The 54,620-nt window shown below is 63.6% G+C and carries 61 protein-coding genes (1 of these 61 running past the window's edge); 17 read left to right on the top strand and 44 right to left on the bottom strand.

Annotation, left to right across the window (positions count from 1 at the left end):
• Positions 1-424: 424 nt before the first annotated feature.
• From ACDA63_RS13530 to ACDA63_RS13655, 26 genes are all read right to left on the bottom strand, one after another.
• Positions 425-1,423, bottom strand: coding sequence for a porin (locus ACDA63_RS13530; RefSeq protein ID WP_373663789.1), 999 nt, complete (start codon positions 1,421-1,423; stop codon positions 425-427).
• A 183-nt stretch (positions 1,424-1,606) separates the two neighbouring features.
• Positions 1,607-2,032 (bottom strand): DUF1841 family protein, encoded by a 426-nt coding sequence (locus tag ACDA63_RS13535; protein WP_373663790.1) that lies wholly within the window; start codon positions 2,030-2,032, stop codon positions 1,607-1,609.
• A 30-nt stretch (positions 2,033-2,062) separates the two neighbouring features.
• Positions 2,063-2,713, bottom strand: coding sequence for an endonuclease III (gene nth / locus ACDA63_RS13540; RefSeq protein ID WP_373663791.1), 651 nt, complete (start codon positions 2,711-2,713; stop codon positions 2,063-2,065).
• A gap of 1 nt (position 2,714) precedes the next feature.
• Entirely contained in the window at positions 2,715-3,395 is a 681-nt protein-coding gene (gene rsxE / locus ACDA63_RS13545) for an electron transport complex subunit RsxE (protein ID WP_373663792.1), read from the bottom strand.
• On the bottom strand, positions 3,392-4,045 hold the full coding sequence (gene rsxG, locus ACDA63_RS13550) for an electron transport complex subunit RsxG (protein WP_373663793.1): 654 nt from the start codon (positions 4,043-4,045) through the stop codon (positions 3,392-3,394). The genes rsxE and rsxG overlap by 4 nt, the downstream gene beginning before the upstream one ends.
• Positions 4,042-5,070 carry an RnfABCDGE type electron transport complex subunit D gene (locus tag ACDA63_RS13555; RefSeq protein WP_373663794.1) on the bottom strand — a complete coding sequence of 343 codons (1,029 nt, stop codon included), beginning with the start codon at positions 5,068-5,070 and terminating at the stop codon, positions 4,042-4,044. Before ACDA63_RS13555 ends, rsxG begins: the two co-directional genes overlap by 4 nt.
• A gap of 14 nt (positions 5,071-5,084) precedes the next feature.
• Positions 5,085-6,050 (bottom strand): Gfo/Idh/MocA family protein, encoded by a 966-nt coding sequence (locus ACDA63_RS13560; protein ID WP_373663795.1) that lies wholly within the window; start codon positions 6,048-6,050, stop codon positions 5,085-5,087.
• The gene (gene rsxC / locus ACDA63_RS13565; RefSeq protein WP_373663796.1) at positions 6,047-7,834 is read right to left on the bottom strand and encodes an electron transport complex subunit RsxC; all 1,788 of its coding nucleotides are present in this window, start codon (positions 7,832-7,834) and stop codon (positions 6,047-6,049) included. Before rsxC ends, ACDA63_RS13560 begins: the two co-directional genes overlap by 4 nt.
• Positions 7,831-8,391, bottom strand: a complete 561-nt coding sequence (rsxB, locus tag ACDA63_RS13570) for an electron transport complex subunit RsxB (RefSeq protein WP_373663797.1) — start codon at positions 8,389-8,391, stop codon at positions 7,831-7,833. The genes rsxC and rsxB overlap by 4 nt, the downstream gene beginning before the upstream one ends.
• Positions 8,392-8,407: 16 nt before the next feature.
• A complete protein-coding gene (gene rsxA / locus ACDA63_RS13575; protein WP_373663798.1) occupies positions 8,408-8,992 on the bottom strand; it encodes an electron transport complex subunit RsxA in 585 nt (194 codons plus the stop codon).
• Between the two features lie 78 nt (positions 8,993-9,070).
• Positions 9,071-10,090 carry a quinone-dependent dihydroorotate dehydrogenase gene (locus ACDA63_RS13580; protein WP_373663799.1) on the bottom strand — a complete coding sequence of 340 codons (1,020 nt, stop codon included), beginning with the start codon at positions 10,088-10,090 and terminating at the stop codon, positions 9,071-9,073.
• A 49-nt stretch (positions 10,091-10,139) separates the two neighbouring features.
• Positions 10,140-11,033 carry a cation diffusion facilitator family transporter gene (locus ACDA63_RS13585; protein WP_373663800.1) on the bottom strand — a complete coding sequence of 298 codons (894 nt, stop codon included), beginning with the start codon at positions 11,031-11,033 and terminating at the stop codon, positions 10,140-10,142.
• A 121-nt stretch (positions 11,034-11,154) separates the two neighbouring features.
• The gene (locus tag ACDA63_RS13590) at positions 11,155-11,556 is read right to left on the bottom strand and encodes a protease inhibitor I42 family protein (RefSeq protein ID WP_373663801.1); all 402 of its coding nucleotides are present in this window, start codon (positions 11,554-11,556) and stop codon (positions 11,155-11,157) included.
• A gap of 2 nt (positions 11,557-11,558) precedes the next feature.
• Positions 11,559-12,056: a heme-degrading domain-containing protein gene (locus ACDA63_RS13595; RefSeq protein WP_373663802.1), complete on the bottom strand. Its 498-nt coding sequence runs from the start codon at positions 12,054-12,056 to the stop codon at positions 11,559-11,561.
• Between the two features lie 104 nt (positions 12,057-12,160).
• Complete coding sequence (locus tag ACDA63_RS13600) at positions 12,161-12,928, bottom strand: flagellar brake protein (protein WP_373663804.1); 768 nt, start codon at positions 12,926-12,928, stop codon at positions 12,161-12,163.
• Positions 12,928-13,260, bottom strand: coding sequence for an EscU/YscU/HrcU family type III secretion system export apparatus switch protein (locus ACDA63_RS13605; RefSeq protein ID WP_373663805.1), 333 nt, complete (start codon positions 13,258-13,260; stop codon positions 12,928-12,930). Before ACDA63_RS13605 ends, ACDA63_RS13600 begins: the two co-directional genes overlap by 1 nt.
• Complete coding sequence (locus ACDA63_RS13610) at positions 13,247-14,395, bottom strand: flagellar hook-length control protein FliK (RefSeq protein WP_373663806.1); 1,149 nt, start codon at positions 14,393-14,395, stop codon at positions 13,247-13,249. Before ACDA63_RS13610 ends, ACDA63_RS13605 begins: the two co-directional genes overlap by 14 nt.
• A gap of 33 nt (positions 14,396-14,428) precedes the next feature.
• Positions 14,429-14,758 carry a flagellar protein FliT gene (locus ACDA63_RS13615; RefSeq protein ID WP_373663807.1) on the bottom strand — a complete coding sequence of 110 codons (330 nt, stop codon included), beginning with the start codon at positions 14,756-14,758 and terminating at the stop codon, positions 14,429-14,431.
• Positions 14,755-15,162 carry a flagellar export chaperone FliS gene (gene fliS, locus ACDA63_RS13620; protein WP_373663808.1) on the bottom strand — a complete coding sequence of 136 codons (408 nt, stop codon included), beginning with the start codon at positions 15,160-15,162 and terminating at the stop codon, positions 14,755-14,757. Before fliS ends, ACDA63_RS13615 begins: the two co-directional genes overlap by 4 nt.
• Before the next feature lie 15 nt (positions 15,163-15,177).
• Positions 15,178-16,599 (bottom strand): flagellar filament capping protein FliD, encoded by a 1,422-nt coding sequence (fliD, locus tag ACDA63_RS13625; RefSeq protein ID WP_373663809.1) that lies wholly within the window; start codon positions 16,597-16,599, stop codon positions 15,178-15,180.
• A gap of 37 nt (positions 16,600-16,636) precedes the next feature.
• Positions 16,637-16,984, bottom strand: coding sequence for a flagellar protein FlaG (locus ACDA63_RS13630; RefSeq protein ID WP_373663810.1), 348 nt, complete (start codon positions 16,982-16,984; stop codon positions 16,637-16,639).
• A gap of 366 nt (positions 16,985-17,350) precedes the next feature.
• Positions 17,351-18,388 (bottom strand): NAD(P)H-dependent glycerol-3-phosphate dehydrogenase, encoded by a 1,038-nt coding sequence (locus tag ACDA63_RS13635; protein ID WP_373663811.1) that lies wholly within the window; start codon positions 18,386-18,388, stop codon positions 17,351-17,353.
• The gene (locus tag ACDA63_RS13640) at positions 18,336-18,782 is read right to left on the bottom strand and encodes an SH3 domain-containing protein (protein WP_373663812.1); all 447 of its coding nucleotides are present in this window, start codon (positions 18,780-18,782) and stop codon (positions 18,336-18,338) included. The genes ACDA63_RS13635 and ACDA63_RS13640 overlap by 53 nt, the downstream gene beginning before the upstream one ends.
• Before the next feature lie 10 nt (positions 18,783-18,792).
• Positions 18,793-19,251: a protein-export chaperone SecB gene (gene secB, locus ACDA63_RS13645; RefSeq protein ID WP_373663813.1), complete on the bottom strand. Its 459-nt coding sequence runs from the start codon at positions 19,249-19,251 to the stop codon at positions 18,793-18,795.
• 35 nt (positions 19,252-19,286) lie between these two features.
• The gene (gene grxC, locus ACDA63_RS13650) at positions 19,287-19,556 is read right to left on the bottom strand and encodes a glutaredoxin 3 (protein WP_373663814.1); all 270 of its coding nucleotides are present in this window, start codon (positions 19,554-19,556) and stop codon (positions 19,287-19,289) included.
• A 47-nt stretch (positions 19,557-19,603) separates the two neighbouring features.
• On the bottom strand, positions 19,604-20,014 hold the full coding sequence (locus tag ACDA63_RS13655) for a rhodanese-like domain-containing protein (RefSeq protein WP_373663815.1): 411 nt from the start codon (positions 20,012-20,014) through the stop codon (positions 19,604-19,606).
• A 238-nt stretch (positions 20,015-20,252) separates the two neighbouring features.
• On the opposite strand from ACDA63_RS13655, the gene gpmA reads away from it, so the two are divergent.
• The 4 genes from gpmA (at position 20,253) to ACDA63_RS13675 (ending at position 24,415) form a co-directional block, all read left to right on the top strand.
• A complete protein-coding gene (gene gpmA / locus ACDA63_RS13660; RefSeq protein ID WP_373663816.1) occupies positions 20,253-21,002 on the top strand; it encodes a 2,3-diphosphoglycerate-dependent phosphoglycerate mutase in 750 nt (249 codons plus the stop codon).
• Positions 21,003-21,067: 65 nt separating this feature from the next.
• Positions 21,068-22,321 carry a murein hydrolase activator EnvC gene (locus ACDA63_RS13665; protein WP_373663817.1) on the top strand — a complete coding sequence of 418 codons (1,254 nt, stop codon included), beginning with the start codon at positions 21,068-21,070 and terminating at the stop codon, positions 22,319-22,321.
• 62 nt (positions 22,322-22,383) lie between these two features.
• Positions 22,384-23,874: a S41 family peptidase gene (locus ACDA63_RS13670; protein ID WP_373663818.1), complete on the top strand. Its 1,491-nt coding sequence runs from the start codon at positions 22,384-22,386 to the stop codon at positions 23,872-23,874.
• 94 nt (positions 23,875-23,968) lie between these two features.
• The gene (locus ACDA63_RS13675; protein ID WP_373663819.1) at positions 23,969-24,415 is read left to right on the top strand and encodes a hypothetical protein; all 447 of its coding nucleotides are present in this window, start codon (positions 23,969-23,971) and stop codon (positions 24,413-24,415) included.
• A gap of 49 nt (positions 24,416-24,464) precedes the next feature.
• Here ACDA63_RS13675 and ACDA63_RS13680 read toward each other — a convergent pair whose 3' ends face one another.
• On the bottom strand, positions 24,465-25,322 hold the full coding sequence (locus ACDA63_RS13680; RefSeq protein ID WP_373663820.1) for an Hsp33 family molecular chaperone HslO: 858 nt from the start codon (positions 25,320-25,322) through the stop codon (positions 24,465-24,467).
• 1 nt (position 25,323) lies between these two features.
• Complete coding sequence (locus tag ACDA63_RS13685; protein ID WP_373663821.1) at positions 25,324-25,671, bottom strand: ArsC family reductase; 348 nt, start codon at positions 25,669-25,671, stop codon at positions 25,324-25,326.
• Between the two features lie 134 nt (positions 25,672-25,805).
• Here ACDA63_RS13685 and ACDA63_RS13690 point away from each other — a divergent pair, with 134 nt between their 5' ends.
• The gene (locus ACDA63_RS13690; protein ID WP_373663822.1) at positions 25,806-26,708 is read left to right on the top strand and encodes a hypothetical protein; all 903 of its coding nucleotides are present in this window, start codon (positions 25,806-25,808) and stop codon (positions 26,706-26,708) included.
• Positions 26,709-26,775: 67 nt separating this feature from the next.
• Here the strand turns inward: ACDA63_RS13690 and prmB are convergent, their stop codons facing one another.
• Both prmB and dapE read right to left on the bottom strand, forming a co-directional pair.
• Positions 26,776-27,738: a 50S ribosomal protein L3 N(5)-glutamine methyltransferase gene (gene prmB / locus ACDA63_RS13695; RefSeq protein ID WP_373663823.1), complete on the bottom strand. Its 963-nt coding sequence runs from the start codon at positions 27,736-27,738 to the stop codon at positions 26,776-26,778.
• Between the two features lie 5 nt (positions 27,739-27,743).
• Complete coding sequence (gene dapE, locus ACDA63_RS13700) at positions 27,744-28,889, bottom strand: succinyl-diaminopimelate desuccinylase (RefSeq protein ID WP_373663824.1); 1,146 nt, start codon at positions 28,887-28,889, stop codon at positions 27,744-27,746.
• A gap of 179 nt (positions 28,890-29,068) precedes the next feature.
• Here dapE and pelA point away from each other — a divergent pair, with 179 nt between their 5' ends.
• Positions 29,069-30,238 (top strand): pectate lyase, encoded by a 1,170-nt coding sequence (gene pelA / locus ACDA63_RS13705; protein WP_373663825.1) that lies wholly within the window; start codon positions 29,069-29,071, stop codon positions 30,236-30,238.
• 47 nt (positions 30,239-30,285) lie between these two features.
• Here the strand turns inward: pelA and ACDA63_RS13710 are convergent, their stop codons facing one another.
• From ACDA63_RS13710 to bla, 5 genes are all read right to left on the bottom strand, one after another.
• On the bottom strand, positions 30,286-31,344 hold the full coding sequence (locus ACDA63_RS13710) for an RNA methyltransferase (protein WP_373663826.1): 1,059 nt from the start codon (positions 31,342-31,344) through the stop codon (positions 30,286-30,288).
• Between the two features lie 126 nt (positions 31,345-31,470).
• Complete coding sequence (locus ACDA63_RS13715; protein ID WP_373663827.1) at positions 31,471-32,649, bottom strand: PilT/PilU family type 4a pilus ATPase; 1,179 nt, start codon at positions 32,647-32,649, stop codon at positions 31,471-31,473.
• Positions 32,650-32,793: 144 nt separating this feature from the next.
• Positions 32,794-33,618 (bottom strand): 2,3,4,5-tetrahydropyridine-2,6-dicarboxylate N-succinyltransferase, encoded by an 825-nt coding sequence (gene dapD, locus ACDA63_RS13720; RefSeq protein WP_373663828.1) that lies wholly within the window; start codon positions 33,616-33,618, stop codon positions 32,794-32,796.
• Between the two features lie 23 nt (positions 33,619-33,641).
• Positions 33,642-34,826 carry a succinyldiaminopimelate transaminase gene (gene dapC / locus ACDA63_RS13725; RefSeq protein ID WP_373663829.1) on the bottom strand — a complete coding sequence of 395 codons (1,185 nt, stop codon included), beginning with the start codon at positions 34,824-34,826 and terminating at the stop codon, positions 33,642-33,644.
• A gap of 117 nt (positions 34,827-34,943) precedes the next feature.
• Positions 34,944-35,822: a class A beta-lactamase gene (gene bla / locus ACDA63_RS13730; protein WP_373663830.1), complete on the bottom strand. Its 879-nt coding sequence runs from the start codon at positions 35,820-35,822 to the stop codon at positions 34,944-34,946.
• Positions 35,823-35,948: 126 nt separating this feature from the next.
• On the opposite strand from bla, the gene ACDA63_RS13735 reads away from it, so the two are divergent.
• Positions 35,949-36,917 (top strand): MBL fold metallo-hydrolase, encoded by a 969-nt coding sequence (locus ACDA63_RS13735; RefSeq protein WP_373663831.1) that lies wholly within the window; start codon positions 35,949-35,951, stop codon positions 36,915-36,917.
• Between the two features lie 16 nt (positions 36,918-36,933).
• On the opposite strand, the gene ACDA63_RS13740 is transcribed toward ACDA63_RS13735, so the two are convergent.
• Genes ACDA63_RS13740 through ACDA63_RS13755 form a run of 4 tightly spaced genes read right to left on the bottom strand, consistent with a single transcriptional unit; the run spans position 36,934 to position 41,631 of the window.
• Entirely contained in the window at positions 36,934-38,151 is a 1,218-nt protein-coding gene (locus tag ACDA63_RS13740) for an ABC transporter permease (protein WP_373663832.1), read from the bottom strand.
• Positions 38,151-38,870 (bottom strand): ABC transporter ATP-binding protein, encoded by a 720-nt coding sequence (locus tag ACDA63_RS13745; protein ID WP_373663833.1) that lies wholly within the window; start codon positions 38,868-38,870, stop codon positions 38,151-38,153. Before ACDA63_RS13745 ends, ACDA63_RS13740 begins: the two co-directional genes overlap by 1 nt.
• The gene (locus ACDA63_RS13750) at positions 38,867-40,174 is read right to left on the bottom strand and encodes an efflux RND transporter periplasmic adaptor subunit (RefSeq protein WP_373663834.1); all 1,308 of its coding nucleotides are present in this window, start codon (positions 40,172-40,174) and stop codon (positions 38,867-38,869) included. Before ACDA63_RS13750 ends, ACDA63_RS13745 begins: the two co-directional genes overlap by 4 nt.
• A complete protein-coding gene (locus ACDA63_RS13755; protein WP_373663835.1) occupies positions 40,171-41,631 on the bottom strand; it encodes an efflux transporter outer membrane subunit in 1,461 nt (486 codons plus the stop codon). The genes ACDA63_RS13750 and ACDA63_RS13755 overlap by 4 nt, the downstream gene beginning before the upstream one ends.
• A 342-nt stretch (positions 41,632-41,973) precedes the next feature.
• On the opposite strand from ACDA63_RS13755, the gene ACDA63_RS13760 reads away from it, so the two are divergent.
• From ACDA63_RS13760 to ftsB, 7 genes are all read left to right on the top strand, one after another.
• Positions 41,974-42,663, top strand: a complete 690-nt coding sequence (locus tag ACDA63_RS13760; protein ID WP_373663836.1) for a response regulator — start codon at positions 41,974-41,976, stop codon at positions 42,661-42,663.
• A gap of 23 nt (positions 42,664-42,686) precedes the next feature.
• On the top strand, positions 42,687-44,009 hold the full coding sequence (locus ACDA63_RS13765; RefSeq protein ID WP_373663837.1) for an ATP-binding protein: 1,323 nt from the start codon (positions 42,687-42,689) through the stop codon (positions 44,007-44,009).
• 78 nt (positions 44,010-44,087) lie between these two features.
• Entirely contained in the window at positions 44,088-45,740 is a 1,653-nt protein-coding gene (locus ACDA63_RS13770; RefSeq protein ID WP_373663838.1) for a CTP synthase, read from the top strand.
• Between the two features lie 69 nt (positions 45,741-45,809).
• Complete coding sequence (gene kdsA, locus ACDA63_RS13775) at positions 45,810-46,649, top strand: 3-deoxy-8-phosphooctulonate synthase (protein WP_373663839.1); 840 nt, start codon at positions 45,810-45,812, stop codon at positions 46,647-46,649.
• A gap of 3 nt (positions 46,650-46,652) precedes the next feature.
• The gene (locus tag ACDA63_RS13780) at positions 46,653-46,946 is read left to right on the top strand and encodes a Dabb family protein (protein ID WP_373663840.1); all 294 of its coding nucleotides are present in this window, start codon (positions 46,653-46,655) and stop codon (positions 46,944-46,946) included.
• Positions 46,947-47,054: 108 nt separating this feature from the next.
• A complete protein-coding gene (eno, locus tag ACDA63_RS13785; RefSeq protein WP_373663841.1) occupies positions 47,055-48,344 on the top strand; it encodes a phosphopyruvate hydratase in 1,290 nt (429 codons plus the stop codon).
• A gap of 89 nt (positions 48,345-48,433) precedes the next feature.
• Positions 48,434-48,760, top strand: a complete 327-nt coding sequence (gene ftsB / locus ACDA63_RS13790; RefSeq protein ID WP_373663842.1) for a cell division protein FtsB — start codon at positions 48,434-48,436, stop codon at positions 48,758-48,760.
• A 60-nt stretch (positions 48,761-48,820) separates the two neighbouring features.
• On the opposite strand, the gene ACDA63_RS13795 is transcribed toward ftsB, so the two are convergent.
• From ACDA63_RS13795 to ACDA63_RS13815, 5 genes are all read right to left on the bottom strand, one after another.
• A complete protein-coding gene (locus ACDA63_RS13795; RefSeq protein WP_373663843.1) occupies positions 48,821-49,324 on the bottom strand; it encodes a C40 family peptidase in 504 nt (167 codons plus the stop codon).
• A complete protein-coding gene (dtd, locus tag ACDA63_RS13800; protein ID WP_373663845.1) occupies positions 49,321-49,758 on the bottom strand; it encodes a D-aminoacyl-tRNA deacylase in 438 nt (145 codons plus the stop codon). Before dtd ends, ACDA63_RS13795 begins: the two co-directional genes overlap by 4 nt.
• Positions 49,759-49,762: 4 nt before the next feature.
• Positions 49,763-50,464, bottom strand: coding sequence for an SIMPL domain-containing protein (locus tag ACDA63_RS13805; protein ID WP_373663846.1), 702 nt, complete (start codon positions 50,462-50,464; stop codon positions 49,763-49,765).
• 98 nt (positions 50,465-50,562) lie between these two features.
• Positions 50,563-51,087 (bottom strand): gamma carbonic anhydrase family protein, encoded by a 525-nt coding sequence (locus tag ACDA63_RS13810; protein WP_373663847.1) that lies wholly within the window; start codon positions 51,085-51,087, stop codon positions 50,563-50,565.
• Positions 51,088-51,167: 80 nt separating this feature from the next.
• A complete protein-coding gene (locus ACDA63_RS13815; RefSeq protein WP_373663848.1) occupies positions 51,168-51,698 on the bottom strand; it encodes a glycine cleavage system protein R in 531 nt (176 codons plus the stop codon).
• A 277-nt stretch (positions 51,699-51,975) separates the two neighbouring features.
• Here ACDA63_RS13815 and ACDA63_RS13820 point away from each other — a divergent pair, with 277 nt between their 5' ends.
• The 3 genes in view from ACDA63_RS13820 to ACDA63_RS13830 are tightly spaced (at most 45 nt apart) and all read left to right on the top strand, a layout consistent with a single transcriptional unit that may run on beyond the window.
• On the top strand, positions 51,976-52,446 hold the full coding sequence (locus ACDA63_RS13820; RefSeq protein ID WP_373663849.1) for a pilin: 471 nt from the start codon (positions 51,976-51,978) through the stop codon (positions 52,444-52,446).
• Between the two features lie 45 nt (positions 52,447-52,491).
• Positions 52,492-54,324: a hypothetical protein gene (locus tag ACDA63_RS13825; RefSeq protein ID WP_373663850.1), complete on the top strand. Its 1,833-nt coding sequence runs from the start codon at positions 52,492-52,494 to the stop codon at positions 54,322-54,324.
• Positions 54,324-54,620: the 5' portion of a GtrA family protein gene (locus ACDA63_RS13830; RefSeq protein WP_373663851.1), read on the top strand. It continues 147 nt past the right edge of the window; the window shows 297 of its 444 coding nt (coding positions 1-297); the start codon lies at positions 54,324-54,326; its stop codon lies off the right edge, out of view. The genes ACDA63_RS13825 and ACDA63_RS13830 overlap by 1 nt, the downstream gene beginning before the upstream one ends.

Raw genomic sequence — 54,620 nt, forward strand, 5'->3', positions numbered from 1 at the left:
GCGAAGCCGTTGGCGAGGACTGTCTGAGGAGCGCAGCGACGAACGCCGCACTGCCTTCTCGACCGCGCAGCGCAGGGGGATCGGCCAAAGGCCGACGACGCTGTGGGGTCGTTTCTTTGGTTACTTTCTTGTCGAGAACAAGAAAGTGACTCGGCCGCCGGGACGAACTCCCGGCCGTCGAGCATTAGCACTCAAGACCACGCCCCAAGCAAGAAAGGGCCTTCCAACCAGCCAAAATCGGAACAGGCCAACAGTGGATGACGCTCCGCCCCTGCCAGGAACAACAATACTGCACCCTTATTCCTGCAGGAAAAGAACGCCTCTCTCCAACGCCGCACTCAAACCAGCGATGCAAATGAAAACGGCCACATGACCCCGCGTGAAGCAGGGCGATGCGGCCGTCTTGTCGGCGCCAAGCGCCCGATCAGAAGTTGTGGCGCAGGCCCACCGCGAAGGAAGCGAAGTTCACGCCTGCTTCGTCAACGCCGTAGGAAGCGTTCTTCTCGTTGTCGATGCGCGTGTAGAAGGCATACACCTTGGTGCGCGGCGACAGGTTGTAGTTGTAGCCCAGCGTCCATTGCAGCGCGCCGTTGTCTTCAGTCTTGCTGAAGCCGTTGGTATAGCCGACGTTCACGTGGAACTCGTTGGCGCCCACGGTGTACTTGACCGCACCGCGCAGGTTGTTGCGATGGCCTTGCTGGTCGTACTTGTCGTATTCCCAGTAACCGCCGGCGGCCAGGGCGTCGGTGATGTCGTACAGCGCGCGCACGACGTACATCGTATCGGTGCTGTTGGAAACGCCGCGGTCCTTGCTCTGCGCATAGCCAGCGCCGACATGCAGCGCCTTGATGTCCTGGTTGTAGGCGACGTTGACCACGCTGCGGCCGCCGCTCTTTTCGGCCAGTGCGTAGGCGACTTCGACGGTGGCGTCGTTGAAGGCTGGCGTCTTGTATGCCGTCATGTTGGTCAGGTGACCGCCGGTGGCGTCGAAGCCGAACAGCGCGTCGGACGAGGTGCCGGTGTCGTGGTTGTGCATGCTCACGTAGTCAGCGGCAGCGTAGTAGACCGGGCTGGTCGTCGCGCCCATGCGCAGCGTACCGAACTTCTTGCTGGCGAGGCCGACCCAGCTTTCGCGATCGAAGCTGGCCGCCGGATCCTTGTTCATGCCGTTGTCGGCGTTGAAGCCCGACTCCAGGTTGAAGATCGCGCTCACGTCGGAGGAGATATTCTCCTCGCCGACGATGCCCCAGCGCGATGCGTTGTCCTGCATCACGTTGGTGTGTCGCGTCGTCTTCTGGTTTTCGTACGACAGGTTGATCCGGCCGTAGATGTCGATATTGCCGTAACGTGATTGCGCGTGCGCGCCGCTGACGGCCGCGGCAGCGGCGAGCGCCACCAGCAGGCAAGAAGTGCGATTGGCCACAAGACCCCCGAGTGTTTTTTTGTTGATGACGTTGATGTCGCCCGCGCGTATCGCTACCCGCGGAAGGGCGTGATGATATAGAGCAAACGAAGCGCGGTGCTTTGCGCTTGATCTATTGACGCGCAGACAAATGATTGATTGCTGGAGTGATCCGACGAGCGGAATCCGGTTTTGTTGTCCGGCTCAAGCCCGGCGACGGACGCATTCTACGTAAGCCTGTGCGTCGAGGGGGGCTTTGTTCTTCTGTGCGTTGTAAATCGTCTCGCCCAGGCATTCGAGCACGTCATGCAGGGCCGCATGGCGATCGCCGTGATGGCGTGCCAGGCACAGATCGTAGGCCTCGCGCAGCCCCGGCGGCTGGTCGATGGAGAGCTGTTCGTGGATCGCCAGGTGCAGCGACAGATGCAGGAAGGGGTTGATCTGTCCGTCTTCGGGCGTGAAATCCCGGTCCATCGCGTCGGCGTCTTCGAGGATCGGATGGTATTCCGGGTGCTCGACGGCGAGTTCGGCGAAGATCGTTTCCAGCGGCGTCAATGGCAGGTTTTCGCGGTACTTGCGCCAGGCGTCGATCATGAAGCGGCGTGCTTCATCGCGGGTGGGGTTGAACATGATGTTTTCTCTCTGTGTGCGACCGAAGGATCAGGTCGCGTCTGTCTTGTCCGGGTATTGGCACAGGTCACGCACAATGCATGCCCCGCAGCGCGGCTTGCGGGCCACGCACACGTAGCGCCCATGCAGGATCAGCCAGTGGTGGGCATCGACGAGGTACGCCTTGGGGACCCGGCGCAGCAGTGCGCGTTCCACGGCCAGCACGTCTTTGCCCGGCGCGAGGCCCATCCGGTTCGATACCCGGAAGATGTGCGTATCCACCGCCATTTCGGGATGGCGGAAGATCGTATTGAGCACCACGTTGGCCGTCTTGCGGCCCACGCCGGGAAGGGCTTCGAGGGCTTCGCGATTGTTCGGGACTTCGCCTGCATGCCGTTCCAGCAACTGGTGAGACAGCATCGCCACATTCTTGGCCTTGTTGCGGTACAGGCCGATGGTCTTGATGTGTTCCGCAATGCCGGCTTCGCCGAGCGTGGCCATGGCCTCGGGCGTGGGGGCTTGCGCAAACAGTTTGCGCGTGGCGATGTTCACGCCCTTGTCGGTGGCCTGCGCCGACAGCACGACGGCCACCAGCAACTGGAAGGGCGAACCATATTCCAGTTCGGTCGTCGGGTTGGGATTGGCCGCATGCCAGCGCCGGAAGGCTTCTTCGATCTCCGCCTTGGTCATCTGACGAGGCATATCAGGCAGTCTCCGCGATGGGGACAGGGGCTGCCGGAGTCTTGCGGGCGGCGCGTACGTCGAGCCAGTTCTTGCCCGCGATCAGGCAACCCAGCGCGATGAACGCGCCCGGCGGCAGCACGGCCAGCAGGAAACCGGGGTAATCGGCCGGCAGCACTTGCAGCGGTGTCGCACCCGGAATGACCATTTCGATGCCGTTGAAAATCGCACCCGTGCCGATCAGCTCGCGCATGCCGCCGAGCACCGCCAGCACCAGTACGAGCCCTACGCCCATGGCTGCGCCGTCGACGACGGAGGCCAGCGGCACGTTCTTGGCCGCGAACGCTTCGACGCGCGCTAGCACGATGCAGTTGGTGACGATCAGCGGCACGAAAATGCCCAGTACCAGATACAGCGAATGCAGGTAGGCATTGAAGGCCAGGTCCAGCACCGTGACCAGCGAGGCGATGATGAGGATGAAGACCGGAATGCGGATCTCATACGGGATGAATCCGCGCAAGGCCGCAACGACCCCATTGGAGAGCGCCATCACGATGATGGTGGCAAGCCCCAGGCTCACCGCGTTCACGAAGCTCGTCGAGACAGCCAGGATCGGGCACAGGCCGAGCAATTGCTTGAGGCCGGTGTTGTTGGTCCAGATGCCGTTCCACGCGATGTGGCGCAGGCTTGGCGTATCGCTCATGGCTGCGTTCCTTGCGCGAACAAGCGTTCGCGATTGTCGTTTGCGTATTTGACGGCGCGGCCGACGGCCTGCGTGACAGCGCGTGCCGAGATGGTCGCGCCCGTCCTGTAGGTGAAGTCGCCGCCGTCTTTCTTGACCGTCCAGCGTTCCAGCGGCAGTTGCGTCGACGATATGCCGGCGAACTGCTCGATCCATGGGCTGGACTTGTTCTTGTCCTTTTTCGGGTCAATGTAATCGCCCAGACCCGGCGTTTCGTGATGGGCCGTGACGCGCACGCCACTGACCGTGCCATCGGCCAGCACTGCCACGATGAGGGCGATGCGCCCGCCGTAGCCATCGGGTGCTGCCGCTTCGAGTACGAGCGCGACCGGCCGGCCCTGCTTGCGCGCGCGCCACACGTGGCCTCCCTTGTCGAGCCCGAGCGCAGACGTGGGCGGGAGGGCGAGCACGTCGGCGAGCAGATCGTTGTCGTAGCTGGACGGCGGCAGTACTTCGTTGATGAGGCGCAGTTTTTCCTGTTCGGTGCTGCGCGAGATCACCGGCCGCGTGACGAGATAGGCGCCCGCCATGAGCGCCGTGAACACCATGGCGAACACGGCCATGATGAGCGCCGTGCGTGTCGACAGGGTGAGCGCGCCGGGGGACTTCATGCGGCGTCATCCTTGTGTGCGCTGGCCTTGTGGCCGAATACCGGCGGCTGCGTCTTCAGATCGATCAGCGGTGCGCAGATGTTCATCAGCAGCGTGGCGAAGGCAATGCCGTCCGGGTAGGCGCCGAATACGCGGATGAGGTAGGTGATGAGCGCCGCCCCGGCAGCGAAGATCAGCTTGCCGCGTGGTGTGGTTGCACCCGACACCGGGTCGGTGAGGATGAAGAATGCGCCCAGCATCGCGCCGCCCGAGGCCACGTGCATCAGTGGAGAGGCGAAGCGCGCATCGTTGGCGATCCAGAACGCCCCGGCGATGACCGCCAATGCAGCGAGGAAGGCCACCGGTACGTGCCAGGTGATCAGCCGCTGTTGCAGCAAGTACAGGCCACCGACCAGGTAGCCGAGAACGATCCACTCCCATCCCTGTCCGCCGGCCCAGCCGAAAGCGCTGCCGCGCGTGATGGTACTGGCGTGCGCGCCGGCTTCGCGCAGGCCGGTGCGCAGGGCGTCCAGCGGCGTCGCACTGGTGATGGCGTCCACTTCACGCGCCGCACCGCCGAAGATGGCGCCGAGTTGCTCGCTGGCGCCGAGATGCACGCCCGGCCACTGCGACATGAGCGCAGGGAAGGCGACGATCATCACGCAGTACGCCACCATCGCCGGATTGAAGGGGTTCTGCCCGAGCCCTCCGTACAGATGCTTGGCGATGACGATGGCGAAAGCCGTGCCGGCCACCACGATCCACCAGGGCGCGATCGGCGGAAATGCCAGCGCGATCAGCCAGGCCGTGACGACCGCCGACAGATCGCCCAGGTACAGCCCGATCGGGCGGCCGCGTGCGCGCAGCATGAGTGCTTCGCACGCCAGCGCGGTGGCGGTGGCCAGTGCCATCTGTACCAGCACGCCGACGCCGAACTGCCACACGTATGCGGCGATTCCCGGCACGAGTGCCAGCATCACGCGCAGCATCACGCTGGTGACGCTGGCGCTGCTGCGGATGAAGGGCGAGTTGCGGCGGTCCGGCATGCTGTTCCAGGCGCTCAGGCTGGGACCTTCAATTGCGCACGGATCATGTCGAGCACTTCCATGTTGCGGATGGTCTCGTCGAGCGTGAGCAACGGTTCGCGGCCTTCGAGGATGGCTGCCGAGAAGTCGGCGACCTCGTCGCGGTAGCGGTCCGATTCGGCCACCGGAATGGTACGCGTGCCGTCCTTGGCGTACACCTGGATACCGCCGCGGAAGTCCAGGAACGTATCGGCGACTTCCATCATCCCCTTGGTGCCGATGACTTCGGCAAAGGTCTTGCCGTAGGCGTTGAAACCGCAGTGGATGTTGGCGATGAGGCCGTCCTCGTACTGCAGTACCGCCGACAGGTTTACGTCCACGCCGTTTTCGTATTCGGCCAGCGCATGGCACGACACCGGCGTGCGGCCGGTGACGAGGCTGAGGAAGTTCACCGGGTAGCAGCCCACGTCGTAGAGCGCGCCGCCGCCCAGTTCGGGCTGCGCCTTGATGGTGTTGGGCCGGTCGAGCAGGAAGCGGAAGGTCGCATTGATGTGGCGGATTTCGCCCAGCACGCCGCTCTCGATGACTTCGCGCACGCGGCGCGAACGATCCGTATAGCGGTACATGAAGGCTTCCATGAGCAACTTGCCGGTGCGGCGCGAGACTTCGGCCATCTCACGGGCTTCCGATGCGTTCATGGCGATGGGCTTTTCGCACAGCACGTGCTTGCCGGCTTCCATCGCACGGATGGCCCATTCCTTGTGCATCGAGTTGGGCAGGGGAATGTAGACCGCCTGGATATCCTTGTCGGCCAGCAGGTCTTCATAGCGCGTGTAGGTGCGTTCGCACTTGAAGTCGCGCGCGCATTCGGCGGCCTTGGCCGGATCGCGCGAAGCCACCGCGACGAGGCGCGCGTTGGCTGCGCGGCTGATGGCGGGCAGCACATTGAGGCGGGCGATGCGGGCGTAGCCGAGCACGCCCCAGTTGACGATGTCGCTCATTGATCGGGTTCCTTTTCGGTGGTGGCGGGACCAGCGGCGCGACGCGTTTCTGCTGCGTCGATCTGCGCCTGCTGGGCGGGAGTCAGGTTTTCGGTGTTGCGTGGTGCAGCGGCAGTTCGTTGCGCCTGTGCGCGGGCCAGCGCAGCGGCGATGAGCGCTTTCTTGGTGTCCTCCGCGGATGGCGGTGGCGCAGCAGGCTCGGCGACGGCCTGCGCAGGAGCCTCGGCCATCGCTGTCGAACGCTGCTTGGCACGTGCCATGGCAGCGGCAATGAGTGCTTTCTTGGCGTCCTGGTCCGGGCTCGCATCGGTTGCCGTCGGCGCGGCCGCGGTAGCCGCGCGCGGCGCTCCGGCCGCACGGGCGGCCAGGCGTTCGGCTTTTTCCAGTTTTTCGCGTTCGAGGCGCGCATTGCGGGATTCGAATCGCTCGCGTGCGGAATCGGCTTCTGCCTTCTGTTGTTCGCGCGCCCAGATTTCGCTCTTGCCGAAACGGAAGTAGTCGACCAACGGAATATGCGACGGACACACGTAGCTGCAGCAGCCGCATTCGATGCAGTCGAAGAGGTGGTACTCCTGCGCCTTGCCGAAATTCCTGGCGCGCGTGTGCCAGTACAGTTCGAAGGGTTGCAGGTCGGCCGGGCAGGCCCGCGCGCAGTCGCCGCAGCGGATACAGGGCTGCTCGGGTTGCGGTGGCGCGAAGAGCGTCGGCGTCGCGGCGATCACGCAGTTAGTGGCCTTGACCACCGGCACGCCAAACGACGGCATGCGCAAACCCATCATCGGCCCGCCCATGATGAAGTGCGTGGTATCGGCGCGCAGCCCGGCGTGACGCGCGAGGTGCTCCATCGGCGTGCCGAAGGGCACTTCGAAATTGCGGGGCGTGTCGACATTGCCGGCGATCGTGACGATGCGCGACACCAGCGGGCGACCGAGATCGATCGCTTCATGCACGGCAAAGGCCGTGCCGACGTTGAAGCATTGCACGCCGTAATCGGTGGACCGTTCGCCGTGCGGCACTTCGATGCCCGTCAGCACGCGGATCAATTGCTTCGCGCCGCCCGCCGGATAGCGCGTCGGCACGGCAATGACGACGACGCGCATGTCATCGATGTCCGCAGCGGCCGCGCGCATGGCGGCAATGGCCTCGGGCTTGTTGTCTTCGATGCCGACGAGGATTTCTTCCGCGCCGAGCATGTGACGCATGATCCGCGCGCCACGCAGGATATCCGCTGCGCGCTCGCGCATGAGGACATCGTCACACGTGATGTAGGGTTCGCATTCCGCGCCGTTGAGCACCAGCGTACGCGTCGCCGCCCGGCGTCCCGGTCGCAGCTTGAGGTGACTGGGAAACACCGCGCCGCCCAGTCCCACCACGCCGGCGTCGCGCAGGATGTCGCGCAACTCGTCTGCGGGCAGCGAGCGGTACGGCACCGGCGCCAATGGCATCCAGCGATCTTCGCCATCGGGTTCGATCACCACGCAAAGCGCAGACAGGCCCGAGGTGTGCGGCATCTGTCGCGGCTCGATCGCCGTCACGCGGCCCGAGGTCGGTGCGTGCACGGCAGCCGACACATTGCCGTCAGCCGCGCCGATGCGCTCGCCCTTGAGTACGTGCTGCCCGGCTTCGACCTGCGGCCGGGGCGTTCCGCCGATGCTCTGATGCAGCGGCACGACCAGCTCGCTTGCCAGCGGCAGTTGCGCAATGGGGTGCTGAGTGGAATCGCTCTTGTGCGTGGGCGGCTTGACCCCGCCATTGAATGAGAACAGTCGACGCAGGGCGTTCATGCGGCGCGCTCCTGCGGTTTCAGGCGCACCACGGGGTAGCGCCACTTCCAGCTCTGTACGGTCTCGCCCACTTCTTCCATGCGAATGCAGTCCACGGGGCAGGGAGCCACGCACAGTTCGCAGCCCGTGCATAGCGGCGCGATGACGGTGTGCATCTGTTTGGCTGCGCCGGATATGGCGTCCACCGGGCAGGCTTGCAGGCAGAGTGTGCAGCCGATGCAGTCGTTTTCGTCGATGACGGCGACGGCCTTGGGCTTTTCAATGCCGTTTTCGGCGTTGAGCGGTTTGTATTCGCGCCCGAGCAGATCAGCCAGCTTGTGGATGCCTTCGTCGCCGCCGGGCGGGCATTGATTGATGTCCGCTTCGCCGCCGGCGATGGCTGTCGCGTATGGCCGGCACCCCGGGTATCCACACTGGCCGCACTGTGTTTGCGGCAGGATGGCGTCGATCTTGTCGACCAGCGGGTCTCCTTCGACCTTGAAACGAATCGAGGCGTAGCCGAGCAGGGCGCCGATGACCAGCGCCAGCGCCAGCATGACGCCCAGCGCGGTCAGCATGAGCGGCGCGCCCCCGTCATTGGAACTTGTCCAGTCCGGCGAAGCCCATGAAGGCCAGGCTCATCAGCCCGGCCGTGACCATGGCGATGGCGGTGCCACGGAATGGTGCGGGTACGTCCGCGCCTTCGAGCCGTTCGCGGATGCCGGCGAACAGAATCAGCGCCAGCGAGAAACCCGCCGAACTGCCGAAGCCGAACAGCATCGACTGCAGCAGGTTGTGCTGGTTGGCGACCGACAGTAGCGGGATGCCCAGCACGGCGCAGTTGGTGGTGATCAGAGGAAGGTAGATGCCGAGTACCTGGTGCAGCACCGGGCTGGTCTTCTGCAGCACCAGTTCGGTCAGTTGGACGATGGCCGCGATGACGACGATGAATGCCAGTGTGCGCAGGTAGGCCAGGTCCAGTGGCACCAGGATGTAGTGATCGATGAGGTAGCTCGTCGCACAGCCGAGCGTCAGTACGAATGCTGTGGCCGCGCCCATGCCCACGGCCGTCTCGAGCTTGCGCGAGACGCCCATGAACGGGCACAGGCCCAGGATGCGCACGAACACGACGTTGTTCACGAGCACCGCGCCGAGCAGGAGCAGCAGGTATTGGGTCATGTCTTCAAGAGCGCCACGGCGACCGTTTCAAGTGTCAGGGTAGCGCGTGGCGTCCGACCGTGCCGGCGGCACGCGGAATCAAGCCGGTGTCGCTTCGCGCGTGGCGGCGACGCATTCCTTCACCAACCCCGGCCCGCTGTAGATGAAGCCGGTGTAGAGCTGTACGAGTGCGGCACCCGCCTGGAGTTTTTCCACGGCGTCTTCAGGCTCCATGACGCCGCCCACGCCGATGATCGGCAACTCGCCGGCCAGCAGGCGCGACAACTGGCGGATCACGGTCGTGGATTTCTCGCGGACGGGCAGGCCGGACAGGCCGCCGGTTTCGCCGCCGTGCTTTTCCTTTTCGACGCCTTCGCGCGACAGCGTCGTGTTGGTGGCGATCACGCCGTCGATGCGGTGCCGGCGCAGCGCGTCGGCAATGTTGGTGACCTGCGCTTCATCGAGGTCGGGCGCGATCTTGAGCGCGACCGGTACGTAACGGCCATGCTGGTCGGCCAGCGCGGTCTGGCGGCTCTTGAGCGCGCCGAGCAGCGCGTCGAGTTCGGATTCGCCCTGCAACTGGCGCAGATTCTTGGTGTTCGGCGACGAGATATTCACCGTCACGTAACTGGCGTGCGGATAGACCTTGTCGAGACAGATCAGGTAATCGTCGGCGGCCTTGTCGATGGGCGTATCGAAGTTCTTACCGATGTTGATGCCGAGGATGCCGCGATAGCGCGCTGCCTTCACGTTGGCGACCAGGTTGTCGACGCCGTGGTTGTTGAAGCCCATGCGATTGATGATCGCCTGCTGCTTCGGGATGCGGAACATGCGCGGTCGCGGGTTGCCCGGTTGCGGGCGCGGCGTGACGGTGCCGATCTCGATGTGGCCGAAACCGAAACTGGCCAGCGCGTCGATGGCCTCGCCGTTCTTGTCCAGGCCAGCGGCAAGGCCGATGTGGTTGGGGAATTCGAGGCCCATGACCTGGACCGGCTTGTCGGTCAGCATGGGGTTGCAGCGGATGAAGCCGCCAAAGTGGCTCATGGACCACAGAGCAAGCGTGTGTGCCGTTTCCGGGTCGAGCGAGAACAGGAACGGCCGTGCGAATTTGTAGAGCATCACGCGATTTTATCGGAATCCGGCCTCCAGGCGCACCTGCGGCGCCGATTCAGTGGCCGGGCAGCGGTTCGAGATGCGTGGTGACCTGCGCGCCGCCGAGCGCCCGGGCGATGCTGTCTTCGATTTCGTCGAGCAATTGGTGCGAGCGATCCACTCGCCAGTCTCCCGGCACGAGTACGTTGAGGTTGACGAATCGCTCGCTGCCGGCCCGACGTGTCTTGAGGTGTTCGAAGCGAACGCCGTGACCCGCGTAGTCGTGGAGCACCGCGTCGATACGTTCGATGTCGGCTGCCGGCAAAGCCAGGTCCATGAGCCCGTTGACCGAGGCGCGCATCAGCTTGCCGCCTTCGACCATGATGTGCAGCGCCACGGCGATGGCGATCACCGGGTCGAGCCAGCGCCAGCCTGTGGCCATCACCCCGAACAGCGCGGCGATGACGCCGATCGAGGTCCACACGTCGGTCATCAGATGGCGGGCGTCGGCTTCGAGCACGATCGAATGCAGGCGGCGCGAGGCGTTCATCAGCACGCGCGAGACGACAAAATTAAGTGCCGTGCTGATGGCCGAGAAGATCAAACCGATGTCGAGGGATTCGAGTGCGGGCGGATTCCACAGGCGTGGCACCGCTGTCACGAGAATGGCGATGGCGGCGGCGAAGATCAACGTGCCTTCGAAGCCGCTGGAGAAGTACTCGGCCTTGTTGTGGCCGAAGGGATGATCTTCGTCCGGTGGCGTGCGCGCGACGCTGACCATGCCCAGCGCGAAAGCCGCACCAGCCAGGTTGACGAAGGACTCCAGCGCATCCGATAGCAGGCCGACCGATCCGCTCCACCACCAGGCGGCAAACTTGAGTGCGATGGTCGCCACCGCAGCGATGACGGACAGCCATAGGTAACGCGTGGTGGCGTTGGCGCGTTCGGTGGCGGTGGAGGGGGCAGTCATGGACGACGGAATGCACACGAAAGCCGGGATGCTAAGGCAGTCGGACGTTCATCGCCAGCCCATCAGCACAATTGATGGCGCGGATGGAGTGCCCGGCGCGGTTTGGCGCCGGGCAGAGCAGTCAATTGACGCGGATGTTGAAACTTGCCGTGCGCGACGGCGGCGTCGCGCGGTCCGCGGGGCGGCGATACTCGAATCTCAGCGTCTGGGTGCCGGCGCGATTGGCGCGAAAACGCCATTTCTCCACACCGCCCCGGCCGACGCCGCTGCCAGCGTCCTGCACGTACTGCGGTTGCCCCAGCGAGACCACCGTGGTGGCCGCGTCGGCGACGAAACCCCATGCGAAGCCCGTGGTGCGGCTGGCGGGCAGACTGATCTCGATGATGTCGCCCGCCTTCACGAAGCGGTCGGTGCCACTGTCGGCGTCGGTGAGCGAGACGTTGGCCCGCTGTGTCGACTGGGGCATGAGCGTGGAGCACGCGCCGAGCAGCGCGCACAGCAGGGCAGCGAGCGCGGCGCGCATGATCATTCGTCCGCCAGCTTGAGTTCGTCGTACGACTGACCGAGCAATTCGGCCAGCACGGCGACCACGAGGTTGTGGTCTTCGCGTTGCGGCAGGCCCGACACGGCGACCGTGCCGACGCAGCCGACACCTCGCACGAAAATCGGGAAGCAGCCGCCGTGCGTGGCGTAGTCGGCCACCGCCGCGCCGTAGCGTTCCGCGAAGCTGGTGTCCAGGCTCTGCATGCGCAGGCCCACGCCGTACGAGCTGCGATGGCACTTGGTGACGACATTGCGCTTGCGGCGGATCCAGTCGGCGTTGTCGGGCGAGGTGCCCGGCATGGCGTAGAAGAACAGCGGGAATCCATTGAGCTGCACGTCGATGGCAACCGCCTTGCCGCGCGCTTCGGCTGCTGCTTTCAGGCGCAGGCCCAGTTCAAATGCGGTGGTGTTGTCGAACTTCTCGAAGCGCAGCGTTTGTTCTTGCTGAGCGATTTTGGCGATGTCTTGTTCCAGGCTCATGGGGAATCCAGGTGGCGCGAAAAGCGCAACCTTATCACTTCAGCGCGCCGTCGGTCTTGCCACGAGCGGCATCGAGAATCGCCGCGAAGGCGACATCGGCGCTGCTAGTCGATGAGTCCGCGCGCCTTACGGTCACGTTCCACGCGCAGGATGTAGCGCTGGATGGCGTTCGACTCGGGTGTGGCGAGCGCGAGGAACTGGCATCCCACCCGCAAGGTCTCGGTGCCGTTCGGTTGATGCACGCGCATCACGTTCCGCACGCGCAGGCGCGTGGTGATGATGCCGTGATCGGGCAGGTCGATGCGGCAATCGGTGAACTCCGCATCGAAGGAAAACATCGAGGCGGTGGTCGGCAATTGCAGCGCCATGCCGCCGCCAGAGATGTCGAGCACGCGGGCTTCGATCTGCTCGCTCGTGGCCGCATCGATGACGATACGGCAGGCGGGCGCGTTGTTGAGCGATACCGCCAGACGATAGTGCTCACGGCGCTGCAGCCGCAGCAGAAGGTCGGGCAGCGGCGCTTGCAGTGCGGGCTGGCCGTTGTATTCGATCTGTTCGATGTCTTCGAGCGGGAACTGGATGCGGATCTTGTCCAGCGCGGTGATGCACAGCAGGCGCCCGGCGCGGATCGCCGCGGCGTTCAGGTCCTTGTCGATCGACAGATCGACGATGATCGATCTGTCGCCCTCGGTCAGTGCGATCACACTGGTCGGCAAAATGCGCGTGCTGTCGCCGAAATAGGCGGTGACGTTGGCATGTTTGGCGGCGAGCTGGCGGAGGACGAACGCGATCTCCCGCTTCTCGTGAAGCAGATACTGCTGATAGTCGTCGGCGCGAAGCAACTCCGGGCCGGGTGCCGAGGCGGTACTCATTATGAATATTCTTGGGGTCGTTCTTGAGCCGGCGGAACTATAGCACCGGGCGGCGGCACCGGGACTCCGGCCTCCAGTGCGTACAGCCACGCCAGCAACTCGGCGATGGTGACGTAGAGCTGCGGCGGGATGTGCTGGTCGACGTCCACTTGCATGAGCAGGTTAACCAGCTCCGCCGATTCGTGTACGTACACACCGGACGCACGCGCCCGATCGAGGATCTCCTGCGCGATCAGTCCTTGCCCTTTGGCGACCACGCGCGGGGCGCCTTCGCCGGCGCGATAGGCCAGCGCAACGGCCTTGCCGCGCGGGGCCGGCTTATCCCACAGCATGGTGGGCCACCGACAGGCTATTGAGTGGAACCCCCGCCGCGGCCATGGCGTCGGCGAGTTTCTCTTGCCCGGCGCGCAGGGTGTCGGCTGTGTCGGCCTCCGCTGCCTCGACGCGAATCGACACACCTCCCGGCGTCCACGTAATGCGCGCCTCGACGCCGCCCAGGCGCACCAGCGATAGCCGCAACGTGCTGCGCCAGCCGTGGATTTCTTCATCCTGCGCGTTGCACGCGTCGCGTTCGCCGGGTTCGTAGAGATCCCATTGCAGGGTCTGTCCCGGCCACACCTGGCCTTGCCATGCAAAATGATGCGTAGCCATTGATTCCAGTTGCTGATGTACGACCGGCATGAGTCGATCGGGCACGGCGAGTGTTTCGCGTGCGGCGGCCTGCAATGAGTCGGGTGTGTCGTGAATGGATTCGGCGGCGGAGCGCGTCGCTGGACTTGCCGCGTTGCCCTCGGGATCGCGTTGGCGCATGGCGAGCAGGGCGTCACGTACCTGGTCGGGCAGGCGTTGCAGTTGCTCGGGCGCGGCGTGCAGTGCGAGCTGGCGCAAACCTTCCTGCGCTTGCGGTTCCTGCAGCAGATTGGGCAGGGGCAGTTCGCCCTTGAGCCATTGCGCTTGATGCGACTCGTAGAACAAGCCGCTTTGCGTAACGGCCTGGCGCAGCACCGGCGCGAGTTCGGCGCCGGCGCGCGGAGGCGCAGGCAGCATCGGTTCGCCGCGCGACAGTTGCACGGGTTGCGGAGGGCCCCAGCGGCCTGCCAGCAATTGACCGATCATGCGGCCGGCTGGCGAAATGGTCGGGCGGGCAACCGCGTCGTCGGCGTCGGCAAGGCGGGCGTGGACCACGCCGTCGTGTGTGTCGACCGCTTCGAGTTCGAGCAGATCACCCGCGCGGGCGGGGAATGACAAGGCCAGCCGCAGGCTGTGTTGCGCGACCTGCGCACGGAAAGTGCCATCCGGCAATGGCGCCTGGATCTGCGCGGCGAAGCGCTGCCCGCTGCGCAGATCGAAGGTGTCGGCGGCCGACTCTTCCAGCAGGTTGTCGGGAATGGGGGCAACCGCCTCGGGCGGCCGCACGGTGGCCGCGATGAGCAGGCGCAGGCGACTGGCGAGATCGGTTGGAATCATGATGCGCCTGCCCCCTGCGACCGGCCCGGTCGCTCAGCCCAGGTTGTAGGCCGTGCGCAGATTGCGCTGTCGCGCATTGCCGGCCAGCAACGTGCGCACGCTCTCCATCCACGGCTCGGTGTGGCGGCGGATTTCGCGGTCGTCGGCCAGCATGCGCTGGATGAGCGCGACCTTGCGGGCGCGACGGGTTTCGTCGGCCTCCGGCACCACTGCGACGCGGTCGGCGGCGATGAGCTGGTCGCGCATGGCGCCGACATGGTGTTCGAGTTCGGTGAGCTGATCCCAGTCCGCCTGTTGCGCGGCGGCAACCATCTGGGCGGTCAGCGTAGCCATGTGTTCGTAGATAGCCAGCTTGTCGATCATGCCGCCGCCTCCGCGGCGCTGCCGCCGATCTGTTCCCAGGCGTCCTTCAGTTCGCCCAGCAGACGCGATACTTCCGCGAGCGCACCTTCATTGTTCTGCGCATTGGCCAGCAGCAGACGTTCGCATATGTAGTCGTAGAGGTGGCCGAGGCGTTCGGCAAGCTCACCGCCGGCTTCCATGTCGAGGCTGGCCTTCAGGCCCATCGATACGATTTCGATGGCGCGCGTGATGTTGCGGCCCTTGGCCGGCACGTCGCCAGCCGTCATGGAGATGGCGGCGCTGTTGATCGACAGGAGGGCGCCGTCGAACAGCATCAGAACCAGCTTGTGAGGATCGGCCGTGGTCACGCCGGTTTCGACACCGATACGGGCATATGCGGCTGCGGGAGATTGCGGTGCAAACATGTTCTGTTCCGATCCTTAGGAAGACTGGCCGGTGTAGTTGGTCTGGAGCGTGGCCAACTGCTGCGTGAGATATGAACTGGTGCTGTTCAGGCTCGACAGCGTGGAGTCGAGCGCGTTGAACTGGGCGCGATAGCGCGCCTCGATCGAGGTGAGCCGGTTGGTCATCGATTCGATGCGCGCGTCCAGCGTCTTGATGGTCGAGTTGATACCGTTGGTGCGCGCGGTGAGCATGCCGTCGTCGGCCGTCATGCTGGTGATGAGATTGTCGATGCGCGCCGCGAAACCGTTGTTGTCACCGACCTTGCCAAACATCGAGGCAACGTCCTTCTTGCTGTCCGTGAGCGCTGCGGTCAGCTTGGTGCTGTCAATGGACAACGTGCCGTCGACGGCGGTGGTAATGCCGATGTCCGACAGATACGCCGCCGAGCCATTGACCGTGACTGTCGAACTCATCGCCGAGCGCAATTGCTGGGTGATCGAACGTACCGTGCTGTCGCCGTTGAGCGTGCCGGCGGTCTTGGTGTCGGCGTTGTACGAGGTCTGCGAACGCATGACCTGGATCGCCTGGTTGTAGGCCTGCACGAAGGCGGAGATCTTATCGCTCATCGCCGAGGCGTCGCGTGCCAGCGTCAGCGTGGTCGGCGAACCTTCGTTGGTCTTCGACAGATTGAGCGTCAGGCCGTCGACAGCGTCGGTGACCGTGTTCGACGACTTCACGAAATCGATACCGTCGAGCTTGAACTTGGCGTCCTTGGAGCCCTGGATCTGCGTGAGCGACGAGCCGGCGATGTTCGACGGGTCGTAATCCAGGCCGTCGACGCCGGAGAGCTTGAAGGCGTTGGCTGTGCCGGTGTCCTTGGCGGTCAGCACGAGGCGGTAGGGCGTATCGCCGCCATCGTTGACCAACGTGGCGGTCACGCCAGCGCCCGATGAATTGATGGCGTCGCGCAGGTCCTGCACGGTGTTCTTGGGCGATGACAACGTGATGTTGACGGTCTTCGTCGCCTCGAATCCGTTTTGTCCAACCGATCCAGTCTGGATGCTGAGCGTACCCGAACCGACGGCGCTGGTCAGGCTGGCATAGCTGCCGGTCTTGATCTTCTGGGCCTGGGCGAGCTGGGTCACTTCCAGCGAGTAGCTGCCCGCCGCCGCCGAGCCGCTGGCAGAGGCAGAAGCTACCGTCGTGTCGGCAACCTTTGCCGTGAAGGCGGCAAGTTTTGACGCCGTATTGATTGCCTGGGCCGCCGTCTGCAGACTCGACAGCGCGCCCTTGAGGGTGCCGAGCGCTGACAACTGTGTCTTGTAGCTGGCCTCTTTGGTCTGCAGTGTGGTGATGGGCTGTTGCTCCACCGCCATCAGCTTGCTGACCAGCGAGTCGATCGGCAGGCCGGAGGCAAGACCCGTCGATGTGATGGTGCCCGTTGAGCTTGATGCCATGGTGCGTCTTCCCTTGCTGTCCCTAAGTAGGGCCGATTCAGGCTTTTTGTTGCACGAACAGGCCGGAATACTGGTCCATTGCGTGCGCGAGCTTCAGCAGCTCTTCACTAGGAATCTGCCGGATGACCTCGTGCGTGTCGGAGTCGATCACCTTCACGACGGTCTGGCCGGTGTCTTCGTCGATCGAGAATTGCAGGTTCCGTGCCACCGCTTCGAGATTCCTGCGAACGTCGTTGACAGCCTGGGCTACCGTTTCGCGCGAAATGGCCGTCGATGCGGCAACTGCGGCTGTCGCGGCGGCCGTGGCGGCACGCGTTTCCTGCGTTGCAGGTGCGGTTTCGGTCGTCGTCGGTGGCAACTGTCGGGTGATGGGCGTGATGCTCATGTTCTTGTCCGTCTTCAAGTGCGCGAACACTGATTTCAAGGAACTCATTGGTCGTCGGGCGGTGCCTTCGACGACGTTGGCGACTCTACGGTCGCTCGTATGACGGGAGCGTTTCTCACTGGCCGCAATGGCCGGTTGATCTCGCTTACGGCCGCCAGAGGCAAATCTTTAAAAATGTGTTTCGGCCCGAGTCCATTGGGCTGAATGAGTCAACGGCAGGGAATGGGGGCTCTGCAGGGTCTTCTGGCCTGCAAGGCTCGATATGTGCGAACGCCAGGGCTGGCGCGGGTTTGCGGAGGGGCGCGGCGAAGGGGAGAGGGTGGAATGGGCAGAGCGGCGGCCCTGCCCGGACGGGAGTGTCGAGGCTTATTCGACCTTGGGGTCGCGTGCCATCAACTGCTCGACGGCGCTGCGGGGCGCCATACGGCCGCCGAGAACTTCATGCACGGCGCGGGTGATCGGCATGTCCACACCCAGATCGGCCGCGTGGCGTGCGGCAACCTGAGTGGTCAGCACGCCTTCGGCGACGTGGCCAAGGTTGCGCAGGATGTCCGGAAGACTGCGGCCTTCGGCCAGCGCCAGGCCGACCTGCCGGTTGCGCGACAGATCGCCCGTGCAGGTCAGGATCAGGTCGCCCATGCCCGCCAGCCCCATGAGGGTTTCGCGGCGGCCGCCCAGCGCTTCGGCCAGGCGGGCGATTTCGGCCAGACCGCGCGTCATCAGAGCGGCGCGGGCGTTCAGGCCGAAGCCCAGGCCGTCCGAGATGCCGGCGGCGATGGCCATCACGTTCTTGACCGCACCGCCGACCTCGGCGCCGACGACGTCGTCGTTGGCATACAGGCGCAAGCGGTTGTGATGCAGCTTGCTCGCCCAGTCGCGGGCGAATTCGATGTCGGGGGAAGCCAGCGTGATGGCGCAGGGCAGGCCTTGTGCGACTTCTTGCGCAAAGCTGGGCCCGGTCAGCGCGCCGTAGCCGGTGTCGCCCAACACTTCGGCGACCACCTGGTGGGGTAGCTTGCCGGTCGCGGCTTCGAAGCCTTTGCAGACCCACAGAACAGGCACGTGCGGCGCCAGGTCGTACAGACGCTGCAAGGTTTCGCGCAGGCCGGCGACGGGCGTGGCGATGATGGCCAGTTCCATGCCTTCACAGGCTGCCGTGATGTCGGCTTCGACGCGCACGGTGTCCGGAATCGACGCGCCGGGCAGGAAGCGTTCGTTCGTTCGACTGCCCCGCACCAAACCCGCATGAACGGCGTCGTTGGACCACAGTGCGACGTCGTGCGCGGCGGAATAGGTGATGGCGAGCGCGGTGCCCCAGGCGCCCGCGCCGAATATGGTAATGCGGCTCAAATTACAGTCCCCAGACGGAGCGCACGAGGACGTAGCCGTTCTGGCCGTCCGCATGCTGGACCTTCACCCATCCGGACGCGGGCTTGTCTGCCACATCGAGCAGAACGTCCTTGCGGGCGGTGAATACGATTGGAGCGTTGGCGTCCGGCGCGCGCCGGATTTCGGCCACGGCGGCTGTCACGATGACGTGGGTACGATCGACCAGTTGGCTGCGTTCGACCCAGCCCATGCCACCGCCGGCTTCGCGGATCTTGACCCACTTGTCGGTGGTGACGATCTGCTCGACCGGTGTGCCGCGCAGAAGAATGAACTGGGGCTTGGCCTGGACGGAACCCGCGTCATAGACGATGGCGTTGCCGCCCATTTCATGGATGTCGAGGGCGCTGGCCGCCGCCGAGAGCAGCAGCCCGGCCCCCGCGAGCGCCAGACGTGGAAGCATCTTGCGCATGATCGTTTGCTTACTGGATGGCGGTGGCGCCGTTGCCTTCACCGGCCTGCTGGCGGGCGGCGTACATGGCTTCGAAGTTGACCGGAGCCAGCAGCACGGGCTGGAAGCCGGCACGGGTGACAGCGTCCGAGACGGCTTCGCGGGCGTACGGGAACAGGATGTTGGCGCAGCCCACCATCAGCAGGGCTTCCATGGTTTCCTGCGGCACATTGCGGATCTGGAACACGCCGCCTTGCGTCACTTCGACCAGGAACACGGTCTTGTCTTCAGCGCCCTTGGCGGTGACGGTGACCGTCACGGTGACTTCAAAGAAACCTTCTTCCAGCGGGTTGCCGCCGGTTGACAGTTCGACGTTGATGCTCGGCGTTTCGCGCTCGAGATAGACCTGCGGCGCGCCCGGCACTTCGATCGACAGATCCTTGATGTAGAGCTTTTCGATGGTGAAGACGGGCTGTTCGTTCTGTTCCATGGTGTGGTTTCTTTTGTTGATGATTGTTGGTGTGATCACTGGCCGGCCAGCAGCGCGTCCAGTCTTCCTTCGTGTTCGAGCGCGTACAGGTCGTCGCAGCCGCCGACGTGGGTTTCTCCGATGAAGATCTGCGGGACCGTCCGGCGTCCGGTGCGCTCCATCATGAAGGCCCGTTGTTGCGGGTCCATGTCGACGCGAATCTTCTCGATCTCGGTCACGCCCTTGCGGCGCAGCAATTGTTCGGCGCGCACGCAGTAGGGGCAGACGCCCGTGGCATACATGAGGACCTTGGTTTGCGCGGACATGACTTTGACTTCCTGCTTCTAGAACGACTGATGCGACGCGGCGCCGGTCAGGCTTTCGCGGCGACCGGCAGGCCGGCGTCCTGCCAGGCCTTGATGCCACCGTCCAGCGTCACCGCCTGCTCGAAACCGGCCTTGCGCAGCTTGGCTGCGGCAGAGCCGGCGCGCGTGCCGCTCTGGCACACGACGACGATGGGACGGTTCTTGAACTTGGCAAGTTCCCCACTACGGTCAGCAAGTTCCGCCGCAGGGATATGACGGGCATTGGCCAGATGCGCGGTTTCGAATTCTTTCTGGTCACGGACATCGACGATCACCGCATCTTTGCGATTGATCAAAGTGACGACGTCGGACGGGGAAACGCCAAAAGCGCTGCCGCCACGAATGAGCGGGGCGAAGAGCAAGCCGCCGCTGAGCAGGGCCAGAGCGATCCAGATATAGTTCTGAAGAATGAATTCCATGGCGGGGGTAAGGAGGCTCAAAACTTCTGATCGACGTTTGAGCCGTTTCTACTGTGGAAAAAGTACATCCGATACAATACCACCTTTCACCTTTTTCGCGCCTGCCTTGTCTTGGCTGCCTTGCGGGTGGCGCGAATGATTCCGGCCCTGGCCGGGCAGCGCGTCCAATGGCGCAGCGGATCCGGCGGTAGTCCCCCGTTATTGTTATTTCTTGTGTTTATCTGAATAGGCGAATGTCATGTACAAGATCGTTTTGATGCGTCACGGCGAGTCCACCTGGAACAAAGAAAACCGCTTCACCGGCTGGACCGATGTGGACCTCACCGAACAGGGCGTGCAGGAAGCGGTCGCCGCCGGCAAGCTGCTCAAGAAAGAAGGCTACAGCTTCGACGTGGCCTTCACCTCCGTCCTCAAGCGTGCCAACAAGACGCTCAACGCCGTTCTGGAAGAGCTCGACCTGCTGTGGATTCCGGTGGAGCACAGTTGGCGCCTGAACGAACGTCACTACGGCGCGCTGCAAGGTCTGAACAAGGCCGAGACCGCTGCCAAGTTCGGCGACGATCAGGTGCTGGTGTGGCGTCGTTCGTACGACGTTCCGCCGCCCGCGCTGGAAGAAGGCGATGAACGCCTGAACCTGAACGATCCGCGCTATGCCGGCATGAAGAACGAGGAATTCCCGCGCACTGAATGCCTGAAGGACACCGTTGCCCGTTTCGTTCCGTACTGGCTCGACACCATTGCACCGGTCGTCAAGAGCGGCAAGCGTGTGGTCATCGCTGCCCACGGCAACAGCCTGCGCGCGCTGATCAAGTACCTGGACAAGATGTCGGACGACGACATCGTGGCGCTGAACATTCCGACGGCTCAGCCGCTCGTGTATGAGCTGGACGCCGATCTGAAGCCGATCAAGCACTATTACCTGGGCGACGCCGAAGCGATCGCTGCGGCCATGAATGCCGTGGCCAACCAGGGCAAAGCCAAGGCGTGATCGGATTGCGCCTCCGCAGTCAAAGGCTCGCGCTGCTTGCACTCTGTGCCGGCGCGAGCCTTTTCATGTCCACCGCCCAGGCCGCCGCCGCCGACGACAAGCGCGATGAACTTAAGTCGCTGCAAGATCAGATCAAGTTGTTGCAGCGCGATATTTCGCGTGGCGAAGAAACCCGCGCCGACGCGGCCAGCGATCTGGCCGGCGCCGAGCGCGCGGTGTCGAATGCCCAGCGCCGGTTGCGCGAACTGACGCAGTCCAAAGCCGAGCGCGAGGCCGAATTGCAGCGCCTGCAGGCCGAGCAAGGCCGCATGGAGGCCGAGATCGCCCGTCAGCGCAAGCAACTGGGCGACGTCATCTATCGCATGTACGTCGAAGGCGGACAGGCTGGTGCACGCCGCTTGCTGTCGGGTGATGACCCCAACCAGTTGTCGCGAGACGCGTATTACCTCGAACAGATCGCCCGTCAGCGCGCGCAGGCCATCGACGAAGCGCGTGTGGCCATGAAGAACCTGCAGCAGGTGATCGCGCTGGTCGAGGCAGAGCGCGCACAGGTCGCCGAACTTGAAGGCCAGCGCAAGGCCGAGCAGGACAAGTTGGTAGAAGAGCGCAAGCGCCAACGTGAAATTCTGGCGCAGGCGAGTGAAGAACTGCGCGCCAAGCGGCGCGAGATGGCCTCGCTGCAGCGCGACCAGGCGCGGTTGGAAAAGCTCATCAAAGGGCTGGACGAGATTGCCCGCAAGGCCGCTGCTGCCCGTGCCAAGGCGGCCGCTGCGGCGGCCGCGGCGGCAAGCCGCTCCTCTTCCAGCACGTCGAGCGTGGCGACCGCTCAGTCGTCTTCGGGACGTACTCCGCCCAAGGCGGCCGGCGAGCCCGTGGTCGGCCGCGCCGAGACGGTGGCCCAGGCCGGCGGCCCCGACGTTGATTTCGGCCGCCTGAAGGGGCGTCTGCACTGGCCGGTGAAGGGCGAACTAACTGGACGCTTCGGTGCTCCAAGGGCAGGAGGAGGCACGAGCTGGCGGGGTGTATTCATCCGCTCCGCACAGGGCACAGAAGTTCACGCGGTGGCCGGCGGTACCGTCGCGTATGCTGACTGGCTTCGAGGGTTCGGTAACCTCATCATCATTGACCACGGCGACGGGTACATGACGATTTACGGCAACAACGAATCGTTGTACAAGACGCCCGGACAACTGGTGAAAACCGGGGAAACCATTGCCTCGGTGGGCGCCAGCGGTGGTGCGGAAGAATCGGGTTTATACTTTGAAATCCGGTATCGCGGGGAGCCTTCGGACCCCGCAAGATGGGTGGCCGGGCGTTAGTCCCCCAACAGTGAGCGAGCACGGCAGCCCGAGATCGTGCAGTGACATGGCATGGAGCCAAAATGAGCAGCAAGTGGAAACAAGTTGGCCTGGTACTCAGTGGAGTGTGCGTTGGCGTCCTGATCAGCCTTCAGTTGTCGGCCAACGCGCAGCGTGACGTCGCCAGCACACTGCCGGTCGAAGAGCTGCGCAATCTCGCTGACGTTTTTAATTCCATCAAACAGAATTACGTCGAGCCGGTCGATGACAAGAAGCTCATCGGCAGCGCGATCAGCGGCATGGTCTCGGGACTCGATCCGCATTCGAGTTACCTGGACGCCGACGCGTTCAAGGACCTCGAAGTAAGTACCAAGGGTGAGTTCGGCGGGCTGGGTATCGAAGTCGGCATGGAAGACGGCTTCGTGAAGGTCGTCTCGCCGATCGAAGACACCCCGGCTTTCCGTGCCGGTATCAAGGCTGGCGACCTGATCGTCAAGCTCGACGACACGCCGGTCAAGGGCATGGCCCTGAACGACGCCGTCAAGCGCATGCGCGGCAAGCCCAAGACCAACATCACCCTGACGGTGGTGCGCAAGGGCGAGTCCAAGCCGCTGGAAGTCACGCTGACGCGCGAAGTCATCCGCGTGCAGAGCGTGCGCTCCAAGTATGTCGATGGTTACGCCTACGTTCGCCTGGCCCAGTTCCAGGAGAACACGACGGCCGACATGGCCAAGCAACTCGACAAGATTTACAAGCAAGGTCCGGTGAAGGGCATCGTGCTCGATCTGCGCAACGACCCGGGCGGCCTGCTCAATAGCGCCGTCGGCGTGTCGGCAGCTTTCCTGCCGCCCAAGTCGCTGGTGGTCTACACCGATGGCCGCACGGACGATTCGCGTCGCAAGTACTTCGCATCCCCCGACGACTACGCTCGTGGCGATCGCGAAGACGTGCTGAAGGGCGCTCCGGCTGCGTGGAAGACAGCGCCGATGGTGGTGCTGGTTAACGGCGGTTCGGCTTCGGCCTCCGAAATCGTGGCCGGTGCGCTGCAGGACTACAAGCGCGCCACCATCATCGGTACGCAGTCGTTCGGCAAGGGTTCGGTGCAGACCATCATCCCGCTGTCGGCGACGACGGGCGTCAAGCTGACCACGGCGCGCTACTACACGCCGAAGGGCCGCTCGATCCAGTTGCTCGGCATTACGCCGGACGTGGTGGTGGAAGAGTCGGCCGAGGGCAACCGCATCAAGTATCTGCGCGAAGCTGACCTCGATCACCACTTGTCCAATACCCTCGACCCGACCGCCGGCGCGCGCAAGGCTGAAGACGCTCAGGCCGCCGAGGCGGCAGCCAAGGCTTCTCAGGACAAGAGTGCGGCGGCCAAGCCGGCCGACAAGGCGAAGCCGGAAGAGGAAGGCATCGAGGCGCCGAAGTTCGAATTCGGCGGGAAGGGTGACTTCCAGTTCGAACAGGCGCTGAACTTCCTGAAGGGCGCGCCGGTGGCGCAGAGCAAGCTGGCGCAGGCATCGACCGATGCTTCGGCGCCGGTGGCAAAGCCGGACGCCGCGAAGAAGTAATCGCTGGCAGGACGATTCGGGGCGGCCCTTGGGCTGCCCCGATTGCTTTTGGGGCGCCCGCTCGGTCCGGCGGGCTCGATGCGAGGAGATACGCATGCTCAGACCCGAAACCACGTATCGTCTGGCGGGACGCCGCCTGCAGGTTCCCCATGAGGGCGCGGGGAGCGACCTTCGTTGCCGCGAGTTGCATCTCGAGCCGAACGCTCTCGAGCATGCCGCCCAGCTGCTGGGGCGGCTGGAGCATGTCGAGGTGGGGCCTGGCGGCCATGTTGCCACGCTGACCGTCCGCTACAGTCTTCTTCACGCCTCGCTTGAAGAGATCGAGGAATATCTCTGCGAACAGGGGTTCCGACTCGACAACAGCCTTTACGCACGCATGGTGCGGGCCTTGGTGTATTTCACCGAAGAAACCGAGCGCCGCAATCTCGCCATGCCGCAACGGCTCATCAAACAGTCGGACGAGGTCTACGTCCGCGCTTATGATCGCCACCCGCACGGCGATCACGACGACACGCCGGTCGAACTGCGGGACGAGCGCTGAACATCACGCTCGGGTGGGGCCGCCTGGCGCCCACCTCCGTGTGCTCAATTCAATGCAGGGTCGGTTTGTTGGCTTCGAACAAAGCCCGCGCTTGCTCAGGCGAGAAGCGGTATTCGAGGTTCGATAGATCATCGCGGATGATGATCTCGCCATTCTCGGCAAGCATGCGTTCGATTTCGTCGCGGCCGAGCGAACGCAGCATGTCGCTGACCTTCTCCCAGTCGGGCGGAAAATCGTGGCTGACCGCGCGCGGTTCAAAGACGCGCACGGTTTCTTCGTGGAAGAGACGGTGCAGCAATTCTTCCGCCGAGCACGCCAGCAACTCTTCTGACTTCAGTGTTACGGCAAGCTGGCGCACCCGATTCCAGCCGTCCTGGTCCTTGAGGTCGGCCCCCGGCAGCTTCTGCAGGAACAGCCCTGCCACCTGGGTGTCGGTTGCAGCCAGAACCAGCGTCGCCGGTTGTTGTTCCGATTGGGCCAGGTAGTGTTCGAACACGCTGGCGATGGTGTCGCCTTCGACCGGCACGAAGCTCTGGTACGGCTGACGCGCACCCGCAACGTCCAGCGTCATGAGCAGGTTGCCGTCGCCGAGCAACTCATGCAGGCCGGCTTCCGCCGGGACGTGATCTTCGCTCTGCGCGAAACCGCGCAGATTGAGTCTTTCGGAACAGTCGATCACCAGTAACGGCACAATGCCGTGGCCGCGCAATTGGAACGTCAGCCGCCCCGGCTGCTTGAGGTTGGTGGCAATGATGGCGCATACGCCGCACATCTCGCCCAAAAGCGCGCGCACGGCAGCGGGGTAGTCGCGTCCGGTCAGCATCTCGCGCCAACTGTCCGACAGGCGCACCACGGCCCCGCGGATATCGATGTCTTCAAGCAGGAAGCGTTGAACGGCGTCTCGCATCTCAGGCTCCCAGTTCATTAAGATAAGCGGCCTCATCGAAGCCCACCAGTATCCTGCCGTCATGTTCGATGACGGGGCGCTTGATGAGGCTCGGCTTGGCGCTCATCAATTCAATGGCACGTGCTTCATCGACCCCTGTCCGTTCCGCGTCGGTGAGGCCACGCCACGTCGTGCCGCGTGTGTTGAGCAGGGGTTCCCAGCCGATCTGGGCAGCCCAGGCGGCGAGGTGCTGCTGGGTGATGCCGAACTTCTTGTAATCGTGGAAATCGTAAGGGATACCGTGGGCGTCGAGCCAGTCGAACGCCTTCTTCATGGTGTTGCAGTTCTTGATGCCGAATACCTTGACCATTACGCGTTCATGTACCCGTTGAGTAATTACACATTGTCGCATTCAGATCAGCGGCGGCCACAGCCGTTTGATGCGAAAATACCGATCCAACCGGGGCGCATTCTGCCTCATCTGTTTGCAGATCATCACTGCCGATGAAATTTCATCCCAAATTCAAGACCTTGTTCGTCAAGGTAACGCTAGCTGTGTTCGGTACGGTGACCGTTTCGGTCCCGTACGCCGCGCAGGCTGCGACCTCGAAGCAGAACAAGGCGGCGCCGGCCAAGCAGTCGAAGGCGAGCGCTACGACCAAAAAGGCCGCGCCGGCTTCCACCAAGCAAAGTGCGACTCCGTCAAAATCCAAGTCCGCCAGCAAGTCGACGCCCAAGGCCGCTGCCAATTCCGGCAAGGCCAGCACATCGGCGGCCAAGTGCCGCACGGTGCGCGTCAAAACGAGCAAGGGCTACACCAACAAGCGCGTATGTTCCTCGGCGCCCGCACCTGAACCCGCATTGCAGACCAGCCCGATCAAGGAAAACGCGCTCACTGCGGTGCCCGCTGCTGGCGCCGCCGCCGAGGTGAAAGCGCGCAACGTCCCCGATCGCGCGTACGCCGTCGATGGCGAGACCTTCTTCCATCAAGGGCGCAAGTTCCGCATCCAGGGCATTCCGCCCGGCGCACTGGCCGCCGGCGGCGACCACGCCAAGCAAAAACTGCAAATGGCACTGGATGCCGGGACGATCTCGGTCGAGCCGGTCGGGGTCGATGCCACAGGCACGGCCACCGCAGTGGTGCGCGTGAATGGTCGCAACGTGGCCGATACGCTGCGCGCCGACATCCCGCCGCAAACCGCGGGTGCGCCGGGCGGCCGCACGACGATGACGCCCGTTGCTACGTCCGACGTGCGTGCGCAAAGTTCGCGCTCCACCACGGTGAGCGAGCCGGTTTCGGCTGCCCCGGCGTCGTCCTCGTCTTCTTCGTCTTCGTCGTCTGAAGATTGGGGCGCCATCTTCCACGGTGGCGGCGAGGGGATCTCCCCGGGGGCGATGGGCGACTGATCCTCCGTCGGGCAAGCGCTCTGGTGACGTGACGTATGGCGGGCGGCGCATGCCGCCCGTGCAATTGCTATTCCGGTAGCTGATCGGCTCGCACGAGGAAGACCTTGTCGTCTTCCGTCTCGGTGCTGAGCCACACCAATTCCAGCTCGGGGAATGCGGCTTCGACCAGATCTCGGTTGTGGCCGACTTCCACCACCACGATGCCGTCGTCAGTGAGGTGGCGTCGGGCTTCGCGCAGGATCACGCGCACGACATCCAGTCCATCGTCACCGGCCGCCAGTGCCATTTCGGGCTCGGCGCGATATTCGTCCGGCAGGCGTTCCATCGATTCGGTGGTGACGTAGGGCGGATTGCTGACGATCAGGTCGTAGCGCTCATCGCCCAGTGCGGCGAACACATCCGACTTGATGAGCCGTACCTGATCGTTCAGGCCATAGTCGTCGACGTTGCGCGCGGCGACGTCGAGCGCATCGTCGGAAAGGTCGATTGCATCGATCAACGCATCCGGGAAGCGATGCGCCATCAGGATGGCCAGGCAGCCGCTGCCGGTGCACAGATCCAGTGCGCGCTTGACGTCAGACGGATGCGCGATCCACGGCGAAAAGCCCTCTTCCATGAGTTCCGCGCAATACGAGCGTGGCACGATCACGCGCTCATCCACGTAAAAGCGGAAGTCGCCCAGCCATGCCTCGTTGGTGATGTATGCCATCGGGATGCGCTCGTCAGCGCGCCGAGCGATCTTCTCCAGCACTTCGGCGCGTTCATCCGACGGGATGCACGCATCCATGAACGGATCGAGGCGGTCCAGCGGCAAGTGCAGTGTGTGGAGTACGAGATAGACCGCTTCGTCGTAGGCGTCCTGCAGGCCGTGGCCAAAGTAGAGCCCGGCGCGATTGAAGCGCGTGACCGCATAGCGGATCAGGTCGCGCACCGTGACCAGTTCATCGATTGGCGAATGCGAGTGCTCATGACCATGGTCGTGACCGCAGTCTTCGTCGCATTCGTGGTCGTGTTCGTGTGTGTGGCTCATGGCGTTTACTCGGCAAGCAGGTGGCTGATGGCGCGTTCGTAGGCGATGGACAGCGGTCCGATGTCGGCCACGCGCACGCGCTCGTTGATCTTGTGGATGGTGGCGTTGACGGGCCCGAACTCGACGACTTCGGGGCACCACGTGGCGATGAACCTGCCGTCGGAAGTCCCGCCCGTGGTCGACAAGGCGCCGTGCACGCCGGTCGCAGCCTCGATGCCCGCCAGGACGGCATCGACCAGGCGGCCGCGTCGCGTCATGAACGGATTGCCGGACAAGCTCCATTCCAGCGAGTACTCCAGGCCGTGGCGATCGAGGATTTCATGCACGCGGGCACGCAGCCCTTCGGCCGTGCATTCAGGCGAGAAGCGGAAGTTGAACAGCAATTCCAGCGCGCCCGGCACCACATTGTTGGCGCCCGTGCCGGCGTGGATGTTCGAAATCTGGAAGCTCGTCGGCTGGAAATACTCGTTGCCCTTGTCCCACTCGGTTGCCGCCAGCTCGGCCAGCGCCGGTGCGGCTTGATGGATCGGGTTGCGGCCCAGGTGCGGGTAGGCGATGTGGCATTGCACGCCGTGGATCTTCAGCGTGCCGTTGAGCGAGCCGCGACGGCCGTTCTTGATCATGTCGCCGAGGCGATCCACGGAGGTGGGTTCGCCGACGATGCAGTAGTCCATGGCTTCGCCACGCGCCCGCAGCGCTTCGACCACGCGCGTCGTGCCATCGGTGGCCACGCCTTCTTCATCCGAGGTAAGCAGCAGCGCGATCGAGCCTGCGTGATCGGGGTTGGCAGCGACGAAGCGCTCCACCGCCGTCACGAAAGCCGCGAGCGAAGTCTTCATGTCGGCCGCGCCGCGACCGTACAGATAGCCGTCGCGCTCGGTAGGCGCGAAGGGCTCGCTATGCCATTGGTCGAGCGGCCCGGTGGGCACCACGTCCGTGTGGCCCGCCAGGCAGACCACCGGACGAGCCGTGCCGCGTCGCGCCCACAGGTTGCACACGTCGTTGCTGTCGATGCGTTCGCAGGTGAAGCCGATCGCTTCGAGGCGGCGCGCAATGATCTCCAGGCAGCCTTCATCCGCAGGCGTGACAGAGCGGCGCGCAATCAACTCCTGCGCGAGATCGAGGGTGCTTTGTTGTGCGTGGTCTTGCATGGCGGAGGGTGGGGCTTGAGGCGAAAGGCGGATTCTAGCCTGAGGCTGCATTGCACGCTCGCGCCCAATCCGCGTCGGCGATCCGTGTGGCGACGAAAATCGTACGGGTTCTAGCGTTTCATCTCTAGAATGTGACGGCTTTTCGCGGGTTCGCCCGCCACAACAACAACGGGAGACACATGAGCACGACCCGCATCGCCATTCTGGCAGCGGCCCTGTTGACTGCCGGCTGCGCCGGCCAGCCTTCGGGGCCTGCACTGACCGCAGAACAACTCCAGAAGAACTACCGCGCTATTCCGCTGGATGGTTTTTCCGACGGCATCAAGCACTGGCGCGATCGTAACGGTACACGCTACGCCCGCTACGAGCCGACGCAGATCGTCGGCATCGCCGAGAACATCGTCCTTCTCCAGCGCAACAACGGCGGCTGGATCGAGAACCGCGACCCGGCCCGCATCATGTCGCAGGACGAAATCGATTACGCATGGCGTGACAAGTACAACTCGCAAAGCAGTTTTGACAATCGGAACGTCTATACGCAAGTCGAATACCTTTTCGCGGCGTACGACCAGACGCGCGAGGCCCGTTACCGAGACGCCGCGCTGCGCGGCTTCGAGTACATCCTGCGCATGCAGAACAAGAACTGCGGCGGCTGGCCCCACACGGTACCGGGCACGCAGCCCTACCATGGCGATATCACCTTTGCCGACGAAGTGACCTCCGGCGTGTTGCGCACGTTACGCAAAATGGAAAGCGGCAGCGAGCCGTTCAGTTCGCTCGACGCGGCGACGCGGCAGCGGGCGGGCGAGGCCCGTGAACGTGGCGACGTCTGCGTACTCAAGCTGCAAGTGGTGCAGAACGGCCAATTGACCGGATGGGCCGGGCAATATGATCTGCGCACGCTGCAACCCGCACAGGGGCGTTCATTCGAACTGCCGTCGATCGTGTCGCAGGAATCGGTCGAGATGGCGCGCTACCTGCTGAGCATCCCCGACCCGTCGCCCGAAGTGATCAAGTCCATCGAAGGCGTAATGAGCTGGTTCGATCGCTCCAAGCTGGTCGGCTGGAAGATCGACACCGTCATGCTCGAACAACCGATCCGTTATCCGTTCCACACCGCGACCACCGATCGCGTGCTGGTGCAGGACGCATCCGCCGGGCCGCTGTGGGGGCGTTTCTACGATCTCAAGGACAACAGCATCGTGCTAGCCAATCGAGATGGGCGCCGCGTCGACAAGTACTCCGATATCACGCACGAGCGCCGCACGGGGTACGCGTGGTACGGCACCTGGCCGCAAAAGCTGCTGTACGAAGAGTATCCCGCGTGGAAGAAGCGCATGGGGCGTTGAGTCGCATGCCCGGGAGCACGCGTCGCAGCGCCCTCCCGGCGTGACCGTCAGTTGCGCGCCGCGCGCCGGGTCTGGATCGTGACCGGGCGTGCGGCGAGTGCTGGGTCCTGTGCGGTGACGCGGGCGCGCAACTGCCCGCACCCGCCTTCGACATCTTGCCCGGCGGAGTCGCGCAACTTGGTGAGTACCCCGCGTTGATGCAGCCGCCGTGCGATGTCGCGCGCGTGCTCCCACGATGGCCGGCGATAGGGCAGGGCATCCACCGTGTTGTACGGAATCATGTTCATGATGGCGTACTTGCCCGCCAGCAATCGCACGATGTTGTCGAGCTCTTCGTCGCTGTCGTTGACGCCTTCGAGCAGCGTCCACTGGTACTGGATCGGGTAGCCCGTCGCACGGGCGTATGCTTCGCCGCGTTCGACGAGTTCGGCCGGATCGATACGCGGTGCGCGCGGCAGCAGTCGTGCCCGCAGATCGGGCAGGGTGGTATGCAGCGACAAGGCGAGCGCCGGCTTGACGGGGCCCTGCGGCAGGCGTTCAAAGACGCGATGGTCGCCCACCGTCGAGAACACCAGATTCTTGTGGCCGATGCCGCCCAGCGTGCCGAGGAAGTCGATTGCTTCCAGCACGTTGTCGATATTGTGCGAGGGCTCGCCCATGCCCATGAACACGACCTTTTTCACTGGTCGCTGCCGCCGCGCGAGGACAACCTGCGCGACGATCTCGGCGCTGCCGAGTTGGCGCAGCAACCCGTCGCGCCCCGTCATACAGAAGGTGCAGCCGACCGCGCAGCCAATCTGGCTCGAAACGCACACGCCATCGCGCGGCAGCAGCACGCTCTCTACCGTCTGGCCGTCGCTGAGCTGCACGAGCAGACGGGCCGAACCATCTTCGGCGGGGTGTTCCGAATGGATGCCGGCCAGTCCGGCGAGGTCGGCGGCGATGGCCGGCAGCGCTTCACGCACGCGCAGAGGCAGTACGTGTTCCGCCGCGCGCGGGCCTGCGTCGAGCGGCTGGCCGTTGGCCCACGCGCGCAGAACTCGCTGTTCGTGAGCGGGCTTGGCGCCGAGGTCGCGCAAATGTTGGCGGATGTGCTGGATTCGCATTGCGGGGCGGATGCTAGCACCTGCAAAGGCCTGCGCGCCAACGCAGGCTGTTGCGGCGTGTCACACGGCGGGCGGCGGCAGCCGTGATTGCGGCATCACGGGCCGGGGCACGCGAAGGCACAAGCCTTATCGCGAATCTTCTTCCATGTGCAGGGTGAAGGAGGCAAACGAGGCGCCGTCTTCTTCCTCTGGCTCGAAATCCGCCAGCCGCGTGGTTTCGGGCGCGACCGCGATCGGCGCTGTGGGCGGCGCGGCGTTATTGATGAGCCACGACAGGTTGGTGGGCGAATCGGCGTTGGTGAGCGCTTCTTCCAGCGTGATGACGTCTTCGCGATAGAGGCGATAGAGATCCTGCTCGAAAGTCTGCGACCCGGGCGCGAGGGATTGCTCCATTGCCTCCTTGATTTCGCTGAACAGGCCTTTCTCGATCAGATCGGCGACGTGGCGCGTGTTCATGAGGATTTCGGCTGCCGGCACGCGCGAGCCGTCGGGCTGGCGTACCAGTCGCTGCGAGATGATGCTGCGCAGGGCGACCGACAGATCGAGGTACAGCAGCGAGCGATTTTCCAGCGGGAAGAAGTTGGCGATCCGGTTGAGCGCGTGATAGGCGTTGTTGGCGTGCATCGTCGCCAGGCATAGGTGGCCGGACTGCGCGTACGCAATGGCAGCCTTCATCGTTTCGAGATCGCGGATTTCGCCGATCAGGATGCAGTCCGGCGCCTGTCGCATGGCGTTGCGCAGCGCTTCGTGCCAGCTATGCGTGTCGAAGCCGACTTCGCGCTGGTTGACGATCGATTTCTTGTGGCGGAAGAGATATTCGATCGGATCTTCCACTGTCAGGATGTGGCCGGAGCGGTGCGTATTGCGATGGTCGAGCATCGACGCAATGGTGGTCGACTTGCCCGAGCCGGTTGCGCCCACCACTAGCACCAGCCCGCGCTTTTCCATGATGATGTCGCCCAGCACCGTCGGCAGGCCGAGCGAGCCGAGCGGCGGGATCTCGCCCTGGATGTAGCGCACCACGATGCCGATGCTGCTGCGTTGCCAGAAGAAATTGACGCGAAAGTTGCCCAGTTCGCGACGCCCGTACGACAGATTCATCTCGCGTTCCTGCTCGAAGCGATTGACCTGTTCGGGCGTCATCATTTCGTAGGCCATCCGCTGGATGACCGAGGGCTCCATCACCTGCTGGTTGATGGGGATGACAGTGCCATTGATCTTGATGTGGATCGGTGCGCCGGCCGAGACGAAGATGTCCGACGCCTTGCGTTCGGCCATCAGCTGGAACAGCTTGTCGAAGATCATGCGGGCGCTCCTTGTCTCTCTGAGCCCTTTGCGGGCCATTCTGTTTGTCGCGCCGTCGAGGCGCTTTGTCGCCCGCGCGCGGGCACTGCCATGGCGACAGCGCCCACCCGTGCCGGAGCCACGGCCCCGGCACGCCTTGCGCGATCAGTCGCGCAGCAGGTCGTTGATCGAGGTCTTGGCGCGGGTCTGGGCATCCACGCGCTTGACGATCACGGCGCAATACAACGAATACTTGCCATCGGCGCTGGGCAGGTTGCCCGACACCACCACCGAGCCGGCCGGAATGCGCCCGTAGGTGACTTCACCGGTCGCGCGGTCGTAGATCTTGGTGCTCTTGCCAATGTATACGCCCATCGAGATCACCGAGTTTTCCTCGACCACCACGCCTTCGACGACTTCCGAACGGGCACCGATGAAGCAGTTGTCTTCGATGATCGTCGGGTTCGCCTGCAGCGGTTCGAGCACGCCACCGATACCGACACCGCCCGACAGGTGCACATTCTTGCCGATCTGCGCGCACGAACCGACCGTCGCCCAAGTGTCGACCATCGTGCCTTCGTCGACGTAAGCGCCGATATTCACGTAAGAGGGCATCAGCACGGCATTGCGGCCGATGAACGAGCCGTAGCGCGCGACGGCTGAAGGCACCACGCGGAAACCGGCGTCACGGAATTGCGATTCGCTCCATTGGCCGAACTTGGTCGGCACCTTGTCGAAGTACTTCAGGTCGCCCGATTCGATGACGGCGTTTTCGTGCGTGCGGAAATACAGCAGCACCGCCTTCTTCAGCCACTGGTGAGTGGCCCATTCGCCGTTGATCTTCTCGGCCACGCGCAGGCGGCCGGTATCCAATTCATTGATGACGTGGCGGATGGCCTTGCCCAGTTCGGCGTCGATCTTGCCGGGGCTGACTTCGGTGCGGCGTTCCCACGCGGCGTTGATGATCGATTCAAGGTCTTGCGTGTTCATGGTCTTCCTCTAAATGAAGGGTCTTAACGAGAGAATTCAGCGATACGGCGCGCCGCTTCGACGCACTCATCGATGCCGGCGACCAGCGCGATGCGCACGCGGCCCCGGCCGGGATTGATGCCACGTGCTTCGCGTGCCAGATATTGGCCGGGCAGCAACGTGACGTTGGTGCGAGCGAGCAGTTCTCGGGCGAATTCGGTGTCGTCGCCGGGCGTGCGCGCCCACAGGTAGAACGACGCGTCCGGCATGCTCACGCCCAGCGTGCCCTGCAACAGCGGCACCACCGCGGCGAACTTCTCGCGGTACAGGCGGCGGTTTTCGATCACGTGTGTTTCGTCGTTCCACGCAGCGATGCTGGCTTCCTGCACCGGTACGCTCATGGCGCAACCATGGTAGGTGCGGTAGAGCAGAAAACGCTTGAGGATCGCCGCATCGCCAGCGACGAAGCCCGAGCGCAGACCCGGCACGTTGGAGCGTTTGGAGAGGCTGGAGAACACCACCAGCCGCTCGAAATTGTCGCGGCCCAATCGGTGGGCGGCTTCGAGCGCGCCGATGGGGGCTGCGCCTTCTTCGAAGTAGATTTCGGAATAGCACTCGTCCGAAGCGATCACAAAGCCGTAACGGTCAGAGAGCTCGAACAGCGTCTTCCATTCATCAAGGTCCAGCACGCGGCCGGTCGGGTTACCCGGAGAGCAGACGAACAGCAACTGCACGCGCGACCATTCGGCGGCGCTCAGGCTGTCGAGGTCGAGCCCGAAGCCGTTTTCTTCGGTCTGGTTGAGGAAAACCGGGCGGGCACCGGCCAGATAGGCGGCGCCTTCGTAGATTTGATAGAACGGATTCGGGCAGGCGACGAGCGCTTCGGGGCGGCTGCCGTCCACGACGCATTGGGCGAACGAGAAAAGCGCCTCGCGCGAGCCATTGACGGGCAGCACCTGCGTGGCCGCATTCACCTGCGGTAACCCATAGCGGCGCTGCAGCCAGGCGGCGATGGTTTCGCGCAGGCAGTCGATGCCCGCCGTGGTCGGGTAGGTCGCCAGGCCCGAAAGCGTGTCGACCAGCCGGTCGCGGATCAGGGCCGGCGTAGCGTGCTGCGGTTCGCCGATCGACAGGCGGATGGCCGGCAGATCGGGCGGCGTGACGCCGTTGAATAACGCACGCAGCTTTTCGAACGGATAGGGCTGAAGACTCTCGAGATGAGGATTCACGGCTGTTTTTCCGGCTCAGACATTCAGCGGCCTCGACGGATCGGGTCCGGTCGAGGCCGCATGGGAGCCGCGATTATACGCCGGCCATCGAGCGGCCGCCGCCCCGCTTGGGGCCGGTCAGGCCGGGTCCAGCCCCTTGGCGACGATCCGTGCGGCGGCGGCCACGACATCGCTGCGCGCCTCGGCGTCCTTGCGGGGCTGCGTGAAATACACCGCCAGCACCACGGCGCTGCCATCCGGGCGCCACAGGATGCCCACGTCGTTGGTGGTGCCGTAGTCGCCCGAGCCGGTCTTGTCGCCGACGATCCAGTCCTTTGGCACGCCCGCGCGGATACGCGCGGCACCCGTTGTGTTGCCGCGCAGCCATTCGATCAATTGCCCCCGTTGCGCGGCCGGCAGCGCAGTGCCCAAGGCAAAGCGGTGAAGCAGCATGCCCATGGCGGCTGGGGAACTGGTGTCGCGAGCGTCGCCGGGCACGGCGGTGTTGAGCTCGGGTTCCCATCGGTCGATGCGAAAGACGGTGTCGCCTTGCGCGCGGGCAAACGCTGTCACGCCCGCCGGCCCGCCGAGTTCCTTCATGAGCAGGTTGGCCGCGGCGTTGTCGCTGTATTGCATCGCTGCTACGCAAAGGGCGCCGACGCTCATGCCCTCCGCGAGGCGCTTTTCCGTGATCGGCGAATAAGTGACAAGGTCCGCCGCGGTGTAGCGGACGAGCCGCTCGAGCAGGCCCGGTTCGGTCGCGCTGCGATGGAGAATGCCCGCCGCCAGCGCAACTTTGAAGGTGCTGCATAGGGGAAAGCGCTCGTCCGCCCGATGACGGATTTGGTGCGCGCGCCGCGTGTCGAGCGCGAACACACCAAGCCGGCCCTGCGAGGTCGATTCGAGCGCGGCCAGCTCGCTTTCGACGCTGGCGGCCAGAGATGTACGCGAAACCATGGCGAGCGGGGCGGCCATGCCGGCCAGCAGGATCGAACGACGGCGGGCAGAGTGCGTCATGACAATTCCAGGGTTCAAACCGCCAATTGTAGCCGCCCGGAAATATCCGAAGCTGCCAAATCCCCGCATTGTGGCGATTACTCGTGGCCAGTAAGGTAGTCGGCATCCTCTCGCTCAAGGACCAACATGGAGCACTCGCAAGAACAGGTCATCGACTATGGCGACGGCATCCACGCCATCGACACAGGACTGCTGCGCCACCACTTCGACGCCAGCTACCTGATTGTCGAAAACGGCCGTGCGGCATTTGTCGACACCGGCACGGCGCTGGCAGTGCCGCGTCTGCTGGAGGCGCTTGAAAGCCGGGGCCTTTCAGTGAAAGCCGTGGACTGGGTGATCCTGACCCACGTGCACCTCGATCATGCCGGCGGAGCGGGGGCGCTCATGCAGCATCTGCCGAATGCGCAGCTCGTGGTGCATCCGCGCGGCGCGCGCCACATGATCGATCCGACGGCGCTGACTGCTGGTGCGACGGCTGTCTATGGCGAAGCGGCCATGCGCGAAACATACGGCGAACTGGTGCCCGTGCCGGCGGACAGGGTGATCGAAGCCCCCGATGGCCACGTCGTCGAGCTCGCCGGCCGCCGTATCGTCTGCCTGGATACACCGGGGCATGCACGCCATCACAATTGCATGTTCGACGCGCGCTCGCGTGCGGTGTTCGCAGGCGACACGTTTGGAATCTCATACCGCGAGACCGACTGCGCAGACGGCGCCTTCGTCATTCCGACCACCTCGCCCGTGCAGTTCGATCCGGATGCGCTGAAGGCGTCGATCGCGCGTTTGGTGGGCTTGTCGGCCGAGGCCGTGTACCTGACGCACTTCGGGCGCGTGGATTGCGTGGAAGCGCGTTCCCGCGAACTCATGGAGCAGATCGACGAGATGGTGAAGCTCGCGCATGACTCGCACGGGCAGCCTGACCGCCATGCATGGCTCGTTGAGCGCCTCGGCGCGCTCTATGCCATTCGCGCCGCCCGCCGCCATTGCCCGCTGCCGGCGGCGACCGTCATCGAGTTGCTGTCACTGGATATCGAACTGAATGCGCAGGGGCTGGAGGTCTGGCTGGACCGGCAGCACGGCGCCCGCGAAAGGTGATTCGCGGGCAGTGCCGTCATTCGTGGCGCAAAGCCTCGATGGGGTCGAGCTGCGCGGCGCGGCGGGCGGGGACGTAGCCGAAGAGCACGCCGACGGCGGCCGAGAAACAGAACGCCAGCAGGTTGATCTGGAGATCGAATTCGAACGGCAATTGCATGACCTGCGACAGCCCGGCCGAGGCAATCAGCGCCAACACGATGCCGATGATGCCGCCCAGCGAAGACAGCACCACCGATTCCACCAGGAACTGCAGCAGGACTTCGCGCTCCAGCGCCCCGATCGCAAGCCGGATGCCGATCTCCCGCGTACGTTCGGTGACCGACACCAGCATGATGTTCATGATGCCGATGCCGCCGACGAGCAGGCTCACTGCCGCCACGGCGCCGAGCAGGGTCGTCATGACCTTGGTGGTGGTCGACAGCGTCTGGGCGATCTGCTTGGTGTCGACGACCTGGAAGTCATCATCGCGCCCTGGCTGGATGTTGCGGCGCACGCGCAGAACGTTGGTAATGTCTTGTGCGACCTGTTCCGTATCGAAGCCGTCCTTGGCCGACACGAAGATGTTCGGGATCACCTGGGTGCTGGTGCGCCCGAGCACGCGACGCAGCATGGTCTTGAGCGGCAGCAGGACGGTGTCGTCCTGGTCCTGGCCCATGGCGGACTGGCCCTTGGGGGCAAGCACGCCGATGATGTCGCACGGAAGATCGCGCACGCGCAGCTTCTGGCCGATCGGGTCGGTATTGGGAAACAGCTTGGTCTGGATCGTGGCGCCAATCACGCACACGGCCTTGCCTGATTGCTGCTCGGCGTCCGTGAAGCCGCGGCCGGAGCCGATGCTCCAGTTGCCCACGGTGAAGTAGTCATTGGTGACGCCGTTGGCCTGCGTGGTCCAGTTCTGCTGCATGAAAACAGTGCTGACCGAGCGCGTCATGGTCGGAGCCACGGCACGCACGCCGGGTACGAGTTCGGCGATGGCGGTGGCGTCTTCGAGCTTGAAGTTCGGTGCTCCGGAAAAGCCCGTGCCGGGGCCGAAGCCGCGTCCCGGCCGCACGAACAGCAGGTTGCTGCCGAGGCTGGATACCTGTGCCGTGATCGAGTTGGTCGCGCCATTGCCGAGCGTGACCATCGTGATCACGGCGGCCACGCCGATGACGATGCCGAGCACCGTCAGGAACGCACGCAGCATGTTGCGGCGGATCTCGCGGATGGCGAGGAGCAATGCGTTGAAGAACATCAGTGCGTACCCTCCGTCATCTTGCCGGTGACGCGCTCGTCGTCGGCGACGAGACCGTCGACGAAGCGGATGATGCGATGCGCATAGGCTGCCATGTCCGGCTCGTGCGTCACCATCAGAATGGTGATGCCACGCTCGCGATTGAGCTGCGTGAGCAGGCCCATGATTTCCTCGCTGCGTGCCGAATCGAGGTTGCCGGTCGGCTCGTCCGCGAGCAATACCGACGGCTGCGTAACGATGGCGCGTGCGATGGCAACGCGCTGCATCTGGCCGCCCGACAGTTCGGCCGGTGTGTGGTGTTCCCATCCGGTCAGGCCGACGGCAGCGAGCGCCTCGCGCGCGGCGTCGTGGCGTTCCTGCCGGGGCATGCCGCGGTAGAGCAGGGGCAGTTCGACGTTTTCCAGCGCGGTGGTGCGCGCCAGCAGATTGAAGCCCTGGAACACGAAACCCAGGTAGTGACGACGCAGCATGGCGCGCTCGTCCCGGTTGAGCGTTTCGACGTGGGTGCCACGAAAGACGTATTCGCCGGACGTGGGTGAGTCGAGGCAGCCCAGAATGTTCATGGTCGTCGATTTGCCCGAGCCGCTATGGCCCATGATCGCCACGAACTCACCTTCCTGGATGTCGAAGCTCACGCCGCGCAACGCCTGGAATGCTGCCGTGCCACGCCCGTACGTCTTGGTGACGTCGCGCATTCTGATGAAGGTTCCGTCACTCATCGCTTGGCGCCCGCGGCGGCAGACGTGGCTGCCGTGATGACCTGCATGCCCTCGGTGAGGCCCTCGCCGCTGACCACGGTGTAGCGGCCATCGGTCAGGCCGACCGAAACCTGGATCGGCTCAGGATGTCCGTTGCGCAACACCCATACCGTGCCGCTGGTGTCGCTGGCCTGGCGCCCGGTGGCCGTGACCTGCTTGGGGCGATTCATGCCACCCGGCATCGGGAACAGTGAGGACAAGACGCTCCTCTTGCCATCCGGGCCGCCCGCGTTCGTGGCGGCCTGCGGCGTGAAGCGCAGCGCGGCGGCCGGCACCACCAGAGCGTTGGTGGCTTCGGCGGTGACGATGTCGGCCGTCGCCGTCATGCCGGGGCGCAACGTCAGGTCGTCGTTATTGACGGTAAGGATTGTCGAGTACGTGACGACGTTGTCGGTCACCGTCGAGCCATAGCGCACCTGCCGCACGACGGCGTTGTATTTCTTGGTGGGGTAGGCATCCACGTTGAAGGTGGCATGCAGCCCCTCTTTGACCTGGCCGACATCGGCCTCGGCGACCGCTACGTTGAGTTCCATCTTGGCGAGATCTTCGGCGATGGTGAACAGCGTCACCGCTTGCAGCGAAGCCGCCACTGTCTGGCCGGGCTCGACGCTGCGCGTGAGTACCGTGCCGTTGATGGGCGACTTGATGCTGGCTTTGGTCAGATCCGTTTCGTTGGTGCGCAGCACGGCCGACAGTTGCACGACGCTGGCCTGGGCCGAGGACAGTGCAGCCTGCTTGTTGGCGAGTGCTGAACGGGCGTCGTCCAGTTCGCTGCCGGCAGGCAGCTTTCCACCCGACAGTTGCGCCACCTTTTCGAGACGGGCCAGATTCGTCTTGGCTTGCTCGACATCGGCGCGCGCCTGCTCGACCTTGGCCTGTGCGTTCTGCACATTGGCGCGACCCTGCGCGATGGTGTCGTCCAGCTTGCGCGTGTCGAGTACTGCCAGGACCTGGCCCTTGGTGACACGGTCGTTGTAGTCGACCAGCACGCGGGCGACGGTGCCGGAGAGTTCCGAGCCGATGTCGACCTTGGTCGTCGGCTGCAGCGTGCCGCTGGCGGTGACGGTCGTGGCGACGTCGCCGCGCTTGACGGGTGCTGTCGTGAAGGTCGGTGCCGGCGGCTTGCGATGGGTCAGCGCATAGAGGCCTCCGCCCAATATCACCACGACGACCGCCGCGAAAATGCCGCGACGCAGCCACTTCTTGCGAGGCGACGTGCCGTGCGTGCCCTTGATCACTTCCTGTACGTTGTTGTTGCTGCTCATTGCGATCCGGCTCCGGATTGATTCATTGCTTCGTTGGTCGAACGTGCGGTCTGCCAGCCGCCGCCCATGGCCTTGTAGAGCTGCACGACGGTATTGGCGCGGTTGGTCTGCGCCAGCGCCAACTGGTCGTCCAGCGAGAGTTCGGTGCGCTGCGCGTCGAGCACCGTCAGCAGGTCGGTGGCGCCAGCGGTGTATTGGATCTGCGCGAGTTGCGAGGCTTCGCGCGCGGCGTCGACCGCGACCACGAGACTGGTCAGCCGTTCGCTCGTCTTGACGTAGGCATTCAGGGCGCTTTCCACGTCGGCCACCGCCTGGTTGAGCGTCGCCTGGTATGTGGCAAGCGTCTGTTCCTGCGCGGCGTTCTGGATTTCGACGTTCTGTCTTGCGCGGCCGCCGTCGAACACGTTGCCGACGAGGCTGCCGAGAATGCTGCTGGTGATGGTGTCGGCCGAGAACAGTCCGGCCGGCGTCAGGGCTGCGACGCCAATGCTGCCGCCCAGCGTGAAGCTGGGATAGCGGGCGGCTTCGGCCACGCCGATCTGCGCCGTCTGCGCGGCCAGCCGACGTTCAGCCGCGCGCACGTCCGGCCGCTGGCGCAGCGTGTCGGCAGGGATGCCCACCGCGAGCGCGTTCCACGTTTGCGGAATGACGCCGGTGGTTGCGAGCAGGGCGTCGAGTTCGGCGCGCGGGCGGGCCAGCAGGACGGCCAACGCGATCTTGCTGTCTTCGATGCTGCGTTCGATGGCCGGGATGGACGCTCGCGTCTGTTCCACATTGCTCTGCGCCTGCCGCACGTCGAGGGCCGAGGCGATCCCTGCCTGGCCGCGCCAGTTGGTCAGTTGGTATGTTTCTTCGCGCGTGGCGAGGCTGGCGCGCGTGCTGGCGAGCGAGGCTTCATAGCCGCGCAGGCTGATGTAGTTGGTGGCCACTTCCGCCGCCAGCGAGACGCGTACATTGTCGATGTCCGCCTGGGCGGCTTCGACGCTGGCGTCGGCCGATTCCAGCGCGCGCCGGCGCCCGCCGAACAGATCGACTTCCCAGCTTGCGTCGAACCCTGCCGAGTACTGGTTGCCCACCGTGCTGACGTTGTCGGTGCGGCTGCCGCTGCGACGGCCGCTGGCGCTGGCATCCAGCGTCGGCCAGTCCTGCGCTGCCTGCACGCCGCGCTGCGCACGGGCCTGGCGCAGGCGCGCCTGGGCGGAGGCGATATCCAGGTTGGCGGCGAACGCTTGCTGGATGAGCGCGTCGAGCGTGCCGTCGCCGAACTGATGCCACCATTCGGAAAGCGTCGCAGCGTCCGGTGCGGTCCGGGTGATGCCGGCCTGACGGTTGTACCAGTCAGCGGACGTTGCCGCGTTGGGTTGCATGTAGTCCGGGCCGACGGTCACGCAGCCGGCCAGCGCGGCGCCAAGCGCCAGTGTCGTGGCTGCGAGTCGGAGTCTGGGCGAAAAGCTCACGGGGTGTTCCTGTATTGGGTTTGAAGCGAAGTTTGCCTGCAAGTAATGTCAAGTGCCGTGCAGCGGGTGTTAAGGCACGTAAAGATGGGTAAGGAAACGAAAGTCCGCTGTGGTGCCGTGTGGCGAGGCCGTATGATGGCGCAACGTATTGAAAAGAGTCACATTTTGATTCGGACGTCTAACGCAATGAAACGTCATGGGTGTCGGCTCGGCGGCAATGGTCCCGCGTTGCATTGGGTGGGCCGGAGCCGGTCCAGCCTGTATCCGGGCGCCTTGCTCCGTGGGCATTGTCGGTGAGCGCTGTGACGTTTCATTGTGTTAGAGGTTCCTGGAGGTTTTCGAATGCCCCGTGTATTGCTTGTCGATGACGACGTCGAACTCTGCGCCATGCAGAAGGAATATCTGTCGATGGAAGGTTTCGACGTGGAGGCCGTGCACACCGGCGAGGATGGTGTGGCCGCCGTACTCGCCAGCAATTACGACATGATTGTCCTGGATGTGATGATGCCCGGCATGAACGGCATCGACGCGTTGCGCCAGATTCGCCAGCACAGCCGCGTACCGGTCGTCATGCTTACTGCGCGCGGGGACGACATCGATCGCATCGTCGGACTTGAGCTGGGGGCGGACGACTATGTGCCCAAGCCTTCTTCGCCGCGCGAGCTGGTGGCGCGCATTCGCGCCATCCTCCGTCGCGCCGGTTCGGCCCGCAACGTGGCCGCCGCCGCGCAGCCGCTCGTGTGCGGGCAACTGACGGTGCGCCCCGAGCAGCGTCATGCCGAATGGAACGGCGAACCGCTGGAACTGACCAGCACCGAGTTCAACCTGATCGAAGCCCTGGTCCGGAGCGCCGGTCGTGTAGTCAGCAAGCAGGAGCTTTCCCAGTCGGCGCTGGGGCGCGACCTCGCGCGCTATGACCGCAGCATCGACGTTCATGTGAGCAACCTGCGGCACAAGCTCGGCCTGCTGCCCGATGGCCGCTCTCCGATCCAGACCGTCCGTGGCGCAGGCTTTCAGTTGCTGGTGGCATGATGCGCACGCCAAAGATGGGCCGCATGTTCTGGAAGATCCTGCTCGGATTCTGGCTGACATTGTTCCTGCTTGGCTTGGGCGTGGCAGTCGGTATCACCATCTACCAGGAAGCGCGGTCCAGGGAAAACGCGCTCGCCATCGGTCCCCGTGCGGATTTTCTCTCTGCCACCATGGCGTTGGCGTTGACCCATGCCGAGCCTTCGCGCGAAGCCGAACTGATGCGCAATTGGCCGCATTCGCGCGGCGAGCCGCCGCTTGTGGTCGATGAGGAAGGGCATGATCTGCTGGGCCGTCCGGTGCCTTCTCGCGCGCTGGAACTGGCGCGGAACTGGGTCGAGGCTTCGCCCGATGATGGTCCGGCGCGAGCCGCGACGACCAGTGATGGCCGACGACTGCTGGTTTTCTCGCCGGCGGGGCCCCGGCGCGGTGGCCCTGGCCGCCCACCGTTCGTGCCGATCCAGGACGCCCGCATGATCATGGCGATCATGGCCGTGGTGGCGGGCTTGCTCTTTTCGGCATTGCTGGCCCGCAACCTGGCTCGTCCGATCCGCAGTCTGCGCGCCGGATTCGACGCCTTGGCCGAAGGCCGGCTGGATACCCGCATCGGCAGCGAAGTCACCCGTCGAGCCGATGAGCTGGGCCAATTGGGGCGTGACTTCGACAGCATGGCGCAGCGGCTGGGCCAGTTGGCTGCCACCCGCGATCGGCTGCTGCACGACATCTCGCACGAGTTGCGTTCGCCGTTGGCACGTCTGGAAGTGGCGGTCGAGCTGGCGCGCCGGCAGCCGGAGACTGTGGGCGCGGCGCTGGATCGCATCGAGCGCGAATCGCAGCGACTCGACGCGCTGGTGGGCGAAGTGCTGACCATGGCCCGCATGGAGTCGGGCGCCATGATGGCTGGCGACGACTACGTCGACGTGAACGAACTGCTGCGCACCATTGCTGACGACGCCAGTTTCGAGAACGCGGACAGTGCGGGTATCCGGATCGTCGGCGACGTGGACGGTGAAATCCTCATGCGCGGGCAGGGCGAACTGCTGTATCGGGCATTCGAAAACGTGATCCGCAACGCCATGCGTCATACGCCGGCCGGGACGGAAGTCGAAGTGCGCGTGCATCGCGGAGGTGACTCGGTAACGGTAGATATCGCCGATCAGGGAAGCGGGGTGCCCGAGAGCGAACTGGCGAGCATCTTCGAACCGTTCCATCGCGGGGCGGGCGGCGGTGGCTTCGGCCTTGGGCTGGCCATCGCGCAACGTGCCATCGAGGCGCATGGCGGACGCATCGTCGCCCGCAACGACAAAGGATTGGTGGTCTCGATCTTGCTGCCGCTGGGCAAGGCGTAAGACACGCGCGCGCGGGCCCGATGCTTTGGCGAAAAGCCGGCCTGCGCTATAATCCTTTTTTCCCGCTGTCGAACTTCCATGACCAAGTACGTCTTTGTCACTGGCGGCGTTGTGTCTTCCCTCGGTAAAGGGATCGCAGCCGCATCTTTGGGGGCCATTCTCGAATCCCGTGGCCTCAAGGTTACCCACCTCAAGCTTGACCCCTACATCAACGTCGATCCGGGCACGATGAGCCCGTTCCAGCACGGTGAAGTCTTCGTGACCGAAGACGGTGCTGAAACCGACCTTGACCTTGGCCACTACGAGCGCTTCACCAGCGCCAAGATGGGCAAGCGCAACAATTTCACCACCGGCCAGATCTACGACTCGGTGCTGCGCAAAGAGCGCCGCGGCGAATATCTGGGCAAGACGGTGCAGGTGATTCCGCACATCACCGACGAGATCAAGAACTCCATCAAGCGCGGTGCCGAAGGCGCCGAAGTCGCCATTGTTGAAGTCGGCGGCACGGTGGGTGACATCGAGTCCCTTCCGTTCCTCGAAGCGATCCGCCAGATGCGCATCGAAGAAGGTCCGAACAACACCTGCTTCCTGCACCTGACGCTGCTGCCCTACATCGCCACCGCCGGCGAACTCAAGACCAAGCCGACGCAGCACTCGGTCAAGGATCTGCGCGAAATCGGTATCCAGCCCGACATCCTGCTATGCCGCGCCGATCGTCCGATTCCGGTCGAAGAACGCCGCAAGATCGCGCTGTTCTGCAACGTGATGCCTGAAGCGGTCATCGAAGTGCTCGACGCCGACTCGATCTACAAGATCCCGGCAATGCTGCACGACCAGATGCTCGACGAGATCGTCTGCCACAAGCTGGCGATCCTGGCCCGCGCCGCGGACCTGACGGTGTGGGACCGACTGGTCCATGCCCTGCAGAACCCCAAGAGCGAAGTGAACATCGCCTTCGTCGGCAAGTACGTCGATCTGACCGAATCGTACAAGTCGCTGACCGAAGCCATGGTCCACGCCGGCATGCACGAAGCCTGCAAGGTCAATATCCATTACATCGACTCCGAGAGCATCGAGACCGACGGCGACACGCAACTGCGCGGCATGGACGCCATCCTCGTGCCCGGCGGCTTTGGCCGTCGCGGAACCGAGGGCAAGATCGCCGCGATCCGGTATGCCCGCGAGCACAAGGTGCCGTACCTGGGCATCTGCCTGGGCATGCAACTGGCGGTAGTCGAATTCGCCCGTCACGTTGCCGGTCTGAAGGGCGCGCACAGCACCGAATTCGACAAGACCACGGCTTATCCGGTCATCGGCCTGATCACCGAATGGCAAGACCGTTCCGGCCGCGTCGAGAAGCGCACCGAAGAGTCCGACCTCGGCGGCACCATGCGTCTGGGTGGGCAGAGCTGCCTGATCGGTGAAGGCACGCTGGCTCGCGACATCTATGGTCAGTCCGAGATCACCGAACGCCATCGTCACCGTTACGAAGTCAACAACACGCTGCTGTCGCAGCTCGAAGACGCCGGCCTGCGCGTGGCCGGGCGCGCGCCAGGTACCGACCTGTGCGAAATGATCGAGCTGCCGACGGAAGGCCCGAATGCTCACCCGTGGTTCGTGGGCGTGCAATTCCACCCGGAGTTCACTTCGAATCCGCGCCACGGTCATCCGCTGTTCTCGGCCTACGTCAGGGCAGCCATCGCACAACACGAAAAGAACGCGCGTGCCTGAACGTGCGCCGCCCGTGGCTCCGCTTCGCGGAGCTGCGTGCGGGCACAGGTATCCGATCGGAGAGCAGTCATGAAACTATGTGGATTCGAAGCCGGGCTGGACCGCCCGTTCTTCCTGATTGCCGGCAATTGCGTGATCGAGTCGCGCGACATGGCTATCGAGACCGCCAGCGAGCTGAAGGAGATCACCAGCGCGCTGGGCATTCCGTTCATCTTCAAGTCGTCGTACGACAAGGCCAACCGCAGCTCGGGCAAGAGTTTTCGTGGCCTGGGCATGCAGAAGGGCCTGGATATCCTGGCCGAGGTGCGCGAAGTCGTTGGGGTGCCGGTGCTGACCGACGTGCATACGTCAGAAGAAGCGCCGGTGGTGGCGCAGTACGTGGACGTCTTGCAGACCCCGGCTTTCCTTGCTCGCCAGACCGATTTCATCCACGCCGTGGCGGCGACCGGCAAGCCGGTCAACATCAAGAAGGGCCAGTTCATGGCGCCGGGCGACATGAAACAGGTCGTCATGAAGGCGCGCGAGGCCAATGGCGGCGCGGATACCATCATGGTGTGCGAACGCGGCGCTTCGTTCGGCTATAACAATCTCGTGTCCGACATGCGGGGCCTGGCCATCATGCGCGAGACCGGCTGCCCGGTCGTGTTCGATGCCACCCATTCCGTTCAGTTGCCGGGCGGGCAGGGCGACAAGAGCGGTGGCCAGCGCGAATTCGTACCGGTCCTGGCACGCGCGGCGGTGGCTTCCGGCGTGGCCGGCGTGTTCATGGAAACGCACCGCAATCCCGCCGAAGCCTTGTCGGACGGCCCCAACGCATGGCCGCTGGGGCGCATGCGCGAGTTGCTTACAGTGCTCAAGGAAATCGACAGCCTCGTCAAGCGAAGCCCGCTTGCCGAGACTACCCTGTAAGTCATGATCAATCATCTGGTGCTATTCCGCTTCAAGTCGGGCGTCTTGGCCGATTCGGATGCGGTTCGGCACGTGCATGCGGCAATGCAAGAGCTTCCGGGCAAAGTGCCGGGCATCCGTGCCTGGCAGCACGGCTTCAACGTGACGCCTGACGCCGACGCGTGGGACTACGCGTTGTCGGCTGCTTTTGACGACAAGCAGACTCTGTTTGCTTATTTCGAGCATCCTGCACACCTTGATGTGCTGGCGCTATGGAATGAGCTGGCTGAGTTAAGTTTTGTCGATATTGAAGGTTAAGAATTCTGACCGCTTTCCTGTCATGGAAGACGGCCAGCATGCAGTCTCCCACCGCCGCGGCGAAGCCGCCGCGTCCGTTATTAGCACCTTGAATAAAAGGAATGAGGCATGAGTGCAATTGTTGAAGTCATCGCACGCGAGATTCTCGATTCTCGTGGCAACCCGACCGTTGAAGCCGATGTGCTGCTCGAATCTGGCGTGATGGGCCGTGCGGCCGTGCCGTCGGGCGCGTCGACCGGTTCGCGTGAAGCCATCGAACTGCGTGATGGTGACGCCTCCCGCTACCTGGGCAAGGGCGTACTCAAGGCTGTCGAGAATATCAACACCGAAATCTGTGAAGCGCTGATCGGCCTGAACGCCGAAGAGCAAGCCTTCATCGACAAGACCATGCTCGACCTGGACGGCACCGAGAACAAGTCGCGCCTGGGTGCGAACGCCATCCTGGCCGTGTCGATGGCCGTGGCCAAGGCCGCCGCTGAAGAAGCCGGCCTGCCGCTGTACCGTTACCTGGGTGGCGCCTATGGTGTTTCCCTGCCGGTGCCGATGATGAACGTCATCAACGGCGGCGCACACGCCAACAACAGCCTGGATTTCCAGGAATGCATGATCATGCCGGTGGGCGCGACTTCCTTCCGCGAAGCCCTGCGTTGCGGCGCCGAAATCTTCCACAACCTGAAGAAGCTGGTCGACAAGAAGGGCTACCCGACGACCGTTGGCGACGAAGGCGGCTTTGCCCCGAACGTCTCCGGCGCGCAAGAAGCGCTGGAACTGATCATGGAAGCCATTTCCAAGGCCGGCTACGAAGCAGGCAAGGACGTGGTGCTGGCACTGGACTGTGCCGCTTCCGAGTACTACAAGAACGGCAAGTACGAAATGGAAGGCGAAAAGCTGTCGCTGACGTCCGAGCAGAACGTCGACTTCCTCGCCAACCTGGTGGACAAGTTCCCCATCGTGTCCATCGAAGACGGCATGGCCGAGCAGGATTGGGACGGCTGGAAGCTGCTGACCGACCGCCTGGGCGGCAAGGTGCAACTGGTGGGTGACGACCTGTTCGTGACCAACACCAAGATCCTGAAAGAAGGCATCGACAAGGGCATCTGCAACTCGATCCTCATCAAGGTCAACCAGATCGGTTCGCTGACCGAAACCTTTGCTGCCGTCGAAATGGCCAAGCGCGCGGGCTACACCGCCGTGATCTCGCATCGTTCGGGCGAAACCGAAGACTCCACCATCGCCGACATCGCGGTGGGCCTGAACGCCGGCCAGATCAAGACTGGTTCGCTGTCGCGTTCCGACCGCGTTGCCAAGTACAACCAGCTCATCCGCATCGAGGAAGATCTGGGCGACGTGGCTTACTACCCGGGTCGTACGGCCTTCTACAATCTGCGCCAGAAGTAATCTGCGCCGATTAGGCTGATAGAATCGAGGTCGCTGCGGCGGCCTCGTTTCTTTTGTGCCGTCCGAATGACAACTCTCATACTGATTCCATGCGTTGGCCTGCGCTGATCCTGCTGGTTCTTCTCCTGATGTTGCAGTACCCGCTGTGGTTTGGTCGCGGAGGCTATCTGCAGGTGCGCGAAGCCCAGGCCCAGCTCGAAGCCATTCGTCAGGACAACCAGAAGCTCGAACAGCGCAACGCCGACATGGCGGCCGAGGTGAAAGACCTGAAGTCCGGTTTCGACGCCATTGAAGAGCGGGCACGCTTCGAGATCGGCCTCATCAAGCCCGGCGAAAAATTCATGCAATTGCCGGCCTTGCCCAATCCATCCGCGACGGATTCTGCGTCTGCACCGGCAGCCGCGCCTGCGCGCTGAGCTTTCCCGAAAAATCCCTGGCTGCAAGTGTTGCGACGCCGCCTGCGTCGCCGCGATGTGCTACGCGCTGAACAGACTGCGCGCCGCGGTATAGCGCGTGGCGAAGTAGCGGTTGTCCATGTTCTCGATGCGAACCTTGCCACGCGACGATGGCGCGTGAACGAAGCGTCCGTTGCCGAGAAAGATCCCCATGTGCGAGAACGGCTGCCCCGTGGTGTTGAAGAACACCAGGTCAGCCGGCTGCACAGCCTGGCGGTCGATCGAACGCGTGATCGAGGCGATCTGCGCCGCGTTGTGGGGCAGCCGGCGGCCGCTGACGCGCTCGACGATGTAGGCCACCATGCCGCTGCAATCGAGCCCGGCTTCCGGGTTATTGCCACCGAATTTGTAGCCCGTGTCGATCAGGCCCAGGGCGTACAACACGATTTCGTTGGCGACGTCGGGGGAATCGAGCGCGAATGCCGGTGCGCGCCCGGGCGCAGGAGACGTGGGGGGCGTCGGTGTCGTGCTGCAGGCGGCCAGCGCGAGCGCGATGCCCGATACGACGAAGTCGCGGCGATTCATGCTTCCAGCCAGAACGTGACTGGCCCGTCGTTGATGAGGCTGACTTGCATGTCCGCGGCGAACTGCCCGGTCGCCACGTTGGCGTGTTCCACCTTGGCCAGCCCGACGAGATAGTCGAAGAGCTCGCGTGCCCGATCCGGCGGTGCGGCGCGCGTGAAGCTCGGCCGCGTGCCCTTCTTGGTGTCCGCCGCGAGCGTGAATTGCGACACCAGCATGAGCCCGCCCGCGACATCGCGCAGCGAGCGGTTCATGCGACCTTCGTCGTCGCCAAAGACGCGATAGTTGAGCACTTTGTCCAGCAGGCGCCGGGCGTGTTCCGGTCCGTCATCGGGTTGCACGGCCACCAGTGCCAGCAACCCTTGGCCGATGTCTCCCACGACCTTGTCGTCGACCCGCACCGTGCATTCGCGTACCCGCTGGATCAGGGCAATCATCCGGTCAGTCCGTCAACTCGACAGTGCCATTGACGTTGACCGTCACCATGCTCTCGCCGGCTTCGATCGGGGCGGGCGCTGGCGCGGCGGCTGCGTCCATCATCATCACTGTGCTCTTGCGGGCGAAGATCGGGCGCATGCTGTTGGTATTCACGTTGAGATCCCGGATGCGGAAGTGCTTGCCCAGCGCGCGGGCGGCGACTTCGGCACGTGCCTGGAAGGCCTGGATGGCGTCGACCATGGTCTCGTCGGCGACGCGCTTCTGCGTTTCGGGAGAGGGCATCAGGTTGAGTTGCTGCACGGCCGTGATGCTCTGCAGCTTGCCTGTCAGTTCCGACAACGCGGGGATATCGGTCGACTGCAGCGAGAGTTCCGAACGCATGCGCCAGCTTTCGATGCGCGTGCTGTTCTTGACGTAGATGGGGAAGGTCTGGGTACCCGCGCTCTGCGTCTTGACCGTGGCGTACGACTTCGTCATTGCCAGCGCTTCATTGATGCGCTGATTGACGCGTTTCGCCAGTTCGGCGGGATTGCTACCCGATTCCTCGACGAACACATTGACCTGACCCATGTCGTTCGGAGCAGGGCGGGCAGCGTCGGCGGACAGCGTGATCGTTGGTGTCGAAGGTCTTGCGGGCAGAGGCGTCTGCGCCCATGCGGAAGTCGTTGCCAGGGCGATTACGCAGGCGAGGGGAGCGATTTTCATGTCGGTACCTTTCTTGTCAAACGGCATATCGACACACCTGGGGCGGTTCATGTTCCCCGCGCATTGTTACTGCGCTTGTCGGCGGCGGCCTCCGCGCATCAATCGATGCGGCGCAATCCCTGGCGATAGCTGGCGGCATTGATGATGTAGCCGGCTGCATTCGCCATCAGGCGCGCCATTTCGACATCGGTCAGTTCGCGGATGACGCGGCCCGGCGTGCCGACGACCAGCGAACGATCGGGAATCACCTTGTTTTCGGGGATCAGCGTATTGGCGCCGATCAGGCAATGCTTGCCAATGACAGCTCCATTGAGCACCACCGCGTTGATACCGATGAGCGTGCCGTCACCGATCGTGCAGCCATGCAGGACGGCCTGGTGGCCCACGGTGACGTCGTTGCCGACGGTCAGCGGAATCCCTTCGTCGGTATGCATGACCGCGTTGTCCTGCACGTTGCTGCGTGCACCAATGACGATCGGCTCATGGTCGCCACGCAGCGTTGCGCCGAACCACACGCTCACATCGTCACCGAGCGTCACCGTGCCGATCACGTGGGCACTGTCGGCCACCCACACGTTTTCGCCGATCTCGGGCACCCGCTCATTCAAGGCATAGATCGCCATCGTCGCTTACTCTTTCTGAACCATGTTCGTGCTGCAATGCGGCTGAAATGATAACAGCCGCGCGCCAATGGGGCGCAGACTCAGCGGTCCGTCACCTCATCGAGCGCAATTTCCACCATGAGTTCGGTGGAAATTCCCTCCAGCGCGGCTTTCACTGCTGCGGGGTCGATACCTGCTCCGCCAGACAGGCGCGCGTTGGCATGGAACAACGTCTCGGCCGACATCGGTGCCGAGGAGGTGTACGTATCCAGCGCCTCGACATTCACCGCGTGGCGCGCCAGCACCTGTGACACCTCATGGACGATGCCCGGCCGATCGTGGCCGACGACCTCCAGCAGCCAGCTTCGCTGCACGGCTGGCGCTTCTGTCGACGCCACGCGCTTGGTGACCACCTGCAGGGAGTCCAGTCCCGCGAGCGCGCTTTCGAGGGCGGCAGCCTGGGCGGACGGAATGCGCACGCGAACGATCCCGGCGAACTGGCCGCCGAGCTGCGCCATCGATGACTCCAACCAATTGCCCTCGTGGCGACTGATCGTCTCGGCAAGCGCCTGCACGAGTCCGGGCCGGTCGGAACCGATGGCCGTCAGAACGATGTCCTGTGCGTCTGTCATATCTAGTCCTTGTTGTATGTCAAATATTGCACGCCGCCGCCATATCTTCTGACAGATTTGGGTATGTGTGTGACGAAAAACGTCAGTCGACGGCTCGCGGTGCGTAGGAATGTATCCACGACGACCGGTCGCCGAATTGATAAGTGATTGAAGATGCGGGTATTTGTCCGCCCCCGACGAACGGGCCGCCCAAGTGGCACATCGCTCGCTCAATAGGTGTCACGTACGGAGCAATTCCAACCTTCCGTCGTAACACTTATCTAGGGAGATTGATTCGATGAAACGCGTTCAGCAAGGTTTTACCCTGATCGAACTGATGATCGTGGTGGCGATCATCGGTATCCTGGCCGCCGTCGCGCTGCCGGCTTACCAAGACTACACCGTGCGTGCCAAGGTGTCGGAAGTCATTCTGGCTGCTTCGGCTTGCCGCACCACCATCACTGAGGCTTATCAGTCGATGAACTCATCCTCCACCCCGTCGGCCAACGGTTGGGGTTGCGAAGTGGCGTCGGGTTCGGGTTCGAAGTACGTCCAGCAAGTAGCTACGGACGACAAGGGTGTCGTGACCGTGACGGCGACCGGCCTGAGCGAAATTAGCGGCAAGACCCTGAGCCTCACACCGTACATCGGCTCCGCTGCTGCCAATGGCGCCGCCGATGCTGGCAAATCGATCACCGAGTGGAAGTGCGCGCCGGGAACGAGCAATCCGCTGGACAAGAAGTACCTGCCGGGTTCCTGCAAGGGCTAATCGGGCTTGAAGGAAAAGGGCCCTCCAAATCGGAGGGCCTTTTTTTTGACCATGCGCATTCAGAAAAGTCGTATTGCATATTTTTCGTCGATCCTGGCCTTGATAGGTCTATGGATGATGTCTCGCCCTTATCGGGGAATTCGGCACGACGGAATTTTGTACTTCGCACAGGCCATTGAAGGTCAGACGGGGGCTCTGTCCAACGATCTGTTTTTCAGTCATGGCTCACAGGCGAGCTTTACGTTGTACCCGCAGTTGCTGGGTTTTGTGATATCGCATTTCGGAGTTTCGGCGGGGCATTCGTTGTTGCTTGCGCTGACCCTGTTTCTTTTTGTCGGCGCTTCGATCTTCCTGCTGTATCCACTGCTTGAGCGGCGTGAGCTTTGGTTTGGCTTGGTTGTTATAGCCTGCCTCCCCCATTTCTATGGCTCTGGCCGGATTTTTGCATTTGCAGAGCCCTTTCTGACCGCGCGGTCCGTCGCCGAGCCGTTCGCTTTGCTCGGGATTGGGTTGGCATTGAACAAGCGGCCCTTGGAGTCTGCAGTCAGTCTGTTTTTCTCGTTACTCATGCACCCGCTGGTTGCCATTCCGGCAGCCGTTGTGTCGCTGATTCTATTTGTCCAGCACGATCGCCGATGGCTCGCGTTGTTGTTGCTTGGCATTCCTGTCGTTGGATTGGCGCTAGCCGGTATTCGTCCGTTCTCAGGACTCTTTGCTGCGTTTGATCCGGAATGGTTTTCGATTGTTCGACAGGTTAATTTTCAGATTCTCGTTGCGGAATGGGCGCCGTATGCCTGGGCCAACGAGGCTGTGAGCTTTGCTGTCCTCGGCATTGCGTTCATGCATGCAGAAGGACGCCTTCGCCGCTTGATTGCGGCTGTGTTGATCACTGCGGTCGCGTGTTTGCTGGTCAGTCTGATTTGCGGCGATGGTCTGCATTCGCAGTTGATACTGCAACTCCAGCTATGGCGTGCGCAATGGTTGGTGCGATTCCTTGCATTGGCAATTTTCCCATGGCTGCAGATCCGGCTTTGGCTGCTCGGTGGCACCTATCGCATGACTGCTCTGCTGTTGCTGACGGGGTTGATGTCCGCCAACACAGTTGCTCTGGCTGGAACAGCAGTGCTGGGCGTGGCGCTCTGGTGCGGCGCGCACTACAAGAATTACCGGCCGGATCCAGCCATCTATTGGTCCGTCATTGTTGGGGCACCAGTCGCTCTGGTCGTGCAAGCGGCTACCAGCATCGGCACGTTGCATGACGCGTTTAGTCATGGAGGTGGCCCGACGCTCGGAGCAGCGGTGTTGTCTGTCCCCCTGATTGGTCTTCTGTTTGCCGCCTCCTACTGGAGGCTCCTGACAATCCGCGCGTTATCCGGATTGGGCGCTGCGTTACTGATGTTTGGAGCAGGTGCAGCCGTCGTTGATCAGCGTGGCGGGGTAGACGCCATGTTCGATGGAACGTGGGCTACCTCCATTCCGTTCGGTGGAGTCATCCCTCCCGGCAGCCAGGTCTACTGGCAGGATGATTCGCCCGTTGCCACATGGGCCGTGCTGCATCGTCCATCGTATTTTTCGGATAGCCAGGGCGCCGGGTCACTGTTCAATCGAGGAACCGCAATCGAATACTCAAAACGCGCAGAATCGTTCGCGACGTTCGAGTTCGGGACTACGGTTTGTCGTCAGATGAACGCGCTGAACGAGCGTCAGGATAGTTGTGCGCCAGATGTGGACACGACGCGCGCTTTGTGTGATGCCAATCCGGATCTGGCCTACATGGTGTTGTCCGAACCTGTCGTCGGTCTCAGCTTCGAGAGCCAATGGCGTCCGGAGTCCGAGCCTGATCGCCAGTACTTCCTGTACTCGTGCAAGGCCATCTGATGAGCATGTCTGATACGCGCGTAGAAGCCATTGGCGAACCGGCGACGCCGAGCAAAGCGTTCGATGTCGCTGAGCTGGCAAGGTATTTCGTTGTCAGTGTTGCTGCGTTGTTGCTCGATTTCGTCGTCTTCATGTCCGGGCTCCATTTTGGTGCCCATTATCTTTTTGCCACCACTGCAGGCATCTTCGTTGGTGTGCTGATCACCTATTACGGCAGCATTTTCTGGGTATTCCCCGCGCGGCGACTCCAGCACGTCCCGACGGGCGAGTTCTCAGTGTTCATTGCGGTCGGCCTC

This window comes from Uliginosibacterium sp. sgz301328, from assembly GCF_041807905.1.
GTDB lineage: Bacteria > Pseudomonadota > Gammaproteobacteria > Burkholderiales > Rhodocyclaceae > JBGVSA01.

Bases quoted from the DNA above. Each gene is read 5' to 3' on its own strand.
- secB (WP_373663813.1), bottom strand. From the start codon at position 19,251: ATGGAACAGAACGAACAGCCCGTCTTCACCATCGAAAAGCTCTACATC.
- rsxC (WP_373663796.1), bottom strand. From the start codon at position 7,834: ATGAACGCCCTGCGTCGACTGTTCTCATTCAATGGCGGGGTCAAGCCG.
- ACDA63_RS13665 (WP_373663817.1), top strand. From the start codon at position 21,068: ATGTCCACCGCCCAGGCCGCCGCCGCCGACGACAAGCGCGATGAACTT.
- ACDA63_RS13535 (WP_373663790.1), bottom strand. From the start codon at position 2,032: ATGTTCAACCCCACCCGCGATGAAGCACGCCGCTTCATGATCGACGCC.
- ACDA63_RS13815 (WP_373663848.1), bottom strand. From the start codon at position 51,698: ATGACAGACGCACAGGACATCGTTCTGACGGCCATCGGTTCCGACCGG.
- ACDA63_RS13770 (WP_373663838.1), top strand. From the start codon at position 44,088: ATGACCAAGTACGTCTTTGTCACTGGCGGCGTTGTGTCTTCCCTCGGT.
- ACDA63_RS13715 (WP_373663827.1), bottom strand. From the start codon at position 32,649: ATGATCTTCGACAAGCTGTTCCAGCTGATGGCCGAACGCAAGGCGTCG.
- ACDA63_RS13580 (WP_373663799.1), bottom strand. From the start codon at position 10,090: ATGCTCTACAAATTCGCACGGCCGTTCCTGTTCTCGCTCGACCCGGAA.
- ACDA63_RS13795 (WP_373663843.1), bottom strand. From the start codon at position 49,324: ATGAATCGCCGCGACTTCGTCGTATCGGGCATCGCGCTCGCGCTGGCC.
- ACDA63_RS13710 (WP_373663826.1), bottom strand. From the start codon at position 31,344: ATGCGAATCCAGCACATCCGCCAACATTTGCGCGACCTCGGCGCCAAG.
- eno (WP_373663841.1), top strand. From the start codon at position 47,055: ATGAGTGCAATTGTTGAAGTCATCGCACGCGAGATTCTCGATTCTCGT.
- rsxA (WP_373663798.1), bottom strand. From the start codon at position 8,992: ATGACCCAATACCTGCTGCTCCTGCTCGGCGCGGTGCTCGTGAACAAC.
- ACDA63_RS13655 (WP_373663815.1), bottom strand. From the start codon at position 20,014: ATGGAATTCATTCTTCAGAACTATATCTGGATCGCTCTGGCCCTGCTC.
- ACDA63_RS13590 (WP_373663801.1), bottom strand. From the start codon at position 11,556: ATGCGCGCCGCGCTCGCTGCCCTGCTGTGCGCGCTGCTCGGCGCGTGC.
- ACDA63_RS13675 (WP_373663819.1), top strand. From the start codon at position 23,969: ATGCTCAGACCCGAAACCACGTATCGTCTGGCGGGACGCCGCCTGCAG.
- fliS (WP_373663808.1), bottom strand. From the start codon at position 15,162: ATGTTTGCACCGCAATCTCCCGCAGCCGCATATGCCCGTATCGGTGTC.
- ACDA63_RS13595 (WP_373663802.1), bottom strand. From the start codon at position 12,056: ATGAGCCTGGAACAAGACATCGCCAAAATCGCTCAGCAAGAACAAACG.
- ACDA63_RS13740 (WP_373663832.1), bottom strand. From the start codon at position 38,151: ATGTTCTTCAACGCATTGCTCCTCGCCATCCGCGAGATCCGCCGCAAC.
- ACDA63_RS13560 (WP_373663795.1), bottom strand. From the start codon at position 6,050: ATGAGCGACATCGTCAACTGGGGCGTGCTCGGCTACGCCCGCATCGCC.
- grxC (WP_373663814.1), bottom strand. From the start codon at position 19,556: ATGTCCGCGCAAACCAAGGTCCTCATGTATGCCACGGGCGTCTGCCCC.
- dapD (WP_373663828.1), bottom strand. From the start codon at position 33,618: ATGAACACGCAAGACCTTGAATCGATCATCAACGCCGCGTGGGAACGC.
- ACDA63_RS13635 (WP_373663811.1), bottom strand. From the start codon at position 18,388: ATGCGGACGGCCAGAACGGCTACGTCCTCGTGCGCTCCGTCTGGGGAC.
- ACDA63_RS13760 (WP_373663836.1), top strand. From the start codon at position 41,974: ATGCCCCGTGTATTGCTTGTCGATGACGACGTCGAACTCTGCGCCATG.
- ACDA63_RS13585 (WP_373663800.1), bottom strand. From the start codon at position 11,033: ATGACTGCCCCCTCCACCGCCACCGAACGCGCCAACGCCACCACGCGT.
- ACDA63_RS13735 (WP_373663831.1), top strand. From the start codon at position 35,949: ATGGAGCACTCGCAAGAACAGGTCATCGACTATGGCGACGGCATCCAC.
- rsxG (WP_373663793.1), bottom strand. From the start codon at position 4,045: ATGAAGTCCCCCGGCGCGCTCACCCTGTCGACACGCACGGCGCTCATC.
- gpmA (WP_373663816.1), top strand. From the start codon at position 20,253: ATGTACAAGATCGTTTTGATGCGTCACGGCGAGTCCACCTGGAACAAA.
- kdsA (WP_373663839.1), top strand. From the start codon at position 45,810: ATGAAACTATGTGGATTCGAAGCCGGGCTGGACCGCCCGTTCTTCCTG.
- ACDA63_RS13610 (WP_373663806.1), bottom strand. From the start codon at position 14,395: ATGATTCCAACCGATCTCGCCAGTCGCCTGCGCCTGCTCATCGCGGCC.
- ftsB (WP_373663842.1), top strand. From the start codon at position 48,434: ATGCGTTGGCCTGCGCTGATCCTGCTGGTTCTTCTCCTGATGTTGCAG.
- ACDA63_RS13690 (WP_373663822.1), top strand. From the start codon at position 25,806: ATGAAATTTCATCCCAAATTCAAGACCTTGTTCGTCAAGGTAACGCTA.
- dapE (WP_373663824.1), bottom strand. From the start codon at position 28,889: ATGCAAGACCACGCACAACAAAGCACCCTCGATCTCGCGCAGGAGTTG.
- pelA (WP_373663825.1), top strand. From the start codon at position 29,069: ATGAGCACGACCCGCATCGCCATTCTGGCAGCGGCCCTGTTGACTGCC.
- ACDA63_RS13750 (WP_373663834.1), bottom strand. From the start codon at position 40,174: ATGAGCAGCAACAACAACGTACAGGAAGTGATCAAGGGCACGCACGGC.
- ACDA63_RS13605 (WP_373663805.1), bottom strand. From the start codon at position 13,260: ATGCTGTGGGATAAGCCGGCCCCGCGCGGCAAGGCCGTTGCGCTGGCC.
- ACDA63_RS13680 (WP_373663820.1), bottom strand. From the start codon at position 25,322: ATGCGAGACGCCGTTCAACGCTTCCTGCTTGAAGACATCGATATCCGC.
- fliD (WP_373663809.1), bottom strand. From the start codon at position 16,599: ATGGCATCAAGCTCAACGGGCACCATCACATCGACGGGTCTTGCCTCC.
- ACDA63_RS13805 (WP_373663846.1), bottom strand. From the start codon at position 50,464: ATGAAAATCGCTCCCCTCGCCTGCGTAATCGCCCTGGCAACGACTTCC.
- ACDA63_RS13640 (WP_373663812.1), bottom strand. From the start codon at position 18,782: ATGCGCAAGATGCTTCCACGTCTGGCGCTCGCGGGGGCCGGGCTGCTG.
- rsxE (WP_373663792.1), bottom strand. From the start codon at position 3,395: ATGAGCGATACGCCAAGCCTGCGCCACATCGCGTGGAACGGCATCTGG.
- ACDA63_RS13670 (WP_373663818.1), top strand. From the start codon at position 22,384: ATGAGCAGCAAGTGGAAACAAGTTGGCCTGGTACTCAGTGGAGTGTGC.
- dtd (WP_373663845.1), bottom strand. From the start codon at position 49,758: ATGATTGCCCTGATCCAGCGGGTACGCGAATGCACGGTGCGGGTCGAC.
- ACDA63_RS13685 (WP_373663821.1), bottom strand. From the start codon at position 25,671: ATGGTCAAGGTATTCGGCATCAAGAACTGCAACACCATGAAGAAGGCG.
- ACDA63_RS13780 (WP_373663840.1), top strand. From the start codon at position 46,653: ATGATCAATCATCTGGTGCTATTCCGCTTCAAGTCGGGCGTCTTGGCC.
- ACDA63_RS13820 (WP_373663849.1), top strand. From the start codon at position 51,976: ATGAAACGCGTTCAGCAAGGTTTTACCCTGATCGAACTGATGATCGTG.
- bla (WP_373663830.1), bottom strand. From the start codon at position 35,822: ATGACGCACTCTGCCCGCCGTCGTTCGATCCTGCTGGCCGGCATGGCC.
- ACDA63_RS13765 (WP_373663837.1), top strand. From the start codon at position 42,687: ATGTTCTGGAAGATCCTGCTCGGATTCTGGCTGACATTGTTCCTGCTT.
- prmB (WP_373663823.1), bottom strand. From the start codon at position 27,738: ATGAGCCACACACACGAACACGACCACGAATGCGACGAAGACTGCGGT.
- ACDA63_RS13630 (WP_373663810.1), bottom strand. From the start codon at position 16,984: ATGAGCATCACGCCCATCACCCGACAGTTGCCACCGACGACGACCGAA.
- ACDA63_RS13555 (WP_373663794.1), bottom strand. From the start codon at position 5,070: ATGCCGGACCGCCGCAACTCGCCCTTCATCCGCAGCAGCGCCAGCGTC.
- ACDA63_RS13810 (WP_373663847.1), bottom strand. From the start codon at position 51,087: ATGGCGATCTATGCCTTGAATGAGCGGGTGCCCGAGATCGGCGAAAAC.
- ACDA63_RS13745 (WP_373663833.1), bottom strand. From the start codon at position 38,870: ATGAGTGACGGAACCTTCATCAGAATGCGCGACGTCACCAAGACGTAC.
- ACDA63_RS13600 (WP_373663804.1), bottom strand. From the start codon at position 12,928: ATGAGTACCGCCTCGGCACCCGGCCCGGAGTTGCTTCGCGCCGACGAC.
- rsxB (WP_373663797.1), bottom strand. From the start codon at position 8,391: ATGCTGACCGCGCTGGGCGTCATGCTGGCGCTGGCGCTGGTCATCGGC.
- ACDA63_RS13615 (WP_373663807.1), bottom strand. From the start codon at position 14,758: ATGATCGACAAGCTGGCTATCTACGAACACATGGCTACGCTGACCGCC.
- nth (WP_373663791.1), bottom strand. From the start codon at position 2,713: ATGCCTCGTCAGATGACCAAGGCGGAGATCGAAGAAGCCTTCCGGCGC.